Source organism: [Clostridium] ultunense DSM 10521 (genome assembly GCF_000511955.1).
In the GTDB taxonomy this organism is placed as follows: domain Bacteria; phylum Bacillota; class Clostridia; order Tissierellales; family Tepidimicrobiaceae; genus Schnuerera; species Schnuerera ultunensis.
In genome coordinates this window covers 1-57,671 of the sequence record NZ_AZSU01000005.1, presented here as the reverse complement: position 1 = coordinate 57,671, position 57,671 = coordinate 1, and the positions used below count along the sequence as shown (strand labels likewise).

The window sequence follows — 57,671 nt, the reverse complement described above, 5'->3', positions numbered from 1 at the left end:
AAAATAAAGGAGTAAGATATGTATCTGATACCCTAGGAGATTTAACAATTATTGGTGGGGCTTCTGGTGTAACTCCAGCCGCAGCCTCAATACTAAGGGATTTAATTAACATAAAAAGAGGATATAAATTCATTATCTAAAATATAAAATAATGAAATATAAGTAAAGGAAAAGCTTATGAACAACCCTCAATTATTATAATTGAGGGTTTTACTATTTGCTAATGAAATAATAAGATATATAATATAATTAGATTAATTTAATTACAAGTGAAACCATAAAGTGGGAGGTAATAAAATGAAATTGTATGTTGAAAAGGATTATGAAAAACTTAGCAAGGTAGCAGCTAATATAGTGAGAGAAGAAATTGAGAAAAACCCTAATATTGTTTTAGGATTAGCAACAGGAAGTACGCCAGAAGGTATGTATAGGGAATTGATAAAGATGCATAAGGGAGAAGGATTGGATTTTTCTAAGGTAACCACATTTAATTTAGACGAGTATGTGGGGATAGACGAAGGACATCCTAATAGTTACCATTATTTTATGAAAGAGATGCTATTTAATCATATAAATATAGATTTTAAAAATACTTTTATTCCTGATGGGAAGACTAAAGACCCAGAAAAATATTGTAAGAAATACGATGAATTAATCGAAAAAAAAGGTGGCATTGACCTTCAAATACTAGGAATAGGTGAAAATGGTCATATTGCCTTTAATGAACCAGATGAAACGTTGAATCTAGGCACCAGTATAGTAAATTTAACCCAATCTACAATTGAAGCGAATTCAAGATTTTTTGATTCTATCGATGAAGTTCCGAAAACTGCAATAACCATGGGAATAGGTACTATTTTGAAAGCAAAGAAAATTGTCTTATTAGCTAATGGCAAGAAAAAAGCAAAAGTAATTAAAGAATTGTTAAAAGGAGAGAAAATATCAACTAAATTGCCAGCAAGTATGCTATTATTACATCCAAATGTTACTATAATAATAGATCAAGAGGCGTATAATGGATAATATATAATAAAAGAAGGGGATTTTATGAAAATTTTAATAGATAATGTAAATATAATATCACCTTACGATATTAAACACGATTATAGTTTATTAATCGATAAGGGTAAGATAGCTAAAATAGAAAAAAAAGAAAAAATAGATAAAAAGGGAATAGATACTATAATAGACGGAGAAGGGAAATTATTAGCTCCTGGTTTTATCGATATTCATAATCATGGTAACTCTGGTTATGATATTATGGATAGTTCAGAGGAAACAATAGATAAAATGGCAGAATTCCATTTAAAAAATGGAGTTACATCCTTTTTAGGAACGGTAATTACTTCTTCCTATGAAAACATATCAAAGGCTATAGATAATATAGTAAAATATAATAATAAAAATGATAAGGCTCAAATATTAGGTATCCACTTAGAAGGCCCTTTCTTCTCTCAAGAAAAGAAAGGAGCCCAACCTAGTCAATATATAAAAAGACCAAATATGGAAGACATTAAAGAACTAGTACAACTATCTGATGGCAAAATGAAAATGGTATCCTTAGCCCCAGAGATAGAAGGAGCACTAGGTATTATATCTTTCTTAAGATCTAAAGGGATTACTGTTGCTATGGCTCATAGCAATAGTACTTTCCAAGAAACAATAAGGGGAATAGACTATGGGGCTACTGTAGCAACCCATCTGTTTAATGGTATGAGAAATTTTACTCATAGGGAACCAGGAATAATAGGGGCTTCACTTATAGATGACAGAGTTTTTTGCGAGATAATATATGATAGAATCCATCTTCATGATGCGGCAGTCAAATTGGCTCTTAAGATAAAAGGAATAGATAAAATTGTCCTAGTATCTGATGCTATGAGGGCAGCAGGTCTTGAAGATGGAGTATATGAGTTAGGAGGACAGAAGGTCACTGTTAAGGAAGGAGCTGCTAGGCTAAAAAACGGGAGTTTGGCTGGTTCTACATTGAATTTAAGAGACGCAGTATATAATATGGTGCACTTTTTAAATATATCTATACAGGATGTAATTAGGATGGCTAGTCTATCCCCTGCAAAAGCAATTGGAGTAGACAATATGAAGGGAAGTATAGAAATTGGCAAAGATGCAGATTTAATTTTGTTGGATAAAAATATTAATATTGCAGCTACTATAGTAGGAGGCAATTTCCTATGGATAGAGAAATAGAAGTGAAAGTTTTAAATATTGATCTAGGTGAAATGGAGAGAAAATTAGAAGATTTAGGAGCCAAATTAATTGCTAAAGAATATCAAAAAAATATAATACTTGATACCAAGGATAGATATATAGAAAAAGAGTTAAATAGCTATTTAAGGATTAGAGAAATGAAAAACTTACTTAACAATGAAACTACCACGGAATTAACTTTAAAAAAAAATATAAGTAAAAAAGGAGCTAGACAAAATATCGAAATAACCACTCAAATAGAAGATAGTCAATCTATGGTATTAATTTTAAAGGATCTAAAATATGAAATAATAGAAGAAGGATATAAGGAAAGGAAATCCTATCTATACGAAAAAATAAGATTTGATTTAGATAAATGGGATAAAGAAACCTATCCTTTTCCCTATATGGAAATTGAAGTAGAAAAGGAGGATGATCTAGAAAAAGCTATAAGCTTATTAAATATAGATAAAAATAATATTACTACTAAATCTATAATGGAATTAAAAGAAGAATTATAATGTAACCAAAAAATATACTTTGAATAGTATATAATAAAGTATGTTTTTTGGGGAGGTTTTTATATGCTAGCTGGTTTATTGGAAGGACTGACCAAAGATGGTGGAAGTAGTTTAATATTATTATTGATAATACTTTTGTTGTTCGGTGGTGGATTTGGAGGAGGATTTGATAGAATATTTGATGACAATCTACTACTTATATTCCTAGTTCTATTCCTATTTGATGTATTTTAAACACAGTAGAAAATCTACTGTGTTTTTTCTCTATCTTTAAATAAAAATTTAAATGAATATAACCCTGCCAGGCCAACCAATCCATAAATTAACCTACTTAGCATTGAGTTAGAGCCGCCAAAAATAGCTGCTACTAAGTCAAATTGAAATAGACTAATTAACCCCCAATTAATTGCCCCAATAATAACTAAAATTAAAGCTAATGTATCCATTAAATCACTCCTTTTTTATTTCTTAATACTATTTTTCCAAAAAAATAAATAAATATTCAAAATAGGTAACCCAATATGAACTTACAACATAGTATACATTGAGGAAGGAAATAATAAGGAGGTAAATATTATGGTAGATGAAGCTAAAATTGCTGGTGGAAAAAGAAAGGGCGGCCTTGGTGGCGTTTTTAACGAGATAGATGATGAACTATTGTTCTTCTTCTTATTACTTGTAGTCCTATTTAATAATGGTTGCTGGTTTAACAGTGGAGATGATTCTTTACTATTCTTCTTCTTATTATTAGTTATACTATTTACAAATGGTTGGTGTTTCTAATCCCGTATTTTATTACGGGATTTTCTTTTTTATAATTTGATTCAATATTTGTCATTTTTATAAACATATTGGAAAATTTCTCTAATATGATAAAATTGATATATATGAAAAAAGGAGGGATTCTTATTTTATTATTTATCCTAAAATTATTATCTATTGGTATTTTATTTTTTGTTTATACCTATTATCCCATACCTATATATTTTTATCTAGTTATGGCCGCCATTCTTATTTTGGACATAGTAGCATATATATTTAGAAATAAAGGGGATATTAGGGAAAGGATTGAGGGAGGGATAGAAGAGGTAGCAAGGGGAAACCTATCAAAAAAGTTTGATATTTCTAATAAAAAATATGGTAAATTGGGGAAATACCTTAATCAAATATTGGACAATTATAGGGGAGCCTTATCCCAAATTACATACTCTTCCCAGCAAGCTTTAGGTATAACCAATGAATTAGCCATAGCTACCAAAGAAACTAACCAATCAATCAATGAAATAGCCCAAGCCATAGAGGAAATATCCATGGGAGCTGAAGAGCAAAAAAACAAGGTAGAAGAATTAATGACTATGAACAACAGTTTAAAATCTATATCATTGGAGACAACAGAAGAAAACAAGAGGGCTCAGGAACAGTGGAAAAAAACCAAAGAATCATTTGTTGAAACAGGAGAAATATTAGGAAATTTAATTTTAAACATGACAAATAGAATGAATAGAAATCAAAATTTAATTAAAGAAGCGGAAATGATATCTAAAAATGTAGATGAAATAAACAATATTGTGGATATGGTAAAGGATATATCAGGTCAAACTAATCTTTTAGCTTTAAATGCTGCCATTGAAGCTGCAAGAGCTGGAGAATATGGAAAAGGATTCTCTGTAGTAGCAGACGAAGTAAGAAAACTTGCAGAAATGACTGGCGAGGCTACGGACAAGATTAACAATATGATACAACAGTTTGAGCAGGATGTAAATACATTACTATCAAATTTAAAAGAGAGTATAGTTGAGGAACAAAAAGATGCAGGTTTAGCTAAGAAAACCCAGTTATCTTTTGGGGAAACCAATGATACCCTAAATACCATTAATAGTGTAATTAAGGCAACAGATAAGAAGATGTACAATCAGCTAAATGAATTAGATGAAATTATTGAAAATTTAAAACTGATTACATTAATATCTGAAGAAACCGTATCTGGAACTCAACAAATTTCTGCTTCTATAGAAGAACAAACAGCAATTATGGAAGATATAAGCAATAATGCTGCAACTCTAAACCATATGAGCAGAGAGTTAGAAAAAGAAATTGAATACCATTCTAAAGTTACTATAGATAAAAAGGTATTAGATAAGATAATTCAAAGAAACCTTAAAATAGTCAATGAAGTTATAGAAAATGAGGATATAAAGACTTTCAATCTAAAAGCTCATAAGGATATATATAAAGATATAATTAGCAAGAATCCCAATATAGACCTAATATATCTTTACAACACCAATGGGAAATTAATGTCTGCTAGTGAAGAAATTGAAGACTTTGACGTAAGGAATAGGCCTTGGTTTGTAGGGGCTTTAAAAGATGAAATTTATATTTCTGATTTTTACATTAGCTTAGATACAAAAAAGGTTAATATCACCATTTCAGCTCAAATTAAGGATATAGATAACAATTTTATTGGAATAATAGGCTTTGATATTGAGATAGAAAGTTAGTATTGGATAAGTACCTTAAGGATAAATTATTCTTAAGGTACTTTTTTAAAAAAAAATAATAAAAAGTATAGCATATTTATATAAATGTGCTATAATATATACGTAATATAAAGATAATAGGAGGTATTATACATGGTGGAGCTTAAATATATAAGATGGTTCAGCCAAATAGATAAAGATGATATACCTATTGTTGGTGGGAAAGGAGCAAATTTAGGAGAACTCACTCAAAAGGGTTTAGATGTGCCTCCAGGATTTTGTGTGACAGCTGGAGCTTATACGTACTTCATCAACAAAGCAGACCTAAATGACAAAATTAAATCGAAAATCCATAATCTAGATGTAGAAGATTCTATTGAGTTACAAGAGGCAAGTGGAGTAATCCAGAAACTAATAAACTCTGCTAAAGTTCCAGAAGATTTGGAGAATGAGATCATAACAGCTTATAATCAATTTAGTGACGAAATTCAAATAAGGAATCCAGAAGTAGCTGTTCGATCCTCAGCTACAGCAGAAGATTTGCCAGAAGCTTCCTTTGCAGGACAACAGGATACTTATCTCCATATTAGTGGTAAAGAAGAACTATTAAATCACGTTAGAAAGTGTTGGGCTTCTCTTTGGACAGCAAGAGCTATATATTATAGGGAAAATCAAGGATTTGACCATTTTGATGTTAGCCTTTCTGTAGTAATACAAAAGATGGTAAACAGTGAAAAGTCAGGGGTAATGTTTACTGCAAACCCAGTAAGCAATAACAAGGGTGAAATAATGATAAATGCCAGTTGGGGTCTTGGTGAGGCAGTAGTTTCAGGAGCTGTAACCCCTGATGAGTATATTGTAGATAAAAGAAACAAAGAGATTATTGAAAAGCATATTGCAGAAAAAACCATTATGGTAGTAAAAAAAGACATCGGCATAGGTACCATTGAAATCAAGGTAGGAGACTATATAGGGTATGAAAATATTAACAAACAATGTTTATCCGATGAAGAAATAATAGAATTAGCTAATTATGGGTTGAAGATTGAGGAAATATACGGAAGTTTTCAGGATATAGAGTGGGGATATGACAAGGATACTAATAAACTGTATATATTGCAATCTAGGCCAATTACTACTTTAAAAGGAGGGACCACCTTGGAAAAAGAAACGAAACAAGAAGAATTGAAAGCTTTAGTGAGGGGTTTAGCAGCTTCACCTGGCATTAGCTCGGGCAAGGTTAAGAATATAAAAGGTATATCAGAAATAGCCAGAGTAGAAGATGGAGATGTTTTAGTAACTATTATGACCAACCCAGATATGGTTCCGGCCATGAGAAGAGCTAGCGCTGTAGTAACAGAAGAAGGCGGCAGAACTTGTCATGCTGCCATAGTTTCAAGGGAACTAGGAATTCCATGTATAGTAGGAGCTAAAGGAGCAACGGAAGTACTAGAAGAAGGCATGGAAATAACTGTAGATGCAAAAAGAGGAGTTGTGTATGAAGGAATAGTTCTTCAGGAAGATAAAAAAGAAGAAGAGGATGCATCTATATCTGAAGGTCAAACTATTAATGCAGATTTATTAAGTCAATTAGCACCTATAACAGCTACTAAGATATATATGAATTTAGGAGAACCATCTATAATAGGCAGATATAAAGATTTACCTTTTGACGGAATTGGCCTTATGAGAACAGAATTTATCTTTACCAATTTAGTAGGAGCTCACCCCATGTATTTAGTAAAAACTGGGCAAGGCCAATTACTAATAGATAAGATGGCAGAAGGAATTACCATGGTTGCTCAAGAAATATATCCTAGACCAATCGTAGTACGACTAAGCGATTTTAGAACCAATGAGTTCAGAGGTCTTAAAGGTGGAGATGAAGTAGAACCTATAGAAGCAAATCCAATGATAGGTTGGAGAGGAGTATCCAGATATATCTCCCCTGAATATGAAGAAGGATTTAGATTAGAATGTAGGGCTATGAAAAAGGTAAGAGAGGAATTTGGCTTGGAAAATGTATGGGCTATGTTGCCTTTTGTAAGGACTACTTGGGAATTAAAGAAGGTAAAAGAGATAATGGCAGAAGAAGGATTGATTCAGGATAAAAGCTTTAAAATATGGATTATGGCAGAAGTGCCATCCGTAGTATTTGAAGCTGAAGAATTTGCTCAAATGGTAGATGGATTTAGCATTGGAAGCAATGATTTAACTCAACTAGTAATGGGAGCAGATAGGGATTCGGGTATTCTGAACAATATGGGATATTTTGATGAGAGAAACGAAGCAGTAAAAAGGGCTATAACCATACTTATAAAGGCGGCCCATAAGTATGGAAAGACCATATCCATCTGTGGCCAGGGTCCATCCCAGTACCCAGAATTTGCAGAGTTCTTAGTCCAGGAGGGAATAGATAGTATAAGTGTCAACCCAGATACAGTAGCCTATACTAGAAGATTAGTTGCAACAGTAGAACAAAGGATGATATTAAACAAAATAAGAAGTTTATAATAAATTAATAGCCATTAATAGACCTTGAAAAAACTTGGAGGGTTTTCCTCTAGGTTTTTTCTTTATTTTAATTAAAATTGTATAGAAAATCAAACTATATGTATTATTATTCTAATTTGTAAAATACTAAATACTAGAACAATAATATGGAGGTTTGTTATGGCAAAGATAATGAGAACAATGGATGGAAATGAAGCAGCGGCCTATATTTCCTATGCTTTTACAGAAGTAGCTGCAATATATCCAATTACACCTTCTTCGCCTATGGCAGAATTAGTTGATGCCTGGTCTAGTACTGGGAATAAAAATATATTCCATCAAGAAGTAAAGGTAATAGAAATGCAATCTGAAGCAGGAGCTTCTGGCACAGTTCATGGGTCCTTACAAGGAGGAGCTTTAACCACTACATATACTTCTTCCCAAGGGCTTTTACTTATGATACCAAATATGTATAAAATGGCTGGAGAACTGCTACCTGCAGTATTCCACGTTAGTGCTAGGGCTATAGCTACCCATGCTTTAAGTATATTTGGAGATCATCAGGATGTAATGGCTACGAGACAAACGGGATTTGCAATGTTATGCTCCAATAGTGTCCAGGAGGTAATGGATTTAGCAGGAGTAGCTCATCTTTCAGCTATAAAAGGAAGAGTCCCCTTTTTACATTTCTTCGATGGATTTAGAACCAGTCATGAGATACAGAAAATAGAAGTAATAGAATATGATGATTTGAAAAAACTATTGGATTTTGATGCAGTAGATGAGTTTAGAAATAGATCCTTAAATTCGGAAAGACCTGTTTTAAGAGGTACAGCCCAAAATCCTGATATCTATTTTCAAGGGAGAGAAGTGGCAAACCCATATTTCGAAAGAATACCAGATATAGTTGAAGAATATATGAAGGAGATAAACAAAATAACCGGAAGAGATTACAAACCCTTTAATTATTATGGCCACGATGAAGCAGAAAATATTATAATTGCCATGGGTTCTGTCTGTGAAACTATAGAAGAGGTAATAGATTATTTGCTAGATAAAGGGGAAAAGGTGGGATTAATCAAAGTTCATCTTTATAGACCCTTTTCAAGAGAACATTTCTTTAAAGTGTTGCCAAAGACGGTAAATAAAATTGCAGTATTAGATAGAACTAAAGAACCCGGATCTTTAGGGGAGCCTTTATATCTTGATGTGAAAGCATTATTTTATAACTCAGATATGAATCCATTGATAGTGGGAGGTAGGTATGGATTAGGCCTTAAGGATACAACCCCATCTCAAATAATTGCAGTGTATGAAAATTTGAAAAATCCCAATCCAAAGGATAGATTTACAATAGGTATAGTTGATGATGTATCCAATACATCCTTGGAATTATTAGAGGAAGTAGATACATCTCCTAAGGATAATATCAGATGTAAATTCTGGGGATTAGGTTCTGATGGTACTGTAGGAGCTAATAAGATGGCTATTAAGATAATAGGGGATAATACGGATTTATATGCACAAGGATATTTTTCCTATGATAGTAAAAAATCTGGAGGAACTACCATATCCCATTTACGGTTTGGAAAGACTCCTATTAAGTCATCTTATTTAATATATGATGCCGATTATGTATCTTGTCACAATAAATCCTATATTTATCATTATGATATATTGAAAGGATTAAAAGATGGAGGAATATTCGTTCTAAATTGTCCTTGGAATATGGAAGAGCTAGAAGAACATTTGCCTTCTCAGCTAAAGAAACATATTAAGAAACATAATATTGATTTCTATATTATAGATGCAGAAAAAATAGCACAAAATATAGGTCTTGGTAAAAGGATAAATATGATAATGCAAGCAGCATTTTTTAAACTAATAAATGTTATGCCAATAGAAGAAGCAGTATCCCATTTAAAGGAGTTTGTTCAGAAAACCTATGGCAGAAAAGGAGAGGAGATAGTTAAATTAAACTACCAGGCCATTGATATGGGAATAGAAGGATTGGCAAAGGTCAATATTCCAGATAATTGGGCTGATATAGAAGAGGTAGAAGATGAAAAAATAAAAGATGAACCAGAATTTATTAAGAGAATTCAAAAACCAATGGCAAGGCATGATGGAGACGATCTTCCTACATCTGCTTTTGTTGGCATGGAAGATGGGACTTTCCCCTTAGGGACTACAGCCTATGAAAAGAGGGGTATTGCCGTAATGGTTCCTCAATGGCAAACTGAAAACTGTATCCAATGTAATCAATGTTCCTTTGTATGTCCCCATGCTGTAATTAGACCTTTTTTATTAGATGAAGAGGAAAAACAAAAAGCGCCAAAAACCTTTGAAACCAAGAAGGCAGTTGGGAAGGGGCTGGAAAATCTAGAGTTTAGAATCCAAGTAAGTCCTTTAGATTGTACTGGATGTGGAAATTGTGCTGATGTTTGTCCAGCCAAAGAAAAGGCGTTGGTAATGGTAGATGCAGGTAAAGAGATAGAAAGACAAAAGGATAATTGGGAATATATAGCAAACAATATTACCTACAAAGACAATTTAATGACTAAAACTACGGTTAAAGGTAGCCAATTTGCAAAACCTCTATTAGAATTCCATGGAGCCTGTGCTGGATGTGGAGAATCAGCCTATTTAATAATAGCAACCCAATTATTTGGAGATAGAATGATGATTGCCAATGCTACAGGCTGTTCTTCTATCTGGGGAGCTAGTGCACCAAGTATTCCCTATACGAAAAATCACAACGGAAAGGGGCCTAGCTGGGCTAATTCATTATTTGAAGATAATGCAGAATTTGGACTGGGAATACATTTAGCAGTAAAGCAGATTAGGGAAAAGATTAGAGATTTAATGGAAGAAGGTATAAAAGCAAATATAAGCAATGAATGTAACCACATATTTACTCAATGGATAGAAAATATAGATGAAGGGGAAAAGTCCAAAGAAATATCAGATGAAGTACTCAAAATAATAAGTAAGGATCAATATAGGGATAACAATATAATCAAAGAGATATTAAAGAGAAAGGACTTTCTAATAAAGAAAAGCCTATGGATAGTAGGAGGAGACGGTTGGGCCTATGATATAGGATATGGTGGATTAGATCATGTACTAGCAAGTGGTGAAGATGTAAATATATTGGTATTCGACACGGAAGTTTATTCCAATACGGGAGGTCAATCTTCGAAGGCTACTCCTACTGGATCTGCAGCTAAGTTTGCTTATTCTGGCAAAAGAACCAAGAAGAAGGATTTAGGATTAATGGCTGCAACCTATGGTTATGTATATGTAGGTCAGGTTTCTTTAGGAGCCAATATGAATCATACACTAAAGACCTTAGTAGAAGCAGAATCCTATAAGGGTCCATCTTTGATAATTGCATACTCTCCCTGTGTAAATCACGGTATAAGAATGGGTATGGGGAAATCTGTTGCAGAAGAGAAAAAGGCAGTAGAATCAGGATATTGGCATCTTTATAGATTCGACCCAAGGTTAAAAGAGGAAGGTAAAAATCCTTTCACTTTAGACTCAAAGGAACCAAAGGTTCCCTTTAAGGATTTTATAATGGGAGAGGTAAGATATTCACAAAATAAGATTACATTCCCTGAATTAGCCGAAAAACTATATGAAAAGGCAGAATGGGATGCAAAGGAGCGATATAGACTTTATAAAAAGTTATCGGAAATGGAATAGGAGTAGAATTTCTACTCCTATTTTTGGTTTTCCTCCACCCATTCCTTTGCCCTTACAACTCCTTCTAAAGTTGGAATTGGAACCCTAGATTCAGGCTGCAAACCTTGTATATCATAGTAAGCAGCGTATCTTTGTTCTTCAATTGGGACAGACATTTTTTTCTGTTTAACTTTGCTATCTACTTTTTTGGCCATTATAATCCTCCTAAAAAATAGTTTTATAATCTATTTTTTATTTACATTATCTACCCATTCTTTTGCCTCGATTACTGCATCTAAAGTAGGTATAGCTACATTGGTACTATCTTTCCTCCTTTCTACATTATAGAAGGCATCTGTTGTAGTATTTAAGTTTCTAGGCTCTTTATACATTTGATAGCCTATATTGGATTTTATAGTGGATTTTTCATTAGGCTTTCTATTTTTATGGGTCATAAAGTTCCCTCCTTCTATTTATTATTTACTCAATTGATGAAAATATGTTAAACTAATATGGTAATAATATCTTTAATAAACTATGAGGAGATGATATTTTGACTAGCAAAAGATTGTTAAAGGATATAGAGTTTATAGTAGAATTAGATAAGATGAAATCCATATTAAGACAGACTAGCTTAATCGATAATTCTAAACGAGAAAACGATGCTGAACATTCTTGGCATATTTCGGTAATGGCAATGATTTTATCCGAATATGCCAATGAAGATATAGATCTATGCAAGGTAATAAGGATGCTTTTAGTCCATGATTTGGTAGAAATCTATGCAGGAGATACCTTTTGTTATGATAAAGAAGGGAATAAGGATAAAAAGGAAAGAGAATTAGAAGCAGCAGATAAGATATTTGGTATGTTGGAAGAAGATAAAGGTAGAGAATTAAGAAACCTATGGGATGAATTTGAAGAGATGAAAACAAAGGAGGCTATCTTTGCAGCTTCTATGGATAGATTGCAACCATTTTTCAACAACTATTTTTCTGGCGGAGGGACATGGAAAAAATTTGATGTTTCAAAAAAGGAGGTTTACAAAAGAATTGCCCCTTTAAAAGAATCTTCAGATGAACTGTGGGAATTCACTCAAAAGATGATAGAGGATGCTTTTGACAAAGGCTATATTACGAGAGAGTAAATAAATGGGCGGTTTGTAACCGCCGCCCAAATTAAAATGCGGGAATTACTCCACCGCCATAATTTTCTTCAATAAACTTTTTAACTTTTTCACTTTGTAGTACTTTCATCAATTTAATATACTTGTCTTCTTTCTCTTCACCAGCTCTTATGGCTATTATATTAGCATAGGGTGAGTCCTTTTCTTCCAATATTAAAGAATCTTCTGTAGGTACTAAGCTAGCTTCTAAAGCATAATTTCCATTTATTATAGCTCCATCTACTTCATTTAACACCCTTGGCAAATAGGCAGCTTCTAGAGCTGTAAATTTTAAATTTTTTGGATTTTCAATAATATCATTTTCAGTAGCTAATATACCTGCATTAGAATCCAATTTAATCAATCCATATTTCTCAAGAAGGAGTAATGCCCTTCCTCCATTAGTTGGGTCGTTTGGAAAAGCAATTTCGCTACCATCTCCCAATTCATCAATATTCCCAAATTTAGTTGAATACAATCCCATTGGCTCAATATGAACTCCCCCAATGGAAACTATGTCTATATTTTTTTCTTCTTTAAAATTGTTCATATAGGGCTCATGTTGGAAGAAGTTTGCATCTAGTTCCTTTTCAGCTAAAGCTAAGTTTGGCTTAACATAATCATCAAATTCAATTATTTTAAGTTCTACTCCTTCTTCCTTTAAGTCTTCTTCTATAAACTCGATTAATTCTCTATGAGGTCTAGGAGATACTCCTATCCTAATCAAATTATCAGAGCTTTCATTGTTACTACATCCTACTAAAGACGCTAAAACTAATACAACGGTTAAAGTTATTAATGTAATTTTTTTCAATTTTATTTCCCCCTTATTTTTTATTGATACTTGCTGATAGTTTATTTCCTAGATACTGTATTCCCTGAACCAATAATATGATTACCAAGACTGAAACTAACATAATATCTGTTTTAAATCCATATAATCCAAATCTAATTGCTAAATTCCCTAATCCACCTCCGCCTATGGCCCCAGCCATGGCTGAATAACCAATTAAGTTTATTATGGTCATGGTTATACCTAATATTAAGGAAGGCATAGCCTCAGGAATAAGTACTTTAAAAATTATTTCTGGTACAGTTGCCCCCATGGAAAGGCTCAATTCAATTACTCCTTTATCAACTTCCTTTATGGAAGATTCGATAATCCTGGCTACAAAAGGTGCAGCAGCTATGGAAAGAGGAACAATGGTGGCAGTAGTTCCAATACTTTGCCCAACTATTAGCTTGGATAGAGGAAATACTACAATCATAAGTATTATAAATGGAAAAGAACGCAGTACATTTATAACACTATTTAAAATTTTATTTAATACAGGCTTTTCCCATATATTATTTTTTTCTGTAATAACCAATACAATTCCCAAAGGAAATCCTATTAATAAGGAAAAAACCGTAGAGAAAAACACCATATACAATGTTTCCAATAGGGAAGGAATAATCAATTCAGCCATCTACATCACCTCCACATTTACATTTTCATTTTTTAGATATTCTATAGCTCTTTTTATTTCATCCCTTTCTCCTGTAAGTTCAAGGATTAAATATCCTACACTTGTTCTCACCAACTGATTAATATCTCCTGACAGTATATTGATGTTAATATCAAACTTTTTAACTACTTGAGACACAATGGGTTTCTTGGCACTTTCCCCTAAAAAGCTAAGTCTAATAAGGGTGCCATTGAATTCATCAGGTGAATATTTTTCATCGGTTACATGGGATTTTAAACCGCTAATAAAAGTATTTGCAGTATGGGTTTTTGGGTTCTTAAATAGTTCTTCCACCTCATTCATCTCAATAATCCTACCATCTTCAATAATAGCCACCCTATCACAAATATCCTTCACAACTTCCATTTGATGGGTTATCAACACTATAGTAAGATTAAATTCTTCCCTTATCCTGTTAAGTAAATCCAATATAGACTTTGTAGTCTTTGGGTCTAACGCTGAAGTCCCTTCATCACTTAACAGGATTTTAGGATTATTTGCTAAAGCCCTGGCAATAGCAACCCTTTGTTTTTGGCCACCACTTAACTGGGAAGGATAGGCATCTCTTTTGTCAGAAAGCTCTACATAATCTAATAGAGTATTTACTCTCAAATCAATTTCTTTTTTTGAAAGGCCTTCCAGTTCTAATGGAAAAGCAATATTTTTATATACAGTTTTTTGGGACAGTAGATTAAAATGTTGAAAGATCATGCCAATATTTTTTCTTACCTTTCTTAAATCTTTTTTATTAAGAGAGGTAATATCCATTCCTTCAATATAAATTTTTCCTTCCGTAGGTTCTTCTAATCTATTCATACATCGGATTAGGGTAGATTTTCCAGCTCCACTTAAGCCAATGATTCCAAAAATTTCTCCTTTGTTGATTTGAAGGTTAACATCTTGTACTGCCCATATTCTATTGTTTCCATTTTCAAAACTCTTTGATAGATTTTCAATTTTTATCACTAAAGATCCCCCTTTAATAAATGCCTAAGAAAAAACCTCTATATTCAATAGAGGTTCAAATAATAAAACCTCTTTACAAGAAAGAGGTAATTATCTCTTTCTTATCTCTCGGTATAAAGATTAATACCGCTGGATTTAGCACCTTGTTTATACAGGTTGCCGGGTTTCACTGGGCCAGTTCCCTCCACCACTCTTGATAAGAGCGTGTTATTTATTTTTTGTATTTATGAACTATTGTAATACTAGAATCCTTTTTTGTCAATACCTTTTTAGACTTTATCTATTTTAATTTATTTCGTATAATATTATGAATTTCTTCTGGAGTATGGCCACTTGCTTCAATTATTGGCACTGGAGGGTTACTATGAGTTGCTCCGCTAGTGCTCAAAACATCTAATCCAGATACCACAATAGCTTTATATTCATCAGAAGTAATATTTTCTAAATTAGAATTCTTATATAGGGTATATACATCATAACCTAGACTTTTTAAATGTTTAATATAAGGTGTTAAAGTGTTTTCAACTATAATTTTGCCTGCCATTATCTCACCTCCATTCAAAATTATTATTTCCTCATTCAAAGATAATATTTATGAGTTTTTTTCCATGCATAATTAGATATAAGGATAGACAAAATATTAAATGAAGTTAAAAGAAATAAATGAAAGGAGTAATTCTATGGCATTAAAAAATCCTATTAATATGGGAAATATTAACCAGATGGAATTGCAGAACATTAGAGAGATTATAGGTGCACACCAAAACATGGTTACAAAATATGATTTTTATTCAAACCAATGTCAAGATCAACAACTTAAACAATTATTTAAACAATCAGGCCAGGATGCACAGACAACGGTTACAAGTTTTATAAATTCATTAAAGTAGGAGGGATAACAAATGCAAGAGAAAGATATGGTAAATGATGCTATAACCACAACTAAAGCTAGTATTGATTGTTATAACAAAGCTATAACAGAGTGTGCTAATCAACAGTTAAGGAGTACATTACAACAATTAAGGAATGAGGCAGAACAATTTCAATATCAATTATTCCAAATAGCTGAACAAAAGGGATATTATGTTCCAGCACCACCTGCTAATGCTAACGATATTCAACAAGTAAAATCAGGACTAACTGGTGGAGGCATGCAGTAGAAAGATTAAAATAAATAATTGTCACCTAGAATATAGCTATAGAGATAATTTACTCGCTATTTCCTAGGTGACAATTTATATATTATTTTCATTGACTTTTTTATTTTATTATGTTACCTTTATAAGGATACAAGACCTTTAAACTGAACCAGAGAGTTCAGAAAGGAAAGCGTAAACAGGGTAATTTATGCCTTCCTTTAAAGGGAGGTTTTTTTACGCAGTCCTTTAACTAGGTCCAGAGAGACTAGAAGGGGGTAAGAATATGAAACATTTAATCGATCCTATGGATATATCCATAGATGAATTGGAAAGTTTATTTAAATTAGCAGAAGAAATAATAAAAAACGAAGATGATTTTAATAATATCTGTAGCCACAAGATATTAGCTACATTATTCTATGAGCCAAGTACAAGAACTAGATTTAGTTTTGAGGCAGCCATGCTAAGACTTGGTGGCCAAGTAATAGGTTTTTCTGAACCTGGCTCTAGTTCTGTAATGAAAGGTGAGAGTATCCCCGATACTATTCGTACCGTTGGCTCCTATGTGGATATTATTGCCATGAGGCATCCAAAGGAAGGGGCACCGAGATATGCTTCCTATTATTCACAAGTTCCTATCATAAATGCAGGTGATGGAGGACATCAACATCCTACCCAAACCTTAACAGATCTATTAACAATAAAGCGGACAAAAGGTCAAATTTCAAATCTAACCATGGGCCTATGTGGAGATTTAAAATTTGGTCGAACAGTTCATTCTCTTATAAAAGCCATGTCAAGGTATGAAAATATAAAATTTATTCTAATTTCTCCTCAAGAATTACAAATACCTGAATATATAAAGATGGAAATTCTTAATAAGAAGAATATCCCTTTCATAGAAGTAGAAAGATTAGAAGATGTAATAGATAAGCTTGACATACTCTATATGACACGAGTACAAAAAGAAAGATTCTTTAATGAGGCAGATTATATTAGATTAAAAGATAGTTATATTCTAGACAAGGAGAAATTGAAACTAGCTAGAAAGGACCTATCTATTCTTCACCCATTACCAAGAGTAAATGAAATAAGTTACGAAGTAGATGAGGATCCAAGGGCCTGCTATTTTGATCAAGTAGAATATGGAATGTTCATTAGAATGGCTCTTATTACCAAATTATTGGGGGTGATGTAATGTTATATATAGATAGCATTACTAAAGGAATAGTAATCGACCATATAAAGGCTGGATATGGTTTCAGTATATTTAAGCATTTAGGATTAGATACAGCAGATTTTACAGTTGCCTTAATAATGAACGTTCCAAGTAAAAAATATGGGGAAAAAGATTTAATTAAGATAGAAAATGTTATCGATGTAGACCTAACCATGTTAGGTTTTATAGATCCAAATATTACTGTAAATATTATTGAAAATGAAAAGATAGTAGAGAAGATAAATCTATCCCTGCCAGAGAAGGTAGAAGGTATAATTGAATGTAAGAATCCTAGATGTGTTACATCAGTTGAGAGAAATATAGTCCATAAGTTCATACTTATAGATGAAGAAAAAGGGACTTATAAATGTGAATATTGCGATCAGATATATAGTTGGGAGGGATAGAATGGATATACTGATTAAAAATTGTAGGATTGTAGATGAAACGAAGGATATGATAGGAGATATATATATTAAAGATGGAAAGATAGTAGACTACGGTAAAAGTTTGGACATAGATTGTAAAACTATAGATGGCACAAAATTAGTGGCCATGCCTTCTTTTATAGATATGCACGCCCATTTCAGAGAACCAGGCTATATTTATAAAGAGGATCTATATACTGGAAGCAAAGCTGCATTAAAAGGGGGATATACCTGTGTAAATTTAATGGCAAATACCCATCCCATATGTAGTAGTATGGAAATAGTGGAATATGTCCTTAATAAATCTAAAGAATTAGATTTAATTGATATCCATCAAACCCTTTCCGCCACTAAAAATTTTGATGGTAAAACTATAGACCATTTAGATCAAATAGACCACAGGGTTAATTTTATATCCGATGATGGAAAAGGAATACAATCCAATAGGACTATGTATCAAGCCATGATTAAAGCCAAGGAGAAAGATTTAACTATAATAGCCCATGAAGAAGACGAAGAACTAGTTTCAATAGATACTAGATTATCTGAAAATATAATGACCTTTAGGGATATATACCTAATTAGATTAACAGGCGCTAAATTACATTTAGCCCATGTTAGTACAAAGGAGGCTATAGAAGAAATAAGGAAGGCTAAAAAGGAAGGATTAAAAATAACTTGTGAAGTAACTCCTCATCATATAGCCTTATATGATAATGAATACAAGGTAAATCCTCCTATAAGGGAAAAAGAGGATGTGGAAGCTATTTTAAAAGGCATTATAGATGGAACGGTAGATATCATAGCTACAGACCATGCTCCCCATTCAAAAGAGGATAAGGAAAAGGGAGCCCCTGGAATATCTGGAATAGAAACGGCCTTTCCCATATGTTATACTTCCTTGGTTAAATCTAATTATATTTCACTTAATAGATTATCCCAACTTATGTCGGGAACCCCTGGCAAGTTGGTGGGAATCAACAAAGGTAAAATCAAAAATGGCTATGATGGGGATATAGTACTAATAGATTTAGATAAACGGGTTATTATCGATGGACATAAATTTATGTCTAAAGGGAAAAATACACCTTTCAATGGAATGGAGTTTTATGGAGAAATAGTAGCCACCATTAGGAAAGGCGAAATAAAATACAATGGGGGGATAACAGTTGATAATTGATAGATTATATGGCGAGGTGGAGAAGAAAGGAAATGTTTGCGTAGGATTAGATACCCATTTATATTATATACCAGATAGGATAAAAGAAAAATTCCAAGACATAGACCATATAATATTTGAATTTAATAAAAGAATAATTGATAAAACCATAGACATAGTCCCTATATATAAATTGCAAATAGCATATTATGAAGCCTATGGTATAGAAGGATTAACGGCTTATAAAAAGACTTTAGAATATATAAGGGATAAGAAAGCTTTGTCTATAGGTGATATTAAAAGAGGAGATATTTCTTCTACAGCTGAAATGTATGGAAAGGCTCATTTTGAAGGAGATTTTGAGGCAGATTTTATAACCTTAAACCCCTATATGGGATTTGATAGTATAACTCCTTATCTCAAGTATATAGAATCAGGAAAGAAAGGAATATTTGTACTTCTTAGAACTTCCAATCCAGGAGCTAAGGATATACAATATCTAGAAATCAACTCACAATTAGCTTCCTCCTGTTATCCTGACACTGACAGTATTAACTTAACCCACCAAAGAACTCATCTCTACTACCATGTGGGGGATAAATTAGAGAAAATATCCTACAAATATATAGGCAGATGTGGCTATAGTTCCATAGGAGCTGTAGTAGGAGGAACCCATATAGATGAAGCTAAGGAGATAAGAAACAGGTATAAAAATATGTTCTTCCTAATTCCAGGCTATGGTCATCAAGGGGGTAAGGGGGAAGATGTAGTTTTATATTTAAATAAGGGAAATGGAGGTATAGTCAACTCTTCCCGGGGAATTATTACAGCCTATAAAAAGCATGAAGATGGAGAGGAGAATTTTGACAAATATGCAAGAGAGGCAGTACTAGCTATGAAGGAGGATATTGAAAGTGAAGGAAGGATATAGAAAGGCAGTAATTTATTCTAATACTCAAATAGCAACTAATATATATGAGCTAAAACTTTCTCTTTGTCATCCTGAGACTGACAGCATTAACTTAACCCTCCAAGGAACTATACAAGCCTTGAATCCTAAAGGCAACCCTGGTCAATTTTATATGATAAGAGGATGGGAAGCTTTAGATCCCTTTTTACTAAGGCCTATTAGCATATGTGATATATCCAACGAAATTATTACTTTTTTATATGAGGTAAGAGGGAAGGGCACCCATATTATATCCAAGTTGAGGCCGGGGGACACTCTGGAACTATTAGGGCCTTTAGGCAATGGATTTAATATGAATTTGAAAGGTAATGTTGCCATTATTTCTGGCGGTATAGGCATAGCACCTATGGTGTATTTAGCAAAGAAATTGGATGCTAGTATAGATTTTTATTGTGGATTTAGAAATGAAGTATACTATACCAATGAAATAAAGAATTATGTAAAAAATATAATTATATCTACAGAAGATGGTTCTGTTGGATATAGAGGATTTATAACTGAGATATTTAAGCCTGAAAAATATGATATAGCCTTTACCTGTGGCCCTCTACCAATGATGAAAAAGGTTTTGGATATATGCCAAGGTAGAATGCCTCTATATATGTCTATGGAAAATCCAATGGCTTGTGGTATAGGCACTTGTTTAGGATGTACTATAGAAACTACTTCTGGAATGAAAAGGGTATGTAAAGAGGGACCAGTTTTCCTAGGAAAGGAGCTAGTTTTTAATGATTGATACAAAGGTAAAAATCTGTGGAGTAGAATTTAAAAATCCAGTAATAGCTGCCTCTGGCACTTTTGGGTTTGGTAGAGAATATGCTGAATATTTTCCTCTATCAAAACTAGGGGGAATAAGTTCTAAAGGGTTAACTTTCCATAAAAAGGAGGGAAATTCGGGAATAAGAATATATGAAACCACAGGAGGGCTTTTAAACAGTATAGGTTTGCAAAATCCAGGAATAGATGAGTTTATAAAAGAGGAGCTTCCCTTTATGGAGAGACAGGATACGGTAATTTTAGCTAATGTAGGAGGTAATACATTAGATGAATATATAAAGACTATTGAAAAATTAAATGGAACTAATATAGATATGGTAGAGTTAAACATATCCTGCCCCAATGTGAAAGAAGGTGGAATGGCCTTTGGAATTAAATCTGAAACCGCCTTTAAAGTAGTAGGTGAAGTAAGAAAGGTATGTAAAAAACCTTTAGTTGTGAAACTATCACCTAATGCAGAAAATATTGTCCATATGGCTGAATCTTGTGTAAAGGCAGGGGCTGATGCTTTATCCCTTGTAAACACCTTTAGTGGTATGGCTATAGATATAAAGACTAGAAAGCCAGTATTCGATAATATCATAGCTGGATTATCCGGCCCTTGTATTAAACCTATTGCCCTACGAATGGTCTATGAGGTAGCAAAGGCAGTTAATGTGCCAATCTTAGGCATTGGAGGCATAATAGACTATGAAGATGTTTTAGAATTTATTATGGCAGGAGCCTGGGCTGTACAGGTAGGTAGTGGTAACTTTATAAAGCCTACTATAACTTTAGATATTATTAATGGTATAGAACAATTTATGATCAATGAAGGAATAAAATCTTTGGAAGAGATAAGGGGGATAATATAAAATGTTAATTGATTTATTAAAGGAAACGGAAGCCTTATTAGAAGGCCATTTTTTACTATCATCAGGAAAACATAGCGATGGATATGTTCAATGTGCTAAACTTTTAATGTATCCAGATAAAGCAGAAAAGGCGGTAAAATTAATAGTAGATCAATTAAAAGATATAGATTTCGATATAGTAGTAGGACCTGCTATGGGAGGCATAATTGTCAGTTATGAACTAGCCCGTCAAACTGCTAAACCTGGTATTTTTATAGAGAGAGAAGATGGGATTATGAAATTTAGACGAGGCTTTGCTATAGAAAAAGGACAAAAGGTTCTAATAGCTGAAGATGTCATAACTACAGGTAAATCCTCTTATGAAGCAATAAAAGTTGTAGAGGCACATGGAGGAGAGGTTGTAGGTATAGGTTGTATTGTAGATAGGAGCAAGGGAAATCTTAAATACCCAGTTTACAGCGGAGTAAAATTAAATATTAATACCTATGAAGAGGAAGATTGTCCCCTATGCAAAAAGGATATTCCAATTATAAAACCAGGTAGTAGAAAAATAGCCCTTAAATAAAGGGGCTATTTTTTATGCTAACATAATTCTATCGCCTTTTGGCAATACTAATTAGAAGCAAAAGATGAAGGATGATTAGTATGATATGGAAAAAAATTAGTTTAAATAAAAGAGAAATAATGGAAAAGTTTAATAACACTTCAGACTTGGTTCTATATGAATTTGAAACTAATTCTAATATTAAGATGATGGCTTGTTATATAGAAGGGTTTATTGATAGAGAATTGTTTGATAGAGATATATTAAAACCTTTAATACTGGATTTAAAGAAAGTAAAAGATATAAAAAGAACCATACTTACCTCTAAAATAAAAGAGATAGATTCTATGGAAAATTTAATAGAAGATATATTATCAGGGAATATAGCTATATTTGCTGAAGATTTACCTTTATCCTATACTATAGAGTTAAGTAAATGGGAAAAAAGAGCAGTAGAAGAACCAGAATCTGAATCGGTAGTGAGGGGGCCAAAGGAAGGATTTATAGAAGATATATTTGTAAACAAATCTTTATTGAGGAGAAAACTTAGAACCAATAATCTTGTTTTTGAAGATTTGGTATTGGGGAAACAGACTAGAACAAAAATTAGTATAGCCTATTTACAGGGAATAGTTAACAAAAGAGTATTAGAAGAAGTTAAGAAAAGATTAAGTAAAATCGATATAGATGGAGTATTGGAAAGTGGCTATATTGAACAACTAATTGAAGATAGGCCTTACTCCATTATAGCTACTATAGAGAATACCGAAAAACCTGATGTGGCAGCAGCAAAAATACTGGAAGGAAGAGTAGCCATTTTATGTGATGGCACTCCCCATGTTTTAACGGTACCAAGATTATTTATCGAAGGGGTTATGACTAGTGAGGACTATTATGTAAGGCCTTATTATGCATCATTTCTTAGGTTTTTAAGGGTTACTGCTTTATTAATAAGTGTATTTTCACCAGGAGTATATGTGGCATTACAGCTTTACCATCAGGAGATGATACCAACTGTATTATTGATATCCATGATGGGGGCTAGGGAAGGGGTACCACTACCAGTAGCCTTAGAAACCCTATTAATGGTTTTAACCTTAGAAGTTACTAAAGAATCAGGAGTTAGATTACCAAAAGCAGTTGGTACAACGGTGAGTATTGTAGGAACTTTGGTATTAGGTCAGGCAGCAGTACAAGCAGGTATAGTAAGTGCCCCTACTGTAATTATAATAGCTATAACAGCCATATCAGAATTCGTTGTACCTGCACTAGTACAGGGAGTAGTATTATATAGATTAATTATACTGTTATTAGGAAGTTTTCTAGGTTTATATGGCACAACCTGTGGTTTAATCATTTACATAACTCAAATTATTACCACAGAATCCTTTGGGATTCCCTTTGGACTCCCATTTACTCCAATAAATAAAGAAGGGCTTAAAGATTCAATTGTCAGATTTCCCATATGGAGCTTTATCTATAGGCCAAAGGCTATAGCAAAAAGAAATATTAGAAGACAAAAACCACCAAGGAAAGGGTGAACTTATGAAAAAAATAGTTTTATTAAGTTTTTTCATCCTATCTTTATTGTTAACAGGTTGCTGGAATGCTAGAGAATTAAATGAGCTAGGACTTACATTGGTAATAGGTTTGGACTTAGTAGATGATAAAGTTCTAGTAACAGCAGAAGTAGTTAATCCTACCTACTCTCAGCAAAGTAGTACAACTACAGGACAAGGTAGCTATGTAAAATATGTTCAGGGTGTAGGAAACAATATATATGAAGCCTATAGAGATATTACATTAAAGTTTGACCGAGGGTTGTCTATAGTTCATAACCGAGTCTTTATCCTAGGAGAAGATTTTGCTAAAAAAGGATTGGTCAGTCAGATAGATGAACTATATAGAGATGTGGAACAAAGGGAGACAGCATATCTATTAGTGGCCAAAGGAGGAAAAGCCTATGAAGTAATGGGGATTAATAGTGGATTAGAAGAATTACCTTCTAATTATATAACAAAGATTGTTGAAAATTTTAAATATAATCCAAAGACTGTGGATACTAATTTAGTACAATATATTAAACAATATTATAAGATGGGACACCATTCAATTATTGGGACCATAGAGAAAAAAGAAAAAAAAGTCATTGACCAAACTGTAGAAAAAACTGGAACACAAGATTATGAATTATCGGTAATAGGTTCTGCTATTTTTAATGAAGATGTTTTGGTAGGATATTTAAATGGAAATGACACCAAATCTGTGAACTTTGTCATGAATAAAATTAGAGGTGGAATAATAACTTTTCCAACTCCTACTGCTCAAGTAGAAGGTAGTTCTACTCCACCACCTCCAGTTGAAGGTGAGATGCCAAATAAACAAAAAGACCAAAATTTAAGTTCTGTGATTGTTATTAAAAACAATACAAAAAACGATGTTGAAATGGTTGATGGAAATATAAAACTTAAAACTAAAATTGAACTCAGAGGTTCTCTTGGAGAAGTAGTTGGGAATATAGATGTAGCTGAAAAAGAAAATATTATAAAGCTAGAAGAAGCTTGTTCAAAAGCAATTGAAGATGGTATTAAGAGAGCCTTTAAAAAGGCACAAAAGGAATATGGAATAGATATTTTTGGATATGGTTTAGTGTTTCATAGGAAGTATCCTGAAGAGTGGAAAAGGATAAAGAAAGACTGGGATGAAATTTTTTCTCAAGCAGATTTTGAAATTGAGGTAAATACGGATATAATTAGAACCGGTCTGATAAATACACCTATTAATAAAATAAAGGGGAAATAGTATGGATAAATTAAATAATCAATATGAAATCTCTTACCATCAAGCTGTATTATTACTTATACTTTATAGGATAATGGTTGGATTTACCCATTTACCAGCAGCTAGTATTTTGCCTGGTAATCAAGATATTTGGATAACTATTCTATTTTCAACTTTTTATACAATATTATTGTGTTTACCTTTACTATACCTAAGCAATAAGTTTAATAGTTTAAATTTAATAGAATATATAGAGAAGATTATGGGGAAGACAATAGGAAAAATTATAGGAATATTTTATGTGTTCTTTTTCTTATATGCTACTATTTTGCTTATAAGTATATTCGTTGAAATTTTAGATGCTGCTATATTTCCTGAAACACCTACTTGGGTAACAGCTTCTATGATGCTTATTACAAGTATATATATTGCATATAAGGGATTTGTAGCAGTAGCCAGGTTAGGTGAGTTTATAATTCCTTTTATTTTAGTGATGATTTTATTATTTATAATATTAGGATATAAAAATTATGATTTCACTGTATTATTACCTATTTTGAAAGATTCTAAATTTAAGGATATAAATATAGGTGCTATAGATATAGGATTAAGGTATTTTAATATATTAATCCTTACCATGATAACTCCTAATTTGAAGGATAAAAAAGATCTAAATAAGATTTTTTTTAGATCTCTCATATATTCTATGGTTATTGCATCTATAATAGTAATAGTAGTTCATTCTACATTGGGAATAGAATATGCAAAACATGTTAACTTTCCTTTTTTTACTGTTACTAGGATGGTAGATTTTGGTGAAACAATTCAAGGATTCGATTCATTATATTTGACATCATGGATTGTGGGAAATATTATTAAGATTTCAGGATATCTTTATTTTATAACGGTGGCATTAGGCCAAATAACAAATATAGATAATCGAAAATATATTATTCCCATATCTGTTGTAATACTTATTATTGTACTATTGTTAAAGGATAATAAACCTATATTAGCAGTTAAACAACCTACTCAAAACATAATAACTATCATGGCAGCTATATTTATATTTATTTTACCTTTGATTATTTTAACAGTCTATTTATTTAGAAGAAAAAAATTGTAAGATAAGAGAGTTCCCTTTCACAGGTTTTAATATTTTGTATCGGTTGGTAATAATATGGTAAACCTAGTTCCCTTATCAAATTCACTTTCTACATAGATTGAACCACCATGGGCCTCAACTAATGTTTTGGTAATTGAAAGGCCCAGGCCTGTTCCGCCGGTATCCTTATTTCTAGATACATTTGCTCTGTAAAATCTATCAAATAGAAAGGGTAAATCTTCCTCTTTTATACCTATTCCGTTATCTTCCACAGTTATTTTTACCTGATCTTTTTCCCTAATTAAAGTGACAAAAACCTTACCCCTATCTTTTAAAAATTTCAAAGCGTTAGACAATAAATTATTCATTATCTGTTTAAACCTATTCTTATCCATTATAATTTCAATGTCTTCTTCAATAGAAGATTCCAAAAGGAAATTCTCCTTCTTAAACAAAGGTTTAAACTGAGACAATATGTCCTTTAACTCTTCAGAAATATTAAAATGGGTTTTACTTATATTTAACTCAGCCTCTAGGGTTTTGAAGGTATTTTTTAGATCGTCTACAAGTTTAGCCAATCTATCGATTTCAGTTAATAAAATAGTTAAATGTTCATCAGTTGGCTCCCACACCCCATCAAGTATAGCTTCTACATGGGACTTTAATGTGGTTAAAGGAGTACGTAGTTCATGGGCTATATCTGAAGCATATTTTTTCCTTAAACCCTCCTGTTTTTCCAAGGTTTCTGCCAAATAATTTATTGAATGGGAAAGTTCTTGAATCTCCTCAGTATTTGTCGTTATAGCTGAACGATATTTTAAATTTCCACTTCGCATTTCGTTAGCCGTTTTTGTAATATTCACTAAGGGCCTTGATAACCCTTTAGATAAAAGTATGGAGATAATAAAGCCGAGTATAATAGTGATAATACCGGAAATTATGAAAGAAATAGATAGGGTATCCTTAAATATTAAAGCCGATTCGGTTAAATAGGAATTGTCAATATAGCCTATTATCAGAGTCCCAACTACATTATCCCTATCTAATAGGGAAAAAGTCTTCTCTACATATTTTCCTGTATCCATATTGGAATTTCTCATACCATGACGTCTCATCATCTGTCGCATCATATGTCCCATCATTCCCCTATGCATCATATTAGAATTATTGGAATGACAGATTAAATCATCATTATAATCCCTGATTTCAATATATATTCCTTCCATTGAAGCGTAATTAGAAATATCCCTTGATGTTAAATTATTTCCCTCTTCCAAAAATAGATTATTAATATCCTTACGTATTTTTTCAAACTTCATATTTTGTTCTTCTATTAGATAAGAGTCAAATTTTCTATTGATCATAGTATTGGAAATAAAACTAATAATAAATATGGAAATCAAAATTGCAATAGTGAAACTAAAGGTTAATTTTCTAGATAAGGGCATTTTACATTCCTCCAAACTTATATCCAACTCCATATACAGTAATTATATAATTGGGACTCTTTGGGTTATCTTCGATCTTTTGCCTGATATTTTTAATATAAGTATCTATAGTTCTATCGAAGCCATCATAATTATATCCAAAAGCCAATTCAATCAATTGTTCTCTAGAAAACACTTGGCCAGGTCTGGTTAATAGGGAGGATAAGATCTTAAATTCATTGGAAGTTAAATATATATTTTCTCTTTTTTTTCTTACTATCATCTTATCTATATCTACTTCCAAATCTCCATCATTAAATACTAATTTTTCAGCTAGAGGATTAGAATCCCTATAAGACCTACGCAATAAAGCTTTAACACGGCTGACTAACTCTCTAGGACTAAATGGTTTAGTAATATAGTCGTCTGCTCCAATAGTAAGTCCTTCGATTTTATCATCTTCATCAACTTTTGCAGTTAACATTATAATAGGTATATCTGAAGTGGCTCTAATAGTAGTACACACTTCCTCACCTGATATCTTAGGCAACATTAAATCTAAAACAATCAAATGAATTTTCTCATTTTTAAATAATTCTAATGCCATCTCACCATCTTCAGCAGTAATGACACGGAATCCTTCTTTTAATAGATATGCTTCTATAACTTCTAGAATATTCTTTTCATCCTCTACAACTAATATTTTTCTATTATTCATAATACCACTCCTTTGGACAATTCACAATTCATCTTAATATATAATACCCTAAAATACAAAAGCTAAGTATAAATGTTTAGATACTTAGCTTTTTAGTAATTAATATTAGATGGTTAGTTTGTATGACTTCTGCCATCTAAAAGAGATTTAATAAGTTTATACCCTAAAACCAATACAACCACAGCAAATAATGCTCTAAATATAAACATACCACCCATGAACCACATACTACCTGGATAGTTGTAGAAACTCAACCAATTACACATAATCTACACCTCCCTATAAACCTTTTTTCATATTCATTATAAAAAATGATTATGGAGGAAATATGAACATTAGATTTTCTTTCTTCATATTTCCTCCATATTTGAGTTCTATAATGAAGTCAAGAAATGAAAAGGAGTGGATTTTATGAAAAAAAAATTGATTATTTTATCTCTAGTATTAATAGTGGGACTAACAGCATCAATTGCATATGCCCAAGTGCCAAAAATCTTACCTAGAACAAATGTGGATTATGAACAATGGGATGATTGGTATAAAGAGAGGATGGAGTGGAGGAAGTCTCAATTAAATCAAGCTGTTGAGGATAAGGAAATCACAGAAGAAGATGCTAAAACTTGGAATGACCATTTTGACTATATGGAAGAATTTCATAGGGAATATGGGCCTATGCCCGGCGGAGGTTGCTTTAGAGGTGGATATGGCTGGAATAATGGAAATGGATTTAGAAATGGTTATGGGCCAGGTATGATGAGAGGATATAGATGGAATAGATAGAAAATTATTAAAATCAGTGTAGCCATGGCTACACTGATTTTAATTGCCTATTTGTTATAATAATGATAATATGTTAGAACATTACAGTTGTAGGGTATGGATATGTAGAGGAGGATAAAAATGGATAAAAATTTATCAAACAAAAAAGAACCTTTATGGACAAAGGATTATATTCTACTGCTAGCTTCTAATCTTCTATTGTTTATCGGTTTTTATATGCTCTTAACAACCTTACCCTATTATGTTTTTGAAATGGGAGGAAGTGGCTCAGATGTTGGAATGATTACGGCTATTCTAGTCATTTCGGCAATTTTTATTAGACCTTTTTCCGGTATTGCATTGGAGACGGCAAACAAAAAACTCTTCCTAGCTTTAGGCATATTTATCTGTTTCATAGCCATAGGTAATTTTACTTTAGCTAATACAGTATTTGCTATAATGCTTATCCGATTTGTCCATGGATTTGGTTGGGGAGTATCAACTACAACCTATGGAACCATTGCATCAGACTTAGTACCTATTTCCCGTAGAGGAGAAGGGATGGGATATTTTAGTTCTGCTGGAACAATTGCTATGTCTATAGGACCACCTTTAGGTATTATGCTTATGCAGAAAAGGGGTTTTTCAAACCTTTTTGTGGGAGCTACAGGTAGTACATTATTGGCATTAATCCTTATCTATTTTATTACAATACCTAAAATAGAAACAGACTCACCAGGGAAAGGATTAAAAGAATTTAGATCTAGATTAGTAGAAAAAGGTGCTTTATTTCCATCCTTTTTAGCCTTGTTGTTAGGATTTACTTATGGTGGCATAACTAGTTTTATAACTTTATTTGGAGAGGAAGTGGGAATAGAGAATGTAGGTTGGTTTTTTACCATAAATGCCATTTTTATATTTATCATCCGTTATATTGCCGGGAGGATATTTGATGAAAAAGGACATTTTTGGGTTATGGTGCCTGGAGCAATTTTTAGCTTCTTAGGGGTGTTCATCTTATCCTATGTGAAATCTACTAGTACTTTGATTTTATCGGCTATCATCTATGGAATTGGCTTTGGAACAGTTCAACCATCATTATTAGCTTGGGCAGTAAATAGTGCAGTTCCAGCCCGTAGGGGTGCAGCCAATGCTACATACTTTTCTGCTTTTGATATAGGTATAGGATTGGGTTCGGTAGTATTAGGAAATATTGGTGAAGTTATAGGTTATAGTAAAATGTATCGTATATCAAGTATTCCAATGGTAGGACTGTTAATATTCTATATAATCTTTGGGACTAAAATAAATCAACTTGAATAAACCTCCATTATATTATAGTATAGAATATACTAGACTAGTGATACGGTATAACATAGATTAATTGGAGGCAAGGGATGGAAAATAATAGAAAACTTACAGAAGGTAATATAACTAGTGCCCTGGTAAAACTTGCTCTACCTATTATGGCCACATCTTTTGTTCAAATGGCCTATAATATGATGGATATGATATGGCTAGGCAGGGTAAGTACCAAGGCAGTAGCAGCTTCAGGGACCGCCGGTTTCTTTACTTGGCTTGGTACAGCTTTTCTAATGGTTCCAAAGATAGGAGCAGAAGTAGGGGTAGCTCAATCCTATGGAAGGGAGGACATGGAATCTGCTAAAAGGTATGTGAAAAATACCTTACAACTGGATACGATTATTGCCCTAATATATTCCCTTATTCTTATAGTCTTTCGACATCAGATTATAGGATTTTTTAATTTAGGGGATAGTGAAGTTATTCAGATGGCTATAGACTATCTAGTAATAATCTCCTTTGGATTAATATTTTATTTTTTAAATCCAGTTTTTTCAGGAATCTATAATGGGTCTGGAAATAGTTCTACCCCTTTTAAAATAAATGCTGCAGGATTAGTAATAAACATGATATTAGACCCATTAATGATCATGGGAATAGGTCCTTTTCCTAAAATGGGGATTAAAGGTGCAGCACTAGCAACCATAATAGCTCAATTTACCGTTACTGTCATATTTATCTATAATAGTAAAACTAGGGAACTATTTAAGGATTTAAATATCTTTCAACCTCTAGATAAAGATTATATTAATACTATATTTAAACTAGGACTACCTACCTCATTGCAAACAGGCTTATTTGCATTAATAGCTATGGTTATAGCGAAAATTATTGCCCAATGGGGGCCTACTCCAATAGCTGTCCAAAAGGTAGGTACACAAATAGAATCCATATCTTGGATGACAGCAGGAGGCTTCTCCACTGCTATATCGGCTTTTGTAGGCCAAAACTATGGGGCAGGAAAATGGGATAGAATAAAAGAAGGTTACCGTAAAGGATTAATCATTGTTGGAATTATAGGAATATTTGCTACCTGTTTATTAATATTTGGGGCCAGCCCTATATTTAGATTATTTATACCCTATGATAAGGAAGCTTTAGGAATTGGAATAAGATATCTAAGAATTCTAGGTCTATGTCAGTTTTTCATGACCATTGAGATAGCGACCCAAGGAGCATTCAATGGACTAGGTAGAACTATACCGCCATCTTTAGTTGGAATAACTTTTAACACTTTGCGTATACCTGCATCTCTAATCCTTTCTTCTACCTATTTAGGATTAGACGGAATCTGGTGGAGTATTAGCGCTAGTGCCACATTAAAGGGAATTGTCCTTCCAACCTGGTATATTTTATTGCTAAAAAAAATACCACAATTGAACAATAAAAGGGGTGCTAATGAAAATGATAGAATACAAGAAAGGGTATTTACAGATAATTAGCGATTTTGAAATAAGGACTATAATGGAGGAAGGCCCGGATATAGATCTATTCATTCCCTTGGATTTAAGAACCTTAAATCTTTATATAGAAGATATGCCTGAATATATGGACAATAGGATTCAGCTTAATGAAGTAAGGAATATTATAATAAGGTTTGCTACAGAAAAAAACAGCAATTCTTGTACAGTCCATTTTTTACGAAACATAGATCTTCAATCTGCTGTGATGAATTTTGTATTCAACTATAAAAATCACCATATAAAATTGAAAAGAAAAGAATATAATGCGGAAATGCATATAATAAGTTCTCTTTAGTGCCTTAACAGGCACTAAAGAGAACTTATTTGAAATAATATTTATCGTTTACTCTATCTTGTAGATACACATTTGAATAGTAAGTAGAAGTATTTTTATAAAGTTTATACCCTTCATCTATACATTTAGAACAAGCATCTCGTGGTATTGTTATGGCAAATATATGGTACCCTCTATCGCTGCTAGAATCAATGGTATTTACACCAGAACATTTTTTACAAACTTTAAATCTCTGTACCTGGTTTTCAAGGATACCATCTGTATCATAATAGATCTGTCTTTCTCTATCTACATAATTATATCCTTTAAATTCTTTCAACCTTAAATCGTCTTTAATCTTCCAACGTTTATATACCAATTCGGATATTTGTTTAATATATTCTGTAATATCCTTTGGCTGTTTTAATTTTTCTTTATTATAATCTGGTTCATGTACCTTGGAATAATCAATACCAGCCATAGCCAATATTATCCCTAGATTAATATAAGGTAAAGCCCCTTCTATAGAATACCCACCTTCTAAAACTGCAATATCGGGATTAAGCCTATCATTTAACTTAGCATATCCTTGAGCTGTAAAATTCATATTGGTAATAGGATCTGTATAATGATTATCCTGACCAGCCGAGTTTATTATTATATCCGGTTTATATTCATCTAAAATAGGTATTACTACATTATCCAATACATATAAAAAACCTTCTTCTCCTGTTCCTGGAGGTAGAGGAATATTCACATTATATCCATAGGCAGCTGGTCCTCCAAACTCTTCAATAAATCCAGTGCCAGGATAAAGGGTTCTTCCATCTTGATGGAAAGAAATAAACAAAGTATCTTTGTCATTCCAATAGATATCTTGGGTACCATCACCATGGTGACAGTCTGTATCTACAATGGCTACTCGTAAATCATCATATTCCTGTCTTATTCTCTCTAACATTACTGCCTCTACATTGACCACACAAAATCCTCTATCTCCATAAACTACCCTATGCGCATGATGTCCAGGAGGGCGAACTAAAGCAAAGGATTTGTCTACCTCTTTTTTCATTATGGCTTGAAAAGCTATAATAGCACCGCCTACTGATATAAGGTGGGATTGGGTAACCCTTGACTTTACATCAGGTACTGGAAAATGTACCCTTTCAATATCCTTCTCTTCAGCAATAATTGGGTTATAAAATTTTATTCCTTCAATATCCTCAATTCCTTCTTCAAATATTTGGTCTTGGGTATATAAAAGCCTTTCTTCCCTTTCGGGATGGGTAGGGCTAATAGCCCAATCGAAAGCAGGGAAGAATACAAGGCCTAGTCTATTCTTAGCCTTAATCATTCATATCACTCCTCAATTCATGGATAAGCCCTGGTTTTACTTGTGCCTTAATCCGTATATTTTTTCCAGTAGTGTAAAAACCCCTTACCATATTAAAACTGTTTTCTTCTACTATTTCTGCCTCTATTTCATCTTTGGTAGCACCTAAGGATAGAGCAGATTCTTTAATTAGCTCCATGGCCCTTTTTCTGGCTTTATCAACAGTATAATTTCTACTTATTTTTTCATATAGCTCTAATTCAGGTACTGAAAGGACTCCTTGAGAAGTATTTGCCACCATATTAATCTCCGTAGTAGGTTTAGCAAGGGCTGCGCCTATTGCATTGGCTACATGGTAATCTTTTGGGAAATAGCAGGGTAGATTGAACTTCTTTTCAAGTATAGAGGCCAATACATTGGCAGGACCACCTATTATATTAATTAGCTTTGGTTCTATTTTCTTTCCATACAATAATTCCTTAACAGTATAAACAGGCTGACTGTTTATTACATATAGAAGTTCATCTACTTTATCCTTGATAATATCTCCCATGTTTTCAAGAATTAATTTTGCCATATCTTTTGGGGTTATATTCAATTTCGTTCCTAATGTTGCCATGGAATTATGAGCTGCTTCCTTATTTCCTTCCTTTATCAAGCCCAATGCTATCATAGCATCAGTAGGAGTAGGCTTAGGACCTCCAAAAGCATAAGGAATTCCTTCCCTCCTTGGACCTATTTTAATCTTACTATTTTCAATGCTAATACTACTATCTCCACCTAAACCTATTGAAACGCTATAAATAGCCCTTACTAAAGTATTATACTTATCTATTTTTATTCCTAAAGGTTCAAATAGAGGGACCCCATCGGCAAGAAAGAATATATCTGTAGTAGTTCCTCCAATATCCAGTAATATGGCATCTTCATTAGTGGGAAGCATAGCATTGATCCCCATAAAGCTGGCAGCAGGACCAGATAGAATGGTTTCCACTGGTTTTTCTTCAGCTGTAGAAATATTCATAGTTCCACCATCGGCTTTTAATATAAATATTGGTGCATCTATTCCCTCTCTTTCTAAAGATTTTCTGATATTATTTGAAAAGTCATTAAAGGTATTATGTACTGCTGAATTTAAATAGGATGTATATACTCGACGGGGGAAATTTAATTTTCCTGACATAGTATGTCCCATAGTAATAGGAGAGAAATCTTTTTCTAAAATCTCTTTTATATTTCTTTCAAACTTGGGATTTCTAGTAGAAAATTTAGTCACTATTGCACAAGAATCAATATTCTTTTCTTTAAATAATCTAATAGATTTCTCAATCTCAGATATTTGAAAACCTTCAATTACTTCACCTCTATGGTCGATATAGCCTGATATAAATACATTTTCATTACCACAAGCTAAAAAATCATAGGGCATACCGGGACCCGATTGGATAATCATTCCAACAGGAGAAGTTTTACTTTCCACAATAGCATTGGTGGATACGGTAGTACTCAAATTAATTCTATCTATTTTATATTTATCGTATCCTGACAACAGTTCTCCTAAAGTAATCCATATAGATTCAAATAGACCATCCCTGTTGGTGGGTTTTTTTACTCGTTTTACTACTCTACCATCCTCTATAATAACTCCGTCTATATTGGTTCCACCCATATCAAGACCAACAATCAATTTTAATCCTTCTCCTTTCCTTACTTTGCTATCTAATAGTATTATATCCCTATTAGGGTGTGAGTATCAAGTTATTACCTTTTTATGTATTTGATATGAATAATATTTATTTATTTGTAAATGTTAATTGTAGAATATAATTGGAGGTGATATTTTGCAAATTCAACTTACCCAAAAAGAGAGAATGTTATTAGAAGATGGAAAGAAGCAAGAAAATTTATGTGCAAAAAAATATCAAAGCTATGCAAACCAAGTACAAGGTCCACAGCTAAAAAATCTATTAATGGAAATTGTCCAGGAAGAGCAGCATCATTATAATATGATCAATCAGATTCTACAAGGAGTGCAACCGGATATGACCCAAAAACCGATTAATATCACTACAGAGGCCCACACTACTTTTCAAGGACCTAGTCCAAAGGATCAAATTCTATTAGAAGATTTGTTATCAACTGAAAAATATGTATCTGGATTCTACGATACTGCAGTCTTTGAAGCGGCAGATCCTAATGTTCGACAAGCACTTCAGCATATACAACAAGATGAACAAGCCCATGGAGAAAAATTGTTTAATTATATGCATAGTCATGGAATGTATGATATTAAATGAAAAGCACCTAGAGTACAATCTAGGTGTTATATTTTATAACCAATAGGTAAGTTTTCACTTATAAAATATTAATTAAAAAAACTTGATCTAAATGGATTTCGAAAAATATCTTACTAACGCTAAGATAGAAGGATCTTTTATAATAGACAAAAAAATAAGAACTATATTGTTTATTTATTATCAAGTATGGGTATAAAATCAATTAGAAAATGTGTAAGGAGGTATTTATATGACGAAGATAATAATTTCCCCTGGAAAATATATTCAGGGCAAAGGAGAATTAAAGAGAGTAAAAACCCATGTAGAACATTTAGGCAGTTCTTTTTTCATTCTAATTAGCAAATCAGGCTATAAAAGATTTGGAGAGATTATAAAAGAAAGTTTTGGAAATGCTGCTAAAATTAATTTTATTGAATTCAATGGAGAATGTTCAAAAGTTGAAATAAATAGGCTTCGAGATGAATTTAAAGAAAAAGGGTTTGATGTAGTTATGGGAGTAGGAGGAGGTAAGATTCACGATACTGCTAAAGCCCTCGCGTATTATGAGAAAGTACCGGTGGTTATAATACCAACCATAGCAAGTACTGATGCTCCTTGTAGTGCATTGTCTGTAATTTATACTGAAGATGGGTCGTTTGATGAATATTTACTATTACCTAAAAATCCAGATATGGTATTAATCGATATAGATGCAGTTGCTAATGCTCCAGCACGATTGCTCGTTGCAGGTATGGGAGATGCACTAGCAACTAAATTTGAAGCAAGAGCAGCGGCAAAGGCTGGTGCTAAGGCTATGGCTGGAGGTTATCCTACAGATGCTGCAATTGCATTAGCCGATTTATGTTATGAAACATTGCTAAATGAGGGATTGAAGGCAAAACTAGCTGTAGAAAGGAAAGTAGCAACAAAAGCAGTGGAGAAAATAGTAGAAGCAAATACATTATTAAGCGGCATTGGATTTGAAAGCGGCGGTCTTTCTGCGGCCCATGCTATCCATAATGGATTAACGGCTATTGAAGAAACCCATGAGTTATATCATGGAGAAAAAGTTGCTTTTGGGGTTTTAGTCCAACTGGTGTTAGAAAATGCACCGTTAGAGGAAATAGAAGAAGTATTATATTTCTGCAATGGGGTGGGATTGCCAACTACATTAAAAGAGCTAAATATTACGGAAGCATCAGAAGAAAAATTGATGGATGTAGCAAAGTTAAGTTGTGCAGAAGGTGAAACCATCCATAATATGCCTTTCGCAGTAACTCCAGAAGATGTTTATGCTGCAATATTAGCCGCAGATGCTTTAGGTGAAAGCTTTGGATTTTAATATTGCAAATGCCAATAAAAGGATAATGTTATAGTGAATTCATTATAACATTATCTTTTTTGTTGACTGATTATTATATCTATAAAACAATATTAATATTAAAGAAAAAATATATTGACACTCTAATTTTTTTAATATAATATCAATATGAACAATGTTCATGGGGTGGGCAAGAGAGATGGATAATAGAAATGAAAATTATAAAGAAATTATATTAGCTGAAGCAAAAGAGATTGCAATAAACGAGGGTATTTCAAAAATAAATATCAGAACTGTGGCAAAAAATAGCGGTATAGCTATTGGTACAATATATAATTATTTTCATTCTAAAGGGGATTTGTTAATAGCCGTTATTGAAGATTTTTGGAAAGGTGCCTTTAAAGAGATTGGTTTGACTAGTTTTTCCAATGGAGATTTTTATCAAAACTTAGAGATAATTTATAATATCCTTTATATTTATATAAGTAAATTAAAAGAAAGTTGGCTAGAACAGTTATCTTTACTAAAAAGTAAGGAAAAACTTTTGGGGAAACAAAAGGAAAAAGAATACCTAGAAAAAATTCATCATATTATATTGAGATTAATGGATATGGATAACAATTTAAAGCCTATACCTTGGTGCCACATCATAACAAAANTCCATTCATGGGGAGATGCATCAATTTGCACTAACATGCCTTTTTGTAGGTTTTCTTTTTCTTCTATGATGTGTCTTACGTTTACGATGCTTTTTAGGGCTTTTAATACCTGCCTCAGTTAGAATTCTATACACCGTAGGATAGCTTACCTGAATATTTTCATGTTCTTCAATTAATTCCTGAAAATGATTAAAATTAGCCTCCTTATATTTTGTCTGTTTAAGTTTAATAATCAAATCTCTAGTTCCATCCGATATAGCATGCTTTGGTTTACGGCCTCTGTTTTTATGGATAATGAACGCAGGTCCTTCTTCTACAACTCCTTTCTTTAACCTTAACACTTGGCGTTCACTTAAGCTTAAAATCTCAGCAGCTTCTCGAATAGTTATTACTTTATCAACTGTTTGATTAATGACTCTAAGTCTAGTTATTTCTTTTTGAGTCATATTAAATATCTCCTCTCTCATATATGACATTTTATCAGAATGAATTTAATATGACATTATCATAGAATAATAATATATTAAAGAAAAAATATATTGACACTCTAATTTTTTTAATATAATATCAATATGAACAATGTTCATGGGGTGGGCAAGAGAGATGGATAATAGAAATGAAAATTATAAAGAAATTATATTAGCTGAAGCAAAAGAGATTGCAATAAACGAGGGTATTTCAAAAATAAATATCAGAACTGTGGCAAAAAATAGCGGTATAGCTATTGGTACAATATATAATTATTTTCATTCTAAAGGGGATTTGTTAATAGCCGTTATTGAAGATTTTTGGAAAGGTGCCTTTAAAGAGATTGGTTTGACTAGTTTTTCCAATGGAGATTTTTATCAAAACTTAGAGATAATTTATAATATCCTTTATATTTATATAAGTAAATTAAAAGAAAGTTGGCTAGAACAGTTATCTTTACTAAAAAGTAAGGAAAAACTTTTGGGGAAACAAAAGGAAAAAGAATACCTAGAAAAAATTCATCATATTATATTGAGATTAATGGATATGGATAACAATTTAAAAGCCTATCCTTGGTGCCACATCATAACAAAAGAAAAAATGACAGAGTTTATCTTCGATAATATGTTAATTATGCTAAAAAAGGGAGAAGAAGATATAGGATTTTTCATTGAGATTTTAAAAAGGATTTAATAAAATCATACTTTTTGTATGATTTTCTATATAGTCGGTGGTGAACGTTGTTCATAAACTTTCTTGAGGAGTGATAACTATGCAAGCAATAATGGAAACTTTATTTGATGCTGTTTACTTAATTGGTGTTATTACATTGGGAACAGTAATGATATTGAAAAGTAAAAATAACAAACAATATAAATTATTTGGAATAATGGCTGTATTACTAGGTGCAGGTGATGCTTTTCATTTAGTACCTCGAGCATATGCTTTACTTACAACTGGCTTGGAGGCCAATGCAGCTGCCCTTGGAATTGGAAAATTTATTACTTCTATTACTATGACCATATTTTATGTGATCCTATATCATATTTGGAGACAACGTTATAATATTAAAGGACAGAATGGGTTGACATTTTCAATCTATGGTTTAAGTATAATTCGAATAGGATTATGTTTTTTTCCACAAAATGACTGGTTAAACTATAACCCGTCAGTTTCCTGGGGAATATATAGGAATATTCCATTTTTAATTATGGGTATTATAATTATAGGTATTTTTTATTCTGAAGCCAAAAAACATGTCGATAATAATTTTAAATATATGTGGTTAGCCATTGTATTATCTTTTGCTCTATATATACCAGTTGTATTATGGGCTAACACAATTCCATGGATTGGAATTTTAATGATACCAAAAACCTTAGCCTACGTATGGGTAGTGCTTATGGGTTATAAAGAATTAAAAAAGGGACAGCAGGTGATATGATACCTCTAAAGTAGACAGTCTAATTAATTAAAATTAGATTATCTACTTGGAGGTATTTTTATGGGGAGAAAACCGAAGTTTAGTAAGGACTTTAAATTATCGGTAGTAGAAGAATATGTTTCAGGTAAATATTCACTTTCTGACTTATCTACAAAATACAATATAGTAACTTCTGTAATTAATAGATGGATTAATAAATGGTATAATGGTATAGAAATAAAAGATTATGATCCTAAAGGAGATGTCTATACCATGAAATCCAGAAAAACTACATTTCAAGAAAGGTTGGAAATAGTTAAATGGGTTATTGACAATAATATGAGTTACAAAGATGCAGCTGAAAAATATGGGATTACCTATGCACTTGTATACAGATGGACAAGGGCATATATAGACAAAGGACAGAAGCATTAAAATATTGTTAATTATCAAATTTAAATCACAGATATGCTTATGTTTTTATCAGATTAAATAATGTGAGAAGAATCTTAATGCTATTGTAAAGTGAGAGAATTTATCAATTTACAGTAGTATTTTAATTTGGTAGAATTTTAATCAGGGGTGTATCTTGTGCAAATAATATTTGATACAACTATTCCGCTATAGATTTTTCAAATATGAACAGTGAAATCTTTCCAAACGCTCCTGATAGGTGCCCTTTCAAAGATTGCTCTATGCCTGTAAAATTAAGGAAACACGGATATTACAAACGATTTTTCATTAGCAAGTCTTTTTCTGGAATATTGTATGTTCGTAGATTCATCTGTCCTATTTGTGGAAGAACTGTTTCCATGTTACCAGTATTTTGCCTTCAGTATTTTCAATACTCGGCTCTCGATATTTTAAATATATTATGTGAATTGTATTTAAGTGGAATACCTCTTAATAGGCTGGTAAAGAAGATTAAACAGGATTTTCCATTCATTGAGCGTGGAACCATAGATTACTACAGAAAGAGAATAATTTTGAATAGAAAGTTAATACAATATGGGTTAAACCTAATATCTCCGGAATTCATCTTTGCAGGAGCAATTCCGGAGAATCAGGACTGGGTCAAGACTTTCCTTGAAATAGTCCTTAGGCTACATCCCCATGTATTCCTCTGTGACTTTTCAAATATAACCGGAAAATCTTTTTTGACCTCTCAATTTATGATAGCATAAAATATTATCTATTTAAAATCCTTAAATGTTTTTTATCTAACAACATTACCTTTCCAATTGAAGCAGAAATCTTTTAAATATAGAATGATTTTAAAAGGGGAAATCAAGAAAGATTTCTCCAGAGCTTGGGGGAGAAATCGTTAATAGGAAAAAGGAAAATCCAAGAATTCCAATTACACTTCTTTACGAACAGCTGGTATCTGAAGGATATCTATGAGATATTCTATACAAGGGTTAACCCTAGAAGAAACAGCAGATTATTGTACCAGTAGATTGAAAATAGCAGGCTGTATGAATGAAGTATTTACTCCATCAGCCTTAACTGCTATTCATACCATAACAGGTGGAATCCTAAGATCAATAAATAACATAGCCATAGCTAGCCTAATGTATTCAACCGTTAGAAAGATGCAAGTAGTAGATGAAGAAACAGTATATCAGGCTAATATTGAAACGGGAATTTAAATATGGGTTTCTTGCCTATCTGGAGGATAGGGCTCTGCAGGGATGCAACCTGAGTGCCAAATAGGATTCTATAAAAATATAAAGAATCATAAAAGGGGTATCTATCCTAGATACTTCTTTTATGCTTTTAAAGAACAAATGCGAAAAATCCCGGGGTTTGGGGCAGAGCCCCAAGGTTCTATGTAACACTAGGACAATTTGAAAATCTACTAAATATTTTCTGAATTAATTTGATAATTTAATGCTTTTGAAGTCTTTTATAGATATTATAAAGCAAGAAATTTTACTTGTTTAATTTGAGAATCGACAGTAAATGTCAATATAAGAATGATCAAAAAGTGGAAAATAATTATGTACAAAAAGTGGCCTAAGGCATTTCAGAATCCTTCATCGAATTATTATCTAAGTACTGAATTTTAGATTGGATTTAAAGATACAGAATATATTCCAAATACCAAAGCTTATGGCGGAGAAGAAATATATGTCTATATATTAGATGAATTTGAACTAGTCGAAAGGTTTAGAGGCATGTAATAAAAAGAAAAGATGATAACGAAGATAAGTTAGCAGTTGGTACTACACAAGTACGAAATATGGGAAAGAATCCGGAAAACAGGAATAACGATCATTTAAATATAAAATATTTTTTAAAAGTTGATGAAATTAGCATGTGTTAATTTCCTATTAATATGGCATATTTATTGCATTATAATAGAATTGCAATATATAAATGTTAAAGGGAGGTTTAATTATGTTCAGAGGAATGAGAAGAAAGAAACAATTATTATCCAAAGAAGAGACAATAAAAATTTTAAAGTTATGCAGTTCTGGAGTTTTAGGTGTAATTGGTGACGATGGTTACCCGTATACCGTTCCAGTAAGTTATGCCTTTGAAGGTGATAAACTATTCATTCATAGTGCAAAGGAAGGGCATAAGATTGATAGTATAAAAAGGAATGATAAAGTGACATTTTGTGTAATAGAAAAAGACGAGGTAATACAAGAAACTTTTACTACTCATTTTCGCAGTGTTTCCATCTTTGGTAGAGCAAGGATTCTTACAGATGATTCTGACAGGCAATATGCTCTTGAAAGTTTAATTAAAAAATATTCACCTGACTATATTAAAGAAGGACAGCAGGAAATTGAAAAAGAATGGGATAGAGTATGTTTGATTGAAATTAAAATCGAACATATGACAGGTAAAGCTGCTATAGAAATTATGGAACAATAGGACGTGATATGATACCTCCAAAGTAGACAGTCTAATTAATTAAAATTGGATTATCTACTTGGAGGTATTTTTATGGGGAAAAAACCGAAGTTTAGTAAGGACTTTAAATTATCGGTAGTAGAAGAATATGTTTCAGGTAAATATTCACTTTCTGACTTATCGACAAAATACAATATAGTAACTTCTATAATTAATAGATGGATTAATAAATGGTATAATAGTATAGAAATAAAAGATTATGATCCTAAATGAGATGTCTATACCATGAAATCCAGAAAAACTACATTTGAAGAAAGGTTGGAAATAGTTAAATGGGTTATTGACAATAATATGAGTTACAAAGATGCAGCTGAAAAATATGGGGTTACCTATGCACTTGTATACAGATGGACAAGGGCATATATAGACAAAGGACCAGAAGCATTAAAATATCAAAAACGTGGGCCAAAACCAAAATCAGAAATTGATAAAAGTAAATTAACTGAAATTGAGAAATTAAAGCTTGAACTTGGGAGAGAAAGAGAGTTAAGAAAGCAAAGGGTTATCCAGTAACACGAATATGCAAATTACTAAATATTTCTAGAAGTGGATACTACAAAAATAAAAATAGAATCAAACCTGAAAAGGAAAAGCAAGATGAGTTAATTTGTTCATTAATCGCTGAGTATAACGCCACATTTTATGGAATTTTAGGCTACAGAAGGATGACCATGTTCATAAATAAACTAAATGATAAGTTATTCTCTAAGAACTACATATATAGACTTATGAAATATCTGGGTATTTCAGCAAGGATCAGGAGAAAGAAAGTTAATCGTATTAGAATAAAGCCAGAGTATACAATTAAATATATCAAGTTTTACAATGAAGAAAGGTTACAAAAAAGATTAGGATGCATGGCTCCATTAGAGTATAGATACCATGCATCCAAAAGTGCATAAATTTTAATTAAATTGATTGTCTACTTGACAAGGGTCAGTTTAGTTCTAGCTGTCCCATTTTTAATTTATAGGAAAGTTGATTATTATGGAGGAATTTTCACAAAAAGGTAGAATATATATTTTAGAACGACCTAATGCCTAATAGAAATTTCATAAGAAGGGAGAAAACATATGAAACTTTTTTTCATGTCAGACATACATGGTTCAGTCTATTATTTAAACAAAGCATTGGATAAATTCAAAGAAGAAAAAGCTGATTATATTATAATATTAGGAGATCACCTATATCATGGAGCAAGGAATCCATTACCTAAAGAATACAATCCTAAACAAGTAATAGAAATCCTCAATAGTTTTACCGACAGAATAATTGCTGTGAGAGGAAACTGTGATAGTGAAGTAGATGAAATGGTACTAAATTTTCCTATAATGGCTACTTACTCAAATATTCTATACAATAATAAGCGTTTGTTTTTAACTCATGGTCATATATATAATGAAAACAATATGCCTAAATTAGCTAATGGGGATGTATTCATATATGGGCATACCCATATACCTAAAGTAGAAAAAATGGACAATATATATATAATAAATCCAGGAAGCATAACATTGCCAAAGAAAAATAATCCTCATACCTATGGAATATTAGAAAGGAATACCTTTAAGATAAAAGACCTGGAAGGAAATACGCATAAAGAGATTAGTTTTGGATAGTGACACGAGGGGATGGTTCTACTCTGTTCCTTAAGAACAGGAGTCACTGGAGTATATCTTTGGAAGGTAGAGGAGGAGAAGAGAACAATAATACTTACAAAATCTTAAAAGCACTTATTATTATTTGGTACTTAACCATGGAAGGAAGTGAAATTATATGGAGAATGTTATTGCTTTTATGGGAAGTCCACGGGTAGGTAAAAATACGGATATGATAGTAGATAAGCTAATCGAAGGCAATAATCAAATAGGAATAAAAACTGAAAAGATAATCCTAAAGGATTATAAAATCAATGGCTGTCAAGGATGCTATTCCTGTATCAAGACAGGAAAATGTGTAGTATTAGATGATATGGAAAATATACATATGAAGATTAAAAAGCCAAGGGCCTAATTTTTGCTTCACCATCATATAATTATAATATTGCATCTCAAATGAAAGCATTAATAGATAGATTATTTTGCTACTATGATTTTGGTGGAAACAGTTGGACAAGTAGATTGGGAAATAGTAAAAAGGCTTTAGTTATAGGGATATGTGCTGGCCCAGATGATAATTCCATGGGTTATACAATTGAAGCTATGGTAAAACCTCTTATAGATTTAAATATCAATATTATAAAAAAGCTTACATATTATAATACTGCCAAGAATCCTATTGTGAATAATGAGGAGTATCAAATTAAATTGATTGAAATTGGTAAGGAATTTGGTCTTTCCATAAATTCTAATTAAATATAGTGGAGAGAATTTTGATCGTATATTTTATTTTGGGACAGTGAGAACCGTCCCCTATGTGGCAGGTATAATATTTTTCAAATTGGTATATTATAACAATAATAATATAATAAAAAATTAATATATAAAGGTGGTTAGAAATTGAGTTATAAAATAATAACTGATACCTCAGCAAATCTTACAGAAGAAATGATTGAACAGTACAACATTAACATTATTCCTCTTGTTTTTAGAATTGGAGAAGAAGAATTTTACAGTTATGTAAAAGGGAAAAAAACAGACATTAAACAATTTTATGATAGAATGAGGCAAGGTGAAATAATAACAACATCTCTCATAAGTATGGAGAAATGTCAAGATGTATTTGAAAGCAACTTAAAAGAAGGTAAGGATATACTCTATATTAGCTTTTCATCGGCACTTAGTGGCACATATAATGCTGCCCTCATGGTGGCAAAAAACTTGGAGAAAGAATATCCTGAACGAAAAATATATGTCGTCGATTCCCTTGCTGCTTCAATGGGGCAGGGACTTTTGGTTTATTATTGTGCAGAGCAGAAACGTTCTGGAAAGTCTATTGAAGAGGTAAAGGATTGGCTTATTGAAAATAGGCTTCAACTCTGTCATTGGTTTACAGTAGATGATTTATTTCATTTAAAAAGGGGAGGAAGGATATCCGGGACGATTGCATTAGTAGGAACTGTTTTAGGAGTCAAACCAGTATTACATGTTGATAATGAAGGCAGACTTGTTCCTGTTAGAAAGGTACGGACTAGAAAGAAATCCCTTATTTCACTTGTAGATGAAATGGAAAAGACCTGTATAAATCCGACTGAGCAAATTGTATTCATATCTCATGGGGATTCCATAGATGATGCTCTGTATGTTGAAAAATTAGTGAGAGACAGATTAAATGTAAAGGATATCAAGATAAACTATGTTGATCCCGTTATAGGTGCCCATTCAGGCCCTGGAACTATTGCATTGTTTTTTATTGGCAAGACAAGATAGTATAAGGGTATCAGGCTTCAATATGCAGCTGAGGTTCCATATTAGATAGGACCAAAGCTGCTTTATTTTCTTGAAACAAGAAAATAAATGCTTTTAAATCGCAAATAATATATAATGTTTAATATAGGAAAAATTTTGAAAAAGGGGGTAATTTTTTGCTTAACAAAAAGGTTATAGAAAATGTACTCTATGCAGCTCTTTCTACTGGAGGGGATTTTGCAGAAATATTTGTAGAGGATAGGTTTAATACAAATATTAATATGGTAGGAGGATATGTGGAAAATAGCATATCTGGTAGGGATTTTGGTGTAGGCATTAGGATATTCCATGGATTAAACAGTATTTATGCCTACACTAACAACTCAAAAGAAGATAATCTAATAAAAGTTGCCAAGGAAGCAGCTTTAGCTATTAAGTCTAGTAAAAAAGATATGATATTAAATCTAATGGAATCCAATATCAATAATAGACATCTAATTAAAATAATGCCTAGTAATGCTGAAAAAGCAAAAAAAGTAGAATTACTTAAAAGGGGTTATGAAAGTGCAAAGGCCTATGATCCACTTATAACCCAAGTTACTTCAAACTACTTTGATGAAGAACAGAATGTGTTAATAGCCAATTCAGAAGGATTAATGGTTCAGGACAAACGGGTAAGGACTAGGTTTAAAATCCAGTCAGTTGCTTCAAAGGATGGAGAAACACAAATTGGCTTCTACGGCCCTGGCGGATCAATGGGATTTGAAATATTCGATAAAATTGATGTAGAAGAGGTAGGGAAAGAAGCTTCAAGAATTGCTAAAACCATGATATTAGCAGATTATTGTCCTAGTGGGGTTATGCCTGTGGTTATTCACAATGAATTTGGAGGAGTATTGTTCCATGAAGCCTGTGGCCATGGATTAGAAGCAACTTTTGTATCTAAAAGAACCTCAGTGTTTGCGGATAAATTAGGGGAACAGGTAGCATCACCTTTAGTAACTGCCATAGATGATGGTACTATACCAAATGAATGGGGTTCTTTAAATAGAGATGACGAAGGAACTCCAACCCAAAGAAATGTACTTATTGAAAATGGAATCCTTAAATCCTATCTAGTAGATAAATTAAATGGGAAACGAATGGGTATGGAATCAACTGGTTCAGCTAGAAGACAGTCCTATAAATTCCCACCAACTTCAAGAATGAACAACACATTTATTGCCAATGGGAATTCAACCTTTGAGGAAATTATATCTAGTACGGAAAAAGGATTATTTGCAAAAAAGTTGGGTGGAGGTAGTGTAAATCCAGCTACAGGAGACTTTAACTTTGCAGTAATGGAAGGCTATTTAATTGAAAATGGGAAAATAACTAAACCAGTAAGAGGTGCAACACTAATAGGGACAGGAATTAAAGTACTAGAGAATATCGATATGGTAGGCAATAACCAAACCTTTGGTCAAGGAGTATGTGGTTCTTTAAGTGGCATGGTACCTACCAATGTAGGCCAACCTACTATTAGAATAAAATCACTAACCGTTGGTGGAAGGAAGGGGGATGAATAGGATGAAATATAAAGGTTTAGTAGATAAGATTTTTGAAAAAGGGAAAGATAAATTTGAGGATATGGAGACCTATATAGAAAATACCAAGGAAATTGAAATTGCAGTATTTAAAGGAGAAATAGATAGATATAATATCTCTGAAACAGAAGGATTATCCTTAAGAGGGATTAATGATGGTAAATTAGGATATTCCTATACTGAAAAAGTAGATGAATCATCTATTGATATGTTAGTAGAGGAAGCTTATGAAAATGGAAAGTTTATCGATGCATTAGAGAAGGAGATTATATTTTCTGGTTCAGATGGATACAAGGAGTTAGATGGATTTAACCCAAATCTTAAGGAAGCACCTTTAGAGGAGAAAATAGAATTCGTCAAATCTTTGGAAAAGGAAGCTTTTGCTTTAGATTCAAGAATTGTGGCGGTAAGCTATTGTATTTATAATGAAATAGAAAGTAATAAATATTTGTTTAATACTAAGGGGTTAAATTTAGAAAACAATATGAATTTAGGTATTGCTTATATTATGGTTGTTGCTAAAGATGGAGAAGAAACTAAAACAGGAGTTAGTTATCGAATAGCTAAGGATTTTTCAGATTTCGATTATAAAAAAATGGCAAAAGAAGCTGTTGAAGAAGCCCTATCCTATTTAGGAGCTAAATCAATAAAATCAAAGGAATATCCAGTAGCATTGAAAAACACCGTTTTTGCAGACATATTATCTGCTTTTAAATCCATCTTTTATGCAGAATACGTTCAAAAAGGGTTATCCTTACTAAAGGATAAGGTAGAAGAACAAATAGCAGTTAGTGATTTTACATTAGTAGATGATCCTTTTAATAATGATGGGTTTATGGTTAGTACTTTTGATGATGAAGGAACAGCAACTAAATGTAAGAAGATAATTGAAAACGGTGTGTTAAAAACCTACTTATACAATTGGAAATCTGCCTTAAAGGATGGAGTTGAATCTACAGGAAATGGATATAGGGATTCCTATAAATCTCCAATATCAACTTCAACTTCTAATCTATATCTAGAAAAAGGGGATAAATCCTTAGAAGAAATATTAAAGACCATGAACTCGGGTTTATTAATTACCGATGTGCAAGGATTACATTCTGGATTAGATCCAGTGTCTGGAGATTATTCCCTTTCTGCCCATGGCTATGAAATAGAAAAAGGAAAAATAAAAAGACCAGTAAATCAAATAACCATTGCAGGAAATATCTTTGAAACATTGATGGATATTGAAGAAATTGGAAATGATTTTAGATTTTCTATGGACGGAGTAGGTTCTCCATCTGTAAAGATTAAAAAGTTAGCAGTATCTGGCGAATAGACCATTCCCCCTTTTGAAGGGGGAATTATATTTAATAGATGACAAAAATTTAAAAAAGTAGTATATTATAATTATGATTAAATACTTAGCCAATATAGCTCACTAGGCAGAGCAGCAGTCTCGTAAACTGCAGGTAAAGGGTTCGAATCCCTTTATTGGCTCCAACCTAGCAAATAAGGGACGGTGAGAAACGTCTCTTATTTTTATAAAAGGAAGAATTTGTTGATATAGAAAGGTTGAAACCATGTTAAAAACTATTCACAAATGGAGAATCATAAAAGTTTTTTTGTTATTTATTGCTATACTATATATAGGGTTTATGTATATAGATATATATGATATTGAAAGTATCATATCTTCAGATAGACTAAAATATTTATCCATGCTCCTCGTCTTAATGATATCTCTTTTTACAGGAGATGATGCTCTAAACGTTAAAGATCTTAAACTACTCCAAACTGGACTATTTATTACTTTAATTGCTGATTTATTCCTTTTAATTCTGGGTCGCCACTATGTATTGGGTATCTTATTATTTTCTGTAGTCCAGATAATATATTCCTCTAGGTATGGGTTTACAAATTTAAAGATAAATATTAGAAATTTTATTGTCATATTTTCGAGTCTATTTATTGTCCATCTTGTAGTAGATAAACTAATATTTAAGCTTGATTTTATATGGGTCATGGGATTGTTTTATGGTCTATGTCTATTGAACAGTGTGATAAAAGCAGCAAAAGCGTATAGAGATAGATTGTTTCCCAAGCCAAATGGCCATATGATACTAATAGGTATGGTTCTTTTCCTGCTATGCGATATAAATGTTGCTTTGTATAATATTTTAAATGAAGGATTATTTTACAATATCTCTTCCATCTCTATGTGGTTATTCTATCTCCCATCCCAGGTATTACTTTCACTAAGTGGCTATAAATATAATTTAAAATAGTATATTGAAAATGTCACTCTTCTCTTTAATGTTTGTTGCTACTTTACTAGGGTATAACATAAACGATGGTTAAAAACAATAGAAACGGGAGGGTTAAATATGGATTATACTGTTTTGGTAGGTGGAGAAGCAGGTCAAGGGATGGATACCTTTGCTAATCTATTAGAAAAAATATTAAAACGAGCTGGATTTCATGTATTTTCAAAGAGTGATTATATGTCAAGAGTAAGAGGCGGCCATAATTTTATCCAAATTAGATTCTCTAATAAACCCATATATGCCCACACGGAAAAGGTAGATATTGTTTTTGCGCTAAATGAAGAAACTGTAGAGCAACATTTGACTCGCCTTAAAGAAAATGGAATTGTAATTACCGATGAAGGGATAGGAAAGGATAAGGACTTATTCCATTTACCATTATTGAAAACTGCTAAGGCCTTAAGGAATTCTAGGGTATATACTACTATTGGCTTGGGAGCCATACTAAAATACTATGGTCTTCCATTGGAAACTGGAGAAGAAGTTATAAGAGAAGGATTTAATGAAAAATTGTATAAGATCAATATAAATGCCTTAAGGGCAGGATATGGCATGGTAGACTCCGAGTATAGTTTACCTACTTTAGAAGATAAACATATATTGATCAATGGCAATCAGGCAGTAGGCTTAGGAGCAATAGCAGCAGGATGTAAGTTTTATTGTGGCTATCCTATGACCCCTTCTACAGGAGTACTAAATTACATAGCTGCCCATGCCAATGAAATGGGTATTGCCGTAGACCAAGTAGAAGATGAGGTAGCTGCATTAAATATGGCACTAGGTGCATCTTATGCTGGAGTTAGGGCTATGACAGGTTCCTCCGGAGGAGGCTTTGCTTTAATGGTAGAGGCTTTAAGTTTAGCCGGTATTATTGAAGTACCAGTTGTAGTAATAAATGTTCAAAGACCAGGACCGGCCACAGGTTTTCCAACTAGAACGGAACAGGCAGATCTTAGATTTATGATTCATGCTGGCCATGGAGAATTTCCTAGAATGGTCATAGCATTAAGAGACCCGGAAGATGCTTTCTATCAAACAGCTAGAGCCTTTAATATTGCAGAAAAATATCAAATACCTGTATTATTGATGAGTGACCAATATTTAGCAGATAGTACGACTACTAGGGAACCCTTTGATTTCAGTAAAATAAAAATCGAAAGACGTATCTCAGGAGAAGAAGGAGTATTAGACCAAGAATATAAACGATATAAATTTACTGAAGATGGAATATCTCCTAGAATATTGCCTGGGAAAATACCAGGGCAGGTAGTTCTAGTAGATAGTGATGAACATGATGAATGGGGAAATATTACGGAAAGTGATGAAATAAGAATAAAAATGGTAAATAAAAGGATGAAGAAATTTGAGGGTCTTAAAGAAGAAGTTGAAGAACCTTGGCTATTAGGGGATGAAAAACCAGAAAACCTGATAATCAGTTGGGGTTCTACCTATGGTCCAGTACGAGAGGCAGTAGAAAGATTACTTGAAGAGGGAATATCCATTGGCGCCTTAGTCTTTGGAGATATATGGCCATTACCAACTAAAAAACTTATGGAGATGTCTAAATTTGCTAAAAGGATTATAGATGTAGAGCAAAATGCCACAGCCCAATTGGATAGTTTAATTAGAGAAGAGCTTTTAATAAAATCTACTGATAAAATACTTAAATATGATGGTAGACCCTTCAGTGGAGATGAACTATATACTAGGTTAAAGGAGGTATTATAATGGTTAATGAATATAAACTTTATGAACCATCCTGGTGTCCTGGATGTGGAAACTATATGATAAGAACAGCCCTTAAACAAGCCTTAGAAGAACTAGGGCTGGCACCACATGAAGTAGTTATTTCATCGGGGATAGGTCAGGCTGCAAAAATGCCCCATTATATAAAGGTGAATGGATTTAATGGTCTCCATGGTCGGGCTTTGCCACCAGCCATAGGAATAAAAATGGCAAATAAAGATTTAAAAGTAATTGTAGAATCGGGAGATGGGGATACATATGGTGAAGGAGGAAACCATTTCATCCATACTATAAGAAGAAATATAGATATAGCTCACTTTGTCCACGATAATCAGATATATGGATTGACTAAAGGCCAAGCATCACCTACAACAGCTATGGGGCAGAAGACTACCTTACAATTTGATGGGGTTAAGGTGGAACCATTACAGCCTTTGGCTTTAGCTTTAACTATGGGAGCAGGCTTTGTGGCTAGAGGATTTTCTGGAGATATTCCCCATTTAGTAGAGATAATGAAAGAAGCAATAAATTATAAAGGCTATGCGCTAGTAGATATATTCCAACCCTGTGTAGTATGGAATAAGGTAAATACCTTTGCATGGTACAAGGAAAGAGTGTATCATTTACCAGAGGATTATGACTATACCGATAGGGAAGAAGCCTTTAAAAAGGCCATGGAGTTTGGCGATAAAATTCCTATAGGAATACTATATAAAGTTGAAAAGGAAACCTATGAAGACAAGTTCCCATTTATAAAGGAAGGGCCACCTCTTGTAGATAGAGAATTGGATCCTATGGATGCGGAAAAACTACTAAAGGAGTTCATGTAAAAGGATAGCTTAAGCTATCCTTTTATGCGAGTCTTCCAAGGTTCTTAAGTGAGCATTGTCAAAAGTTCCCCATTAAGGAATCAATTTGATGATAGCATACTTTGATTAATTGCATAAATTACTAAAGGTTGAGTTTAGAGATGTTAAATAACTTATTTTACTGACATAAGTTTTTATTAGAGTTTAGAATATAAACAATCAATGTAATTATCAGTAAGTGTTGGCATTTTAAAAACTTCCATAGTAGTATAATCATCTATGGAAGCTTTTAATTTTCATAACGTTATTGTTTTTAGAAAGTATCAAAATAGTAGTGCGGTTTTCTTTCAAATTTCAAAGTTAACCTTCTTCCTTTTTCGTTTCCTCTTCATCTTTTCCCTTGTATGGTTCTTCAATAATTTCTATAGAACAACAGGATGATTTTTTAGGTTTTAGAATTTTAGAAAAAACCGACTTCTTTTTTTTAGTCATATTATTACCTCCTACTACATAATGATATTAAATACATATCCTGTAATGATTGCTACGGTAAATATGGAAAGAACAAATGCAATCATCATTTTCTTTTTAAATATGGAGCCTAATAATGAAAGCTCAGGAATACTTGCACCAGCACCGCCAATTATAAGTGCTACCATTGTCCCAGAGCCTACTCCTTTATCAATAAGTATCCTTGCAATAGGTATCATTGTTTCTGTTCTTATATACATAGGAATGCCTACTAAAGCAGCAATAGGGACTGATAATATATTTGATTTTCCAGCAAAGTTAGATAGTAAATCTTCGGGCACAAATTCATATATAAATGAGCCAATACCAGCACCAAGGAGTAAATATGGAAATACTTGTTTAAATAGAACTAGGGATTCGAAAAAAGCATATTTAAAAGCTAGTATATTTTTTTCTAAAAATGTGCCTTCAAGGTTTTCATAAACTATTTCACCACTTTGTTCGCCTTTAATACTTACATTCTTAACTTCCTTTTCAAAACCAAACTTATCAAGTAACAATCCAATAAGAACTGCAAATATAAAAGTAAAAGCGGTGTAGATAATGGTTGCTTTAAGGCCAAAAAATGTTAAAAACAATGCTATAATTGCGGGATTTAATATTGGCGATGTTAATAAAAATGATATAGTTCCTGAAAAAGGGGCACCACTTTTTAAGAGTCCTACTAAAATAGGAACAGTAGAGCAGGAACAAAAAGGGGTTACAGCTCCTAGAATAGCTCCTAATATACTATTTAGCCCCTTTCTAGGAGTAGTAAGTATTCTTTTAATCTTATCTTTTGATAAATAAATTTGAATTAGAGCTACAAGAAAGCTGATTCCAATAAAAAGTAATAGTAATTCTCCCATAAGAAACAAAAACATTTTTCCTACTTCTTTTAAACTACTCATTTGGAACATTATGTATCCACTCCTTCATATTTATATTTTTAAAAATATTTTCCAACAACTTATAAACTTCACTATTTTGATTCAATGAGTAGTAATTCCATACAGCAACTTGTCTTTTATTAATAATGTCTGCTTCGTATAATATTTTAAGGTGGTAGGAAATGCTAGATTGACCGATATTAAAATAGTCACTAATATGACATACACATCTTTCATCATTTACATATAGATATAAAAGAATTTCAAGACGAAATTTATCAGCCATAGCATTAAAAACTTGAGCATAATCAACTAATACTTCACTCATTTGTGTCCCTCCTAATAAATCAAAATAATTTGATATAAATATCAAAAAAAATTGATATATCTATTATTATAATATACATGACTTTATAATATGTCAACTTTTTAAAAGGAATTTATTACATAAAAAGGTTGACAATTAAAAATTTTAAGCATATTATATGAGTATAACTGAATATACTCATATAGAATACTATTCAAAGAAATTTACTAAAGAGAATTTTTTGAATGGGTTTTGTTGGATTTATTACTGCGTATTTCCTATAAAAAATTAAGAGGAGTGATTTAATGCACACAAAATGGGAATATAAGGTGTTTACAGTTGACCATTTTTTAAGTGTAGATAGCCATTTAACGGTAGAAGAAAAGTTAAATAAATATGGCAAAGATGGCTGGGAACTTGTAGGGCTTTTACAAAGTCGACATACAACATTAGGATATCCATCAAAGCTAGATAACGATTCAATAGCTTTTAAAAGACAGGTTATCGAAGATTAGATTTGACAAAAACTATATTAAAATTATTTGCTTAAATAAGTAATTATAATTATATCCTTAGAAAAGGTCCGACAAAACCATATTAATTTCAAATTATTTTTACTGGCTATTAAAAAATTTAGTTGCAGAATATTTCATGGAAGAGATTTTCATAATAAGTAGGAGGTGTATAATTATGAAAAATAATAATACTAAGTTAGATAATCAAGGTTTAGGGGTTTTTCAAAAGTATCTTACTGTATGGGTTGGATTATGTATCATTATAGGCATACTTATTGGAAAATATATACCATCAATTCCCAAGACATTAAGTAAATTTGAGTATTATAAGGTTTCTATACCTGTTGCTATACTAATATGGCTTATGATTTATCCAATGATGTTAAAAGTTGATTTTTCTAGTGTTGTGGATGCAACTAAGAAACCCAAGGGACTTATTGTTACCTGCGTAACAAATTGGCTTATTAAACCTTTTACAATGTATTTAATTGCATCATTCTTTTTAAAAGTTGTATTCAAAGCATTTATACCAGAAAATCTAGCTACAGAATATTTAGCTGGTGCGGTTCTACTTGGAGCAGCACCATGTACTGCTATGGTATTTGTTTGGTCTTATTTAACAAAAGGAGACCCTGCTTATACATTGGTTCAAGTAGCTGTAAATGATTTAATTATATTATTTGCTTTTACACCTATAGTAGCAATTTTATTAGGTGTAAGTGATGTAACAGTACCTTATGGGACATTAATATTATCAACTATACTTTTTGTAGTTATTCCTTTGATTGCAGGATACTTAACAAGGAAATCAGTTATTAAAAATTGGGGTATTGAGTATTTTGAAAATGAGTTTCTTAAAAAGTTTGACAATATCACTATAATAGGTCTACTTCTTACATTGATTATTATTTTCTCTTTCCAAGGGGAAATAATATTAAATAATCCTCTACACATAATATTAATTGCAATTCCATTAACAATTCAAACATTCTTGATATTTGGCATTGCATATGGATGGGCAAGGTTATGGAAGTTACCCCATAGTATTGCTGCACCAGCGGGTATGATTGGTGCAAGTAATTTCTTTGAATTAGCTGTAGCTGTTGCTATTTCATTATTTGGTTTAAAATCAGGAGCTGCATTAGCTACAGTAGTAGGTGTATTAACAGAAGTCCCTATTATGTTGACTTTAGTAGGAATAGCAAATAGAACAAAAGGATGGTTTCCAGAAGAGGGATAATAATAAGAGGTCAGTAATTTTCTGACCTCTTGTATTATAAAAAATTGACAAGAAAAACTATATTAAATACTATATTGGTAAAAGCAAATACACTTATATGGTTATAAGGAGGTTATATTTATGGATTGTTGCCAATCACAAAGTAATAACTGTGCATGTAATACGGGATGTTGTGGAGGTGAAAATATAAGTCAAGTTGAGGAAAACAAAAAAATAATCATTGACTTTTTATATTTGGACTTGGATATCTGTACTCGATGTCAGGGGACAGAAGAAGGTCTTGATGAAGCCATTGAAGATGTAGCTGAGGTACTCCAACTAACGGGTGCAGAGGTAGTTGTGAATAAAATTCATATTGAGAATAAAGAAATGGCAATACAACATAAGTTTATAAGTTCACCTACTATACGAGTAAATGGAAAAGACATACAAATGGAAGTTAAAGAATCTCTTTGTGAATCTTGTGGTGATTTATGTGGTGATGATGTTGACTGTCGGGTATGGATATATAAAGGGAAAGAATACAATGCTCCACCAAAAGCAATGATTATTGATGTTATTCTCCGTGAAGTATATGGAGATAATAATAGGCCATCAGACTATAACAATAATAGAGAGATATATCAATTACCAGAAAATTTGAAAAGATTTTTTGAAGCAATTAATAAAAATAAGAATATTAATGCTTAGCAAGAAATTATATAAAAATTCTTGAATAATGGGGAGGTGATATTCATGGATTTAATACAGGTTATGAAAGCACTTGCTGATGAAACTAGAATAAGAATACTAAATATATTAAAAGATGAAGAGTTATGTGTATGTGAAATTGAAGCAGTACTTGATATAACACAATCAAATGCTTCCCGCCATTTAAATAGGTTGACTAATGCAAAAATACTAGATAATTATAAGGTTAGAAATTATGTGTATTATAAAATAGATAAGGATGGAATAAGAGAATATCCATTTATTAAAGAAATTATAGAAGAACATACTATGAAGTATGATTTGTATCGAAAGGATTATGATAGATTGAAAAAATATAAGGAAAGTGGGCTTTCCTGTGACGAACTGAATGGGCTGTAATGTTGTATGTCTTTATCTCCATTTTAAGCATGAAAAGGATTAGGGATTAGACGATCCCACAGGTGAAGATGAAGAAGAATTTATTAAAACTGCTAGAATAATTGAAGAAAAGGTAAAAGATCTAGTAGAAGGAATTAAAAATAAGAAAATAAGACTATAATTCAATAAAGAAGTAGGGATCTTAATAATAAAAGCAATTAAAGTATGAAAAAATAAAAAATATAGATCTAAAAAATATAACTTTTGGCCAACTTTAGACTTAAGTTATATTTTATACCATAGAAAAGAAAAAAAGAAGAGAGAGAGAGCCACTCAAAAATGGAGACTGTGAAATAAATTGTGTATGAAAATCCTCCAGGTTAAGGTAAAATAAAAATAACTTAACTAGGAGGATTTTGTTATGTGAAGAAAAAGACCAGAAAGAAAAAATGCTAAGCTTATCGAATCAATTTTAGAAGCTTACCAACCAGAAACAGCACAAGACATTCAGGAGGCACTAAAGGATTTAACGGCAAATCTACTAGAAGAAATGTTAATGGCAGAGTTAGATGACCATTTAGACTATGAATATGGTAAAAAACCACTTAGTCTTAACACAAGAAACGGGTATAGTAGTAAGAAGGTAAAAGGCTCTAATGGTGAGATGGAAATCAAAGTACCTAGGGATAGAGATGGAAGTTTTGAACCCCAAATAGTTAAGAAGCATGAAAAAGACATATCAAACATTGAAAATCAGATAATTTCAATGTATGGAAGGGGTATGACTACAAGAGATATATCTGCACATATTCAAGACATTTATGGATTTGGACTTTCAGAGTCAACAGTATCAAAGATAACAAATAAGATATTACCAACAATTGAAGAATGGCGACAAAAGACCAACTAGAAAGGGTTCAAGCAAAAACAGC

Annotated in this window: 64 protein-coding genes, 1 tRNA gene, 3 pseudogenes and 1 riboswitch (1 of these 69 running past the window's edge); of the genes and pseudogenes, 52 read left to right on the top strand and 16 right to left on the bottom strand. The window is 32.3% G+C overall.

Translation table 11 applies throughout. From position 1 onward, the window contains the following. From CUL_RS0112270 to CUL_RS18970, 5 genes are all read left to right on the top strand, one after another. A protein-coding gene (locus CUL_RS0112270; protein ID WP_005582750.1) for a homoserine dehydrogenase crosses the window boundary here: on the top strand, nucleotides 1-140 show its 3' end. It extends 895 nt beyond the left edge of the window; only the last 140 of its 1,035 coding nucleotides appear in the window; the start codon falls outside the window, past its left edge; its stop codon occupies nucleotides 138-140. A gap of 157 nt (nucleotides 141-297) precedes the next feature. Then, a complete protein-coding gene (gene nagB, locus CUL_RS0112265) occupies nucleotides 298-1,023 on the top strand; it encodes a glucosamine-6-phosphate deaminase (protein WP_005582749.1) in 726 nt (241 codons plus the stop codon). Between the two features lie 24 nt (nucleotides 1,024-1,047). Continuing rightward, nucleotides 1,048-2,208 carry an N-acetylglucosamine-6-phosphate deacetylase gene (nagA, locus tag CUL_RS0112260; protein ID WP_005585562.1) on the top strand — a complete coding sequence of 387 codons (1,161 nt, stop codon included), beginning with the start codon at nucleotides 1,048-1,050 and terminating at the stop codon, nucleotides 2,206-2,208. Beyond that, entirely contained in the window at nucleotides 2,193-2,729 is a 537-nt protein-coding gene (locus CUL_RS0112255) for a class IV adenylate cyclase (RefSeq protein WP_005585563.1), read from the top strand. Before nagA ends, CUL_RS0112255 begins: the two co-directional genes overlap by 16 nt. Before the next feature lie 63 nt (nucleotides 2,730-2,792). After that, nucleotides 2,793-2,963, top strand: a complete 171-nt coding sequence (locus CUL_RS18970; RefSeq protein ID WP_005584001.1) for a hypothetical protein — start codon at nucleotides 2,793-2,795, stop codon at nucleotides 2,961-2,963. 14 nt (nucleotides 2,964-2,977) lie between these two features. Here the strand turns inward: CUL_RS18970 and CUL_RS0112245 are convergent, their stop codons facing one another. Then, nucleotides 2,978-3,175 carry a DUF378 domain-containing protein gene (locus tag CUL_RS0112245; protein WP_005584002.1) on the bottom strand — a complete coding sequence of 66 codons (198 nt, stop codon included), beginning with the start codon at nucleotides 3,173-3,175 and terminating at the stop codon, nucleotides 2,978-2,980. 130 nt (nucleotides 3,176-3,305) lie between these two features. Here CUL_RS0112245 and CUL_RS0112240 point away from each other — a divergent pair, with 130 nt between their 5' ends. The 4 genes from CUL_RS0112240 to nifJ all read left to right on the top strand — a co-directional run bounded on the left by CUL_RS0112240 (nucleotide 3,306) and on the right by nifJ (nucleotide 11,410). Continuing rightward, nucleotides 3,306-3,512, top strand: coding sequence for a hypothetical protein (locus CUL_RS0112240; protein WP_005584003.1), 207 nt, complete (start codon nucleotides 3,306-3,308; stop codon nucleotides 3,510-3,512). A gap of 86 nt (nucleotides 3,513-3,598) precedes the next feature. After that, nucleotides 3,599-5,230, top strand: a complete 1,632-nt coding sequence (locus tag CUL_RS0112235; RefSeq protein ID WP_025642001.1) for a methyl-accepting chemotaxis protein — start codon at nucleotides 3,599-3,601, stop codon at nucleotides 5,228-5,230. Nucleotides 5,231-5,362: 132 nt separating this feature from the next. Next, nucleotides 5,363-7,723, top strand: a complete 2,361-nt coding sequence (ppsA, locus tag CUL_RS0112230) for a phosphoenolpyruvate synthase (protein WP_025642000.1) — start codon at nucleotides 5,363-5,365, stop codon at nucleotides 7,721-7,723. A gap of 159 nt (nucleotides 7,724-7,882) precedes the next feature. Next, nucleotides 7,883-11,410: a pyruvate:ferredoxin (flavodoxin) oxidoreductase gene (nifJ, locus tag CUL_RS0112225; protein ID WP_025641999.1), complete on the top strand. Its 3,528-nt coding sequence runs from the start codon at nucleotides 7,883-7,885 to the stop codon at nucleotides 11,408-11,410. Between the two features lie 17 nt (nucleotides 11,411-11,427). Here the strand turns inward: nifJ and CUL_RS18465 are convergent, their stop codons facing one another. Continuing rightward, complete coding sequence (locus CUL_RS18465; protein ID WP_005585015.1) at nucleotides 11,428-11,604, bottom strand: CDIF630_02480 family spore surface protein; 177 nt, start codon at nucleotides 11,602-11,604, stop codon at nucleotides 11,428-11,430. A 30-nt stretch (nucleotides 11,605-11,634) separates the two neighbouring features. After that, nucleotides 11,635-11,844 carry a CDIF630_02480 family spore surface protein gene (locus tag CUL_RS0112215; protein WP_005585017.1) on the bottom strand — a complete coding sequence of 70 codons (210 nt, stop codon included), beginning with the start codon at nucleotides 11,842-11,844 and terminating at the stop codon, nucleotides 11,635-11,637. Nucleotides 11,845-11,942: 98 nt separating this feature from the next. On the opposite strand from CUL_RS0112215, the gene CUL_RS0112210 reads away from it, so the two are divergent. Beyond that, nucleotides 11,943-12,536, top strand: a complete 594-nt coding sequence (locus tag CUL_RS0112210) for an HD domain-containing protein (protein WP_005585018.1) — start codon at nucleotides 11,943-11,945, stop codon at nucleotides 12,534-12,536. Between the two features lie 31 nt (nucleotides 12,537-12,567). Here CUL_RS0112210 and CUL_RS0112205 read toward each other — a convergent pair whose 3' ends face one another. The 4 genes from CUL_RS0112205 to CUL_RS0112190 form a co-directional block, all read right to left on the bottom strand. Beyond that, a complete protein-coding gene (locus tag CUL_RS0112205; protein WP_005585019.1) occupies nucleotides 12,568-13,368 on the bottom strand; it encodes a MetQ/NlpA family ABC transporter substrate-binding protein in 801 nt (266 codons plus the stop codon). Nucleotides 13,369-13,381: 13 nt separating this feature from the next. Beyond that, on the bottom strand, nucleotides 13,382-14,023 hold the full coding sequence (locus CUL_RS0112200) for a methionine ABC transporter permease (protein WP_025641990.1): 642 nt from the start codon (nucleotides 14,021-14,023) through the stop codon (nucleotides 13,382-13,384). Then, a complete protein-coding gene (locus CUL_RS0112195; protein ID WP_025641988.1) occupies nucleotides 14,024-15,028 on the bottom strand; it encodes a methionine ABC transporter ATP-binding protein in 1,005 nt (334 codons plus the stop codon). A gap of 98 nt (nucleotides 15,029-15,126) precedes the next feature. Further along, nucleotides 15,127-15,231: riboswitch (SAM riboswitch) on the bottom strand. Between the two features lie 77 nt (nucleotides 15,232-15,308). Then, a complete protein-coding gene (locus CUL_RS0112190) occupies nucleotides 15,309-15,572 on the bottom strand; it encodes a YkuS family protein (RefSeq protein WP_025641986.1) in 264 nt (87 codons plus the stop codon). Between the two features lie 100 nt (nucleotides 15,573-15,672). Between CUL_RS0112190 and CUL_RS0112185 the strand changes: the two genes are divergently transcribed. From CUL_RS0112185 to CUL_RS0112130, 12 genes are all read left to right on the top strand, one after another. After that, nucleotides 15,673-15,918 carry a hypothetical protein gene (locus CUL_RS0112185; protein ID WP_201767896.1) on the top strand — a complete coding sequence of 82 codons (246 nt, stop codon included), beginning with the start codon at nucleotides 15,673-15,675 and terminating at the stop codon, nucleotides 15,916-15,918. Between the two features lie 12 nt (nucleotides 15,919-15,930). Further along, a complete protein-coding gene (locus tag CUL_RS0112180; RefSeq protein ID WP_005582247.1) occupies nucleotides 15,931-16,188 on the top strand; it encodes a spore coat protein in 258 nt (85 codons plus the stop codon). A 262-nt stretch (nucleotides 16,189-16,450) separates the two neighbouring features. Next, on the top strand, nucleotides 16,451-17,365 hold the full coding sequence (gene pyrB, locus CUL_RS0112175; protein WP_005582248.1) for an aspartate carbamoyltransferase: 915 nt from the start codon (nucleotides 16,451-16,453) through the stop codon (nucleotides 17,363-17,365). Continuing rightward, nucleotides 17,365-17,793: an aspartate carbamoyltransferase regulatory subunit gene (locus tag CUL_RS0112170; RefSeq protein WP_005582249.1), complete on the top strand. Its 429-nt coding sequence runs from the start codon at nucleotides 17,365-17,367 to the stop codon at nucleotides 17,791-17,793. Before pyrB ends, CUL_RS0112170 begins: the two co-directional genes overlap by 1 nt. 1 nt (nucleotide 17,794) lies before the next feature. Next, nucleotides 17,795-18,994 (top strand): dihydroorotase, encoded by a 1,200-nt coding sequence (locus tag CUL_RS0112165; protein WP_025641981.1) that lies wholly within the window; start codon nucleotides 17,795-17,797, stop codon nucleotides 18,992-18,994. Further along, nucleotides 18,984-19,904, top strand: a complete 921-nt coding sequence (gene pyrF, locus CUL_RS0112160) for an orotidine-5'-phosphate decarboxylase (RefSeq protein ID WP_025641979.1) — start codon at nucleotides 18,984-18,986, stop codon at nucleotides 19,902-19,904. Before CUL_RS0112165 ends, pyrF begins: the two co-directional genes overlap by 11 nt. Next, on the top strand, nucleotides 19,888-20,679 hold the full coding sequence (locus CUL_RS0112155) for a dihydroorotate dehydrogenase electron transfer subunit (protein ID WP_025641977.1): 792 nt from the start codon (nucleotides 19,888-19,890) through the stop codon (nucleotides 20,677-20,679). Before pyrF ends, CUL_RS0112155 begins: the two co-directional genes overlap by 17 nt. Further along, the gene (locus tag CUL_RS0112150; protein WP_025641975.1) at nucleotides 20,672-21,574 is read left to right on the top strand and encodes a dihydroorotate dehydrogenase; all 903 of its coding nucleotides are present in this window, start codon (nucleotides 20,672-20,674) and stop codon (nucleotides 21,572-21,574) included. Before CUL_RS0112155 ends, CUL_RS0112150 begins: the two co-directional genes overlap by 8 nt. Nucleotide 21,575: 1 nt before the next feature. Beyond that, on the top strand, nucleotides 21,576-22,139 hold the full coding sequence (pyrE, locus tag CUL_RS0112145; RefSeq protein WP_025641973.1) for an orotate phosphoribosyltransferase: 564 nt from the start codon (nucleotides 21,576-21,578) through the stop codon (nucleotides 22,137-22,139). 80 nt (nucleotides 22,140-22,219) lie between these two features. Beyond that, nucleotides 22,220-23,659, top strand: coding sequence for a spore germination protein (locus tag CUL_RS0112140; protein ID WP_005582257.1), 1,440 nt, complete (start codon nucleotides 22,220-22,222; stop codon nucleotides 23,657-23,659). A 4-nt stretch (nucleotides 23,660-23,663) separates the two neighbouring features. Next, nucleotides 23,664-24,920: a Ger(x)C family spore germination protein gene (locus CUL_RS0112135; protein ID WP_025641972.1), complete on the top strand. Its 1,257-nt coding sequence runs from the start codon at nucleotides 23,664-23,666 to the stop codon at nucleotides 24,918-24,920. Between the two features lies 1 nt (nucleotide 24,921). Beyond that, nucleotides 24,922-26,025: a GerAB/ArcD/ProY family transporter gene (locus CUL_RS0112130; protein WP_025641970.1), complete on the top strand. Its 1,104-nt coding sequence runs from the start codon at nucleotides 24,922-24,924 to the stop codon at nucleotides 26,023-26,025. A 26-nt stretch (nucleotides 26,026-26,051) separates the two neighbouring features. On the opposite strand, the gene CUL_RS0112125 is transcribed toward CUL_RS0112130, so the two are convergent. The 3 genes from CUL_RS0112125 to CUL_RS18965 form a co-directional block, all read right to left on the bottom strand. After that, nucleotides 26,052-27,452, bottom strand: a complete 1,401-nt coding sequence (locus CUL_RS0112125) for a HAMP domain-containing sensor histidine kinase (RefSeq protein WP_025641968.1) — start codon at nucleotides 27,450-27,452, stop codon at nucleotides 26,052-26,054. A gap of 1 nt (nucleotide 27,453) precedes the next feature. Continuing rightward, the gene (locus CUL_RS0112120; protein WP_025641966.1) at nucleotides 27,454-28,149 is read right to left on the bottom strand and encodes a response regulator transcription factor; all 696 of its coding nucleotides are present in this window, start codon (nucleotides 28,147-28,149) and stop codon (nucleotides 27,454-27,456) included. A 113-nt stretch (nucleotides 28,150-28,262) separates the two neighbouring features. Then, nucleotides 28,263-28,415 (bottom strand): hypothetical protein, encoded by a 153-nt coding sequence (locus tag CUL_RS18965; RefSeq protein WP_157752662.1) that lies wholly within the window; start codon nucleotides 28,413-28,415, stop codon nucleotides 28,263-28,265. Between the two features lie 145 nt (nucleotides 28,416-28,560). On the opposite strand from CUL_RS18965, the gene CUL_RS0112110 reads away from it, so the two are divergent. From CUL_RS0112110 to CUL_RS0112095, 4 genes are all read left to right on the top strand, one after another. Then, a complete protein-coding gene (locus CUL_RS0112110) occupies nucleotides 28,561-28,929 on the top strand; it encodes a hypothetical protein (RefSeq protein WP_005582263.1) in 369 nt (122 codons plus the stop codon). Between the two features lie 120 nt (nucleotides 28,930-29,049). Continuing rightward, nucleotides 29,050-30,231 (top strand): MFS transporter, encoded by a 1,182-nt coding sequence (locus CUL_RS0112105; protein ID WP_025641964.1) that lies wholly within the window; start codon nucleotides 29,050-29,052, stop codon nucleotides 30,229-30,231. A gap of 74 nt (nucleotides 30,232-30,305) precedes the next feature. Further along, on the top strand, nucleotides 30,306-31,712 hold the full coding sequence (locus CUL_RS0112100; protein WP_025641962.1) for an MATE family efflux transporter: 1,407 nt from the start codon (nucleotides 30,306-30,308) through the stop codon (nucleotides 31,710-31,712). Then, a complete protein-coding gene (locus CUL_RS0112095; protein WP_109840802.1) occupies nucleotides 31,675-32,028 on the top strand; it encodes a hypothetical protein in 354 nt (117 codons plus the stop codon). The genes CUL_RS0112100 and CUL_RS0112095 overlap by 38 nt, the downstream gene beginning before the upstream one ends. Nucleotides 32,029-32,053: 25 nt before the next feature. Here CUL_RS0112095 and CUL_RS0112090 read toward each other — a convergent pair whose 3' ends face one another. Then, complete coding sequence (locus CUL_RS0112090; RefSeq protein WP_025641960.1) at nucleotides 32,054-33,361, bottom strand: histone deacetylase family protein; 1,308 nt, start codon at nucleotides 33,359-33,361, stop codon at nucleotides 32,054-32,056. Continuing rightward, nucleotides 33,354-35,027: a hydantoinase/oxoprolinase family protein gene (locus tag CUL_RS0112085; RefSeq protein ID WP_005582269.1), complete on the bottom strand. Its 1,674-nt coding sequence runs from the start codon at nucleotides 35,025-35,027 to the stop codon at nucleotides 33,354-33,356. The genes CUL_RS0112090 and CUL_RS0112085 overlap by 8 nt, the downstream gene beginning before the upstream one ends. 154 nt (nucleotides 35,028-35,181) lie before the next feature. Between CUL_RS0112085 and CUL_RS0112080 the strand changes: the two genes are divergently transcribed. The 3 genes and pseudogenes from CUL_RS0112080 to CUL_RS20315 all read left to right on the top strand — a co-directional run. Next, nucleotides 35,182-35,637: a spore coat protein gene (locus CUL_RS0112080; RefSeq protein ID WP_005585089.1), complete on the top strand. Its 456-nt coding sequence runs from the start codon at nucleotides 35,182-35,184 to the stop codon at nucleotides 35,635-35,637. Nucleotides 35,638-35,866: 229 nt separating this feature from the next. After that, a complete protein-coding gene (locus tag CUL_RS0112075; protein WP_005585088.1) occupies nucleotides 35,867-36,958 on the top strand; it encodes a glycerol dehydrogenase in 1,092 nt (363 codons plus the stop codon). Between the two features lie 154 nt (nucleotides 36,959-37,112). Further along, nucleotides 37,113-37,298 (top strand): annotated as a pseudogene (locus CUL_RS20315) (TetR/AcrR family transcriptional regulator); the annotation flags it as partial. 299 nt (nucleotides 37,299-37,597) lie between these two features. Here CUL_RS20315 and CUL_RS0112065 read toward each other — a convergent pair. After that, nucleotides 37,598-38,042: pseudogene (locus CUL_RS0112065) on the bottom strand (helix-turn-helix domain-containing protein); the annotation flags it as partial. A 157-nt stretch (nucleotides 38,043-38,199) separates the two neighbouring features. Here CUL_RS0112065 and CUL_RS0112060 point away from each other — a divergent pair. From CUL_RS0112060 to CUL_RS0111975, 18 genes and pseudogenes are all read left to right on the top strand, one after another. Further along, a complete protein-coding gene (locus CUL_RS0112060) occupies nucleotides 38,200-38,757 on the top strand; it encodes a TetR/AcrR family transcriptional regulator (protein ID WP_005585087.1) in 558 nt (185 codons plus the stop codon). 79 nt (nucleotides 38,758-38,836) lie between these two features. Then, nucleotides 38,837-39,508 carry a hypothetical protein gene (locus CUL_RS0112055; protein WP_025641952.1) on the top strand — a complete coding sequence of 224 codons (672 nt, stop codon included), beginning with the start codon at nucleotides 38,837-38,839 and terminating at the stop codon, nucleotides 39,506-39,508. A gap of 60 nt (nucleotides 39,509-39,568) precedes the next feature. Continuing rightward, nucleotides 39,569-39,922: a helix-turn-helix domain-containing protein gene (locus tag CUL_RS17355; protein WP_005585083.1), complete on the top strand. Its 354-nt coding sequence runs from the start codon at nucleotides 39,569-39,571 to the stop codon at nucleotides 39,920-39,922. A gap of 203 nt (nucleotides 39,923-40,125) precedes the next feature. Further along, the gene (locus CUL_RS18080) at nucleotides 40,126-40,671 is read left to right on the top strand and encodes a hypothetical protein (RefSeq protein WP_025641950.1); all 546 of its coding nucleotides are present in this window, start codon (nucleotides 40,126-40,128) and stop codon (nucleotides 40,669-40,671) included. Nucleotides 40,672-40,884: 213 nt separating this feature from the next. Continuing rightward, the gene (locus CUL_RS0112040) at nucleotides 40,885-41,136 is read left to right on the top strand and encodes a hypothetical protein (RefSeq protein ID WP_025641949.1); all 252 of its coding nucleotides are present in this window, start codon (nucleotides 40,885-40,887) and stop codon (nucleotides 41,134-41,136) included. 751 nt (nucleotides 41,137-41,887) lie between these two features. Then, on the top strand, nucleotides 41,888-42,370 hold the full coding sequence (locus tag CUL_RS0112030) for a pyridoxamine 5'-phosphate oxidase family protein (RefSeq protein ID WP_025641947.1): 483 nt from the start codon (nucleotides 41,888-41,890) through the stop codon (nucleotides 42,368-42,370). A 72-nt stretch (nucleotides 42,371-42,442) separates the two neighbouring features. Further along, entirely contained in the window at nucleotides 42,443-42,622 is a 180-nt protein-coding gene (locus tag CUL_RS17345) for a transposase (protein WP_035143225.1), read from the top strand. Nucleotides 42,623-42,634: 12 nt separating this feature from the next. Continuing rightward, nucleotides 42,635-42,922, top strand: a complete 288-nt coding sequence (locus tag CUL_RS17340; RefSeq protein WP_035143224.1) for a helix-turn-helix domain-containing protein — start codon at nucleotides 42,635-42,637, stop codon at nucleotides 42,920-42,922. 5 nt (nucleotides 42,923-42,927) lie between these two features. After that, nucleotides 42,928-43,311, top strand: coding sequence for an IS3 family transposase (locus tag CUL_RS20225; protein WP_157752665.1), 384 nt, complete (start codon nucleotides 42,928-42,930; stop codon nucleotides 43,309-43,311). A gap of 171 nt (nucleotides 43,312-43,482) precedes the next feature. Next, nucleotides 43,483-44,028, top strand: coding sequence for a phosphodiesterase (gene yfcE / locus CUL_RS0112015; protein ID WP_025641943.1), 546 nt, complete (start codon nucleotides 43,483-43,485; stop codon nucleotides 44,026-44,028). Between the two features lie 157 nt (nucleotides 44,029-44,185). Continuing rightward, a pseudogene (locus CUL_RS17335) lies at nucleotides 44,186-44,763 on the top strand (flavodoxin family protein). A 144-nt stretch (nucleotides 44,764-44,907) separates the two neighbouring features. Then, a complete protein-coding gene (locus tag CUL_RS0112005; protein WP_025641942.1) occupies nucleotides 44,908-45,777 on the top strand; it encodes a DegV family protein in 870 nt (289 codons plus the stop codon). 155 nt (nucleotides 45,778-45,932) lie between these two features. Further along, nucleotides 45,933-47,324, top strand: a complete 1,392-nt coding sequence (locus CUL_RS0112000) for a TldD/PmbA family protein (RefSeq protein ID WP_005583408.1) — start codon at nucleotides 45,933-45,935, stop codon at nucleotides 47,322-47,324. 1 nt (nucleotide 47,325) lies between these two features. Beyond that, on the top strand, nucleotides 47,326-48,666 hold the full coding sequence (locus CUL_RS0111995) for a TldD/PmbA family protein (RefSeq protein WP_025641940.1): 1,341 nt from the start codon (nucleotides 47,326-47,328) through the stop codon (nucleotides 48,664-48,666). Nucleotides 48,667-48,754: 88 nt separating this feature from the next. Then, nucleotides 48,755-48,830: transfer RNA gene (locus tag CUL_RS0111990), tRNA-Thr, on the top strand. An 80-nt stretch (nucleotides 48,831-48,910) separates the two neighbouring features. Then, nucleotides 48,911-49,615 (top strand): lysoplasmalogenase family protein, encoded by a 705-nt coding sequence (locus tag CUL_RS0111985; RefSeq protein ID WP_005583406.1) that lies wholly within the window; start codon nucleotides 48,911-48,913, stop codon nucleotides 49,613-49,615. Nucleotides 49,616-49,714: 99 nt separating this feature from the next. Further along, on the top strand, nucleotides 49,715-51,382 hold the full coding sequence (locus CUL_RS0111980; RefSeq protein WP_025641938.1) for a 2-oxoacid:acceptor oxidoreductase subunit alpha: 1,668 nt from the start codon (nucleotides 49,715-49,717) through the stop codon (nucleotides 51,380-51,382). After that, nucleotides 51,382-52,230, top strand: coding sequence for a 2-oxoacid:ferredoxin oxidoreductase subunit beta (locus tag CUL_RS0111975; RefSeq protein ID WP_005583402.1), 849 nt, complete (start codon nucleotides 51,382-51,384; stop codon nucleotides 52,228-52,230). The genes CUL_RS0111980 and CUL_RS0111975 overlap by 1 nt, the downstream gene beginning before the upstream one ends. Nucleotides 52,231-52,569: 339 nt before the next feature. Here the strand turns inward: CUL_RS0111975 and CUL_RS19965 are convergent, their stop codons facing one another. From CUL_RS19965 to CUL_RS0111960, 3 genes are read right to left on the bottom strand one after another with little or no spacing between them, the layout of a single operon-like run. After that, entirely contained in the window at nucleotides 52,570-52,701 is a 132-nt protein-coding gene (locus CUL_RS19965; protein ID WP_269077334.1) for a hypothetical protein, read from the bottom strand. Nucleotides 52,702-52,715: 14 nt separating this feature from the next. Beyond that, nucleotides 52,716-53,639: a permease gene (locus tag CUL_RS0111965; RefSeq protein ID WP_005583400.1), complete on the bottom strand. Its 924-nt coding sequence runs from the start codon at nucleotides 53,637-53,639 to the stop codon at nucleotides 52,716-52,718. Further along, nucleotides 53,623-53,937 carry an ArsR/SmtB family transcription factor gene (locus tag CUL_RS0111960; RefSeq protein WP_025641935.1) on the bottom strand — a complete coding sequence of 105 codons (315 nt, stop codon included), beginning with the start codon at nucleotides 53,935-53,937 and terminating at the stop codon, nucleotides 53,623-53,625. Before CUL_RS0111960 ends, CUL_RS0111965 begins: the two co-directional genes overlap by 17 nt. Nucleotides 53,938-54,221: 284 nt before the next feature. On the opposite strand from CUL_RS0111960, the gene CUL_RS0111955 reads away from it, so the two are divergent. From CUL_RS0111955 to CUL_RS17330, 5 genes are all read left to right on the top strand, one after another. Then, entirely contained in the window at nucleotides 54,222-54,431 is a 210-nt protein-coding gene (locus CUL_RS0111955; protein ID WP_005583399.1) for a DUF4177 domain-containing protein, read from the top strand. Nucleotides 54,432-54,606: 175 nt separating this feature from the next. Then, nucleotides 54,607-55,671 carry an ACR3 family arsenite efflux transporter gene (gene arsB / locus CUL_RS0111950; protein ID WP_025641933.1) on the top strand — a complete coding sequence of 355 codons (1,065 nt, stop codon included), beginning with the start codon at nucleotides 54,607-54,609 and terminating at the stop codon, nucleotides 55,669-55,671. A gap of 120 nt (nucleotides 55,672-55,791) precedes the next feature. Continuing rightward, nucleotides 55,792-56,361 (top strand): DUF2703 domain-containing protein, encoded by a 570-nt coding sequence (locus tag CUL_RS0111945; RefSeq protein WP_005583397.1) that lies wholly within the window; start codon nucleotides 55,792-55,794, stop codon nucleotides 56,359-56,361. Between the two features lie 45 nt (nucleotides 56,362-56,406). After that, the gene (locus CUL_RS0111940; protein WP_005583396.1) at nucleotides 56,407-56,760 is read left to right on the top strand and encodes an ArsR/SmtB family transcription factor; all 354 of its coding nucleotides are present in this window, start codon (nucleotides 56,407-56,409) and stop codon (nucleotides 56,758-56,760) included. 439 nt (nucleotides 56,761-57,199) lie between these two features. Continuing rightward, the gene (locus CUL_RS17330; protein ID WP_330216563.1) at nucleotides 57,200-57,649 is read left to right on the top strand and encodes a transposase; all 450 of its coding nucleotides are present in this window, start codon (nucleotides 57,200-57,202) and stop codon (nucleotides 57,647-57,649) included. Nucleotides 57,650-57,671 lie beyond the last annotated feature (22 nt).

Coding starts and splice junctions, on each gene's coding strand:
- nagB (WP_005582749.1), top strand. CDS start 298: ATGAAATTGTATGTTGAAAAGGATTATGAAAAACTTAGCAAGGTAGCA.
- nagA (WP_005585562.1), top strand. CDS start 1,048: ATGAAAATTTTAATAGATAATGTAAATATAATATCACCTTACGATATT.
- CUL_RS0112255 (WP_005585563.1), top strand. CDS start 2,193: ATGGATAGAGAAATAGAAGTGAAAGTTTTAAATATTGATCTAGGTGAA.
- CUL_RS18970 (WP_005584001.1), top strand. CDS start 2,793: ATGCTAGCTGGTTTATTGGAAGGACTGACCAAAGATGGTGGAAGTAGT.
- CUL_RS0112245 (WP_005584002.1), bottom strand. CDS start 3,175: ATGGATACATTAGCTTTAATTTTAGTTATTATTGGGGCAATTAATTGG.
- CUL_RS0112240 (WP_005584003.1), top strand. CDS start 3,306: ATGGTAGATGAAGCTAAAATTGCTGGTGGAAAAAGAAAGGGCGGCCTT.
- CUL_RS0112235 (WP_025642001.1), top strand. CDS start 3,599: ATGATAAAATTGATATATATGAAAAAAGGAGGGATTCTTATTTTATTA.
- ppsA (WP_025642000.1), top strand. CDS start 5,363: ATGGTGGAGCTTAAATATATAAGATGGTTCAGCCAAATAGATAAAGAT.
- nifJ (WP_025641999.1), top strand. CDS start 7,883: ATGGCAAAGATAATGAGAACAATGGATGGAAATGAAGCAGCGGCCTAT.
- CUL_RS18465 (WP_005585015.1), bottom strand. CDS start 11,604: ATGGCCAAAAAAGTAGATAGCAAAGTTAAACAGAAAAAAATGTCTGTC.
- CUL_RS0112215 (WP_005585017.1), bottom strand. CDS start 11,844: ATGACCCATAAAAATAGAAAGCCTAATGAAAAATCCACTATAAAATCC.
- CUL_RS0112200 (WP_025641990.1), bottom strand. CDS start 14,023: ATGGCTGAATTGATTATTCCTTCCCTATTGGAAACATTGTATATGGTG.
- CUL_RS0112190 (WP_025641986.1), bottom strand. CDS start 15,572: ATGGCAGGCAAAATTATAGTTGAAAACACTTTAACACCTTATATTAAA.
- CUL_RS0112185 (WP_201767896.1), top strand. CDS start 15,673: ATGAAGTTAAAAGAAATAAATGAAAGGAGTAATTCTATGGCATTAAAA.
- CUL_RS0112180 (WP_005582247.1), top strand. CDS start 15,931: ATGCAAGAGAAAGATATGGTAAATGATGCTATAACCACAACTAAAGCT.
- pyrB (WP_005582248.1), top strand. CDS start 16,451: ATGAAACATTTAATCGATCCTATGGATATATCCATAGATGAATTGGAA.
- CUL_RS0112170 (WP_005582249.1), top strand. CDS start 17,365: ATGTTATATATAGATAGCATTACTAAAGGAATAGTAATCGACCATATA.
- CUL_RS0112165 (WP_025641981.1), top strand. CDS start 17,795: ATGGATATACTGATTAAAAATTGTAGGATTGTAGATGAAACGAAGGAT.
- CUL_RS0112150 (WP_025641975.1), top strand. CDS start 20,672: ATGATTGATACAAAGGTAAAAATCTGTGGAGTAGAATTTAAAAATCCA.
- pyrE (WP_025641973.1), top strand. CDS start 21,576: ATGTTAATTGATTTATTAAAGGAAACGGAAGCCTTATTAGAAGGCCAT.
- CUL_RS0112140 (WP_005582257.1), top strand. CDS start 22,220: ATGATATGGAAAAAAATTAGTTTAAATAAAAGAGAAATAATGGAAAAG.
- CUL_RS0112135 (WP_025641972.1), top strand. CDS start 23,664: ATGAAAAAAATAGTTTTATTAAGTTTTTTCATCCTATCTTTATTGTTA.
- CUL_RS0112130 (WP_025641970.1), top strand. CDS start 24,922: ATGGATAAATTAAATAATCAATATGAAATCTCTTACCATCAAGCTGTA.
- CUL_RS0112125 (WP_025641968.1), bottom strand. CDS start 27,452: ATGCCCTTATCTAGAAAATTAACCTTTAGTTTCACTATTGCAATTTTG.
- CUL_RS0112120 (WP_025641966.1), bottom strand. CDS start 28,149: ATGAATAATAGAAAAATATTAGTTGTAGAGGATGAAAAGAATATTCTA.
- CUL_RS18965 (WP_157752662.1), bottom strand. CDS start 28,415: ATGTGTAATTGGTTGAGTTTCTACAACTATCCAGGTAGTATGTGGTTC.
- CUL_RS0112110 (WP_005582263.1), top strand. CDS start 28,561: ATGAAAAAAAAATTGATTATTTTATCTCTAGTATTAATAGTGGGACTA.
- CUL_RS0112105 (WP_025641964.1), top strand. CDS start 29,050: ATGGATAAAAATTTATCAAACAAAAAAGAACCTTTATGGACAAAGGAT.
- CUL_RS0112100 (WP_025641962.1), top strand. CDS start 30,306: ATGGAAAATAATAGAAAACTTACAGAAGGTAATATAACTAGTGCCCTG.
- CUL_RS0112095 (WP_109840802.1), top strand. CDS start 31,675: ATGATAGAATACAAGAAAGGGTATTTACAGATAATTAGCGATTTTGAA.
- CUL_RS0112090 (WP_025641960.1), bottom strand. CDS start 33,361: ATGATTAAGGCTAAGAATAGACTAGGCCTTGTATTCTTCCCTGCTTTC.
- CUL_RS0112075 (WP_005585088.1), top strand. CDS start 35,867: ATGACGAAGATAATAATTTCCCCTGGAAAATATATTCAGGGCAAAGGA.
- CUL_RS0112060 (WP_005585087.1), top strand. CDS start 38,200: ATGGATAATAGAAATGAAAATTATAAAGAAATTATATTAGCTGAAGCA.
- CUL_RS0112055 (WP_025641952.1), top strand. CDS start 38,837: ATGCAAGCAATAATGGAAACTTTATTTGATGCTGTTTACTTAATTGGT.
- CUL_RS17355 (WP_005585083.1), top strand. CDS start 39,569: ATGGGGAGAAAACCGAAGTTTAGTAAGGACTTTAAATTATCGGTAGTA.
- CUL_RS18080 (WP_025641950.1), top strand. CDS start 40,126: ATGAACAGTGAAATCTTTCCAAACGCTCCTGATAGGTGCCCTTTCAAA.
- CUL_RS0112040 (WP_025641949.1), top strand. CDS start 40,885: ATGAGATATTCTATACAAGGGTTAACCCTAGAAGAAACAGCAGATTAT.
- CUL_RS0112030 (WP_025641947.1), top strand. CDS start 41,888: ATGTTCAGAGGAATGAGAAGAAAGAAACAATTATTATCCAAAGAAGAG.
- CUL_RS17345 (WP_035143225.1), top strand. CDS start 42,443: ATGGGGAAAAAACCGAAGTTTAGTAAGGACTTTAAATTATCGGTAGTA.
- CUL_RS17340 (WP_035143224.1), top strand. CDS start 42,635: ATGAAATCCAGAAAAACTACATTTGAAGAAAGGTTGGAAATAGTTAAA.
- yfcE (WP_025641943.1), top strand. CDS start 43,483: ATGAAACTTTTTTTCATGTCAGACATACATGGTTCAGTCTATTATTTA.
- CUL_RS0111995 (WP_025641940.1), top strand. CDS start 47,326: ATGAAATATAAAGGTTTAGTAGATAAGATTTTTGAAAAAGGGAAAGAT.
- CUL_RS0111985 (WP_005583406.1), top strand. CDS start 48,911: ATGTTAAAAACTATTCACAAATGGAGAATCATAAAAGTTTTTTTGTTA.
- CUL_RS0111980 (WP_025641938.1), top strand. CDS start 49,715: ATGGATTATACTGTTTTGGTAGGTGGAGAAGCAGGTCAAGGGATGGAT.
- CUL_RS0111975 (WP_005583402.1), top strand. CDS start 51,382: ATGGTTAATGAATATAAACTTTATGAACCATCCTGGTGTCCTGGATGT.
- CUL_RS19965 (WP_269077334.1), bottom strand. CDS start 52,701: ATGACTAAAAAAAAGAAGTCGGTTTTTTCTAAAATTCTAAAACCTAAA.
- CUL_RS0111965 (WP_005583400.1), bottom strand. CDS start 53,639: ATGTTCCAAATGAGTAGTTTAAAAGAAGTAGGAAAAATGTTTTTGTTT.
- CUL_RS0111960 (WP_025641935.1), bottom strand. CDS start 53,937: ATGAGTGAAGTATTAGTTGATTATGCTCAAGTTTTTAATGCTATGGCT.
- CUL_RS0111955 (WP_005583399.1), top strand. CDS start 54,222: ATGCACACAAAATGGGAATATAAGGTGTTTACAGTTGACCATTTTTTA.
- arsB (WP_025641933.1), top strand. CDS start 54,607: ATGAAAAATAATAATACTAAGTTAGATAATCAAGGTTTAGGGGTTTTT.
- CUL_RS0111945 (WP_005583397.1), top strand. CDS start 55,792: ATGGATTGTTGCCAATCACAAAGTAATAACTGTGCATGTAATACGGGA.
- CUL_RS0111940 (WP_005583396.1), top strand. CDS start 56,407: ATGGATTTAATACAGGTTATGAAAGCACTTGCTGATGAAACTAGAATA.